Raw genomic sequence first — 48771 nt, forward strand, 5'->3', positions numbered from 1 at the left:
CAGGTTCGATCTCACTCTTGTCCCGGGCGATCTGGCCGACATTCCACAGGATCACCGCACTGAGTTCCGATAGTCGCGGATCCTCGATCTGCGCGAGCACCCCGTCGATCCAGGCCCGAATCCGATCGCGCACGCCGGAGCACTTCGATACACGATGCCGCAGATAACTGTGCAGCGTCAGCAGCCCCTGCTCGTAGGTTGCCACGATCAGGTCGTCGCGACTGCGAAAATGCCGATAGAACGCCTGATTCGTCATCCCGGCCGCGCCGACGATCTCGGCGACCGTGGGCATCTCCGTACGCCCCTTGCGGACCATGACCTCTTCGGCGGTCCGGATCAATTTCTCCACTTCACCGTCGTAGAGCGCCTGTCGGGCCGGATTCGCAGCCCGGCGTAGATGACGCCCGCCGGAAAGCACCGATTCAGCGCCCTCCCTGCCGCCTCCGGTCACGCCAGCCACCCCCGATTTCAGAACCGCAGTTTCGAAATGATGTTCTTACTTTAACATCAGCAACACAACGGCTCATCGTCATGTGCCAGGTCGCGGTGGACGGGTTGATGGTCCACCTCCGTGACCGGATCGACGGAGGTGACCAACCGTGATCGCCGATGCGCGCCGATCTGGATCAGGCAGAAAGGTCGCCGAAGAACTCTTCGGCACCCGCCTGGTTCATGTCGCTGAACCAGCAATCGATGATCTTGCCGTCGGCGAACTTGTAGATGCCGAGGCGGTCGGTAATGAACTCCCGGTCCCCTTTGCGCCAGGTTTCCTTGATCAGGAGCGCGACACCGTCCTCACCGAGCAGCAATTCGGTGTTGTCGTACCCGACGAGCCATTCGTCGCAGTAGTTGGCCACCCGGGTCACCCAGTTGTCGACGAAATCCTGTTTGCTGGCGTACTCACCGGACAGTGGGCCGCGTCCACCCATGTGGACCTTCACATCGTCGGAGTAGAAGGCCCATCCCGCCTCGTGGTCACCGCGGTCCCATGCCTCGTGGTACTCGTGGATCAGCTCGGCAACAGTCTTCTCTTCAGTGCTCTGTCCCATCAGGAACCCCTTTCAATATGTTCGATTCAGGTTTGGAAGTCGCCTCGGGCGTGCTCACCCGACGTGGCAGAGAGCAGGTCACATACCGCTCGTGAGACCACCGTCGATGACGAGGTTCGATCCGGTCATCCAGGCCGCGTCGTCGGAGGCGAGATAGGCGAACCCACCGGCGATGTCGCTCGTCTGGCCGAAACGACCGAGCGGGTGCAGGGCAAGGGCCCCCGCGCGCGCCGCATCCGGATCCGCTTGGTCCGCGAAGTAGCCCTCGATCATCCCTGTCGCGGTGAACCCCGGCGAGATGCAGTTCGACCGAATATTGTCGGGGGCGCCCGACTGGGCCATGCATTGAGTCAGCATGATGACTCCGGCTTTCGAGACGCAGTACGCGGCGTTGTCCGCGATGGCGCGCAGGGCTGCGACGGACGCGGTGTTCAGAATGCAGCCGCCACCGCGGGCCTTGAGGTGTGGCCAAGCCGCATGGGATACCAGATAGACACTCTTGAGGTTACTGGCCAGCTCGCTGTCCCAGTCCTCCTCCGACAGTTCGTGCGCTGCCCCGTAGATGTCGACACCCGCGATGTTGACCACGATGTCGAGGCCGCCCCGGCTCGCGACGACATCGTTTACCGCATGCTCCACCTCGAGGCGATTCGTTACATCGACCACGATCCCGATCGCCTTGCCGCCGTCCGCCACGATGGACTCGACGGTAGCGTCCACCTTGTCTGCGCATCGGTCGGCAACCGCAACCATTGCGCCTTCCTGCGCGAAGCGGCGCGCAGTTTCGCGCCCGATCCCGGACCCGGCGCCGGTGACGAGTGCCTCTTTGCCCTCGAGTCTTCTCACTGGTAACTCCTTACTGCTGTTGATGCCGATGCCCGTCCGCTACGGCCGGTGGAAGGACCGCAGCACGAGCTCAGGCGACGGGGACTTCCTGCTCCTCGCCCAGACCCATTTCGAGGGTGACGCCGAACCGATCGATCAGGGCGCCGGCGTCCTCACGCATTGCCGTCCACTGTGTGGAGGCGCTGCACTTCTCGAGCTCTTCCTGGCTGTCGAAGATCAGCTCGGCGACGCGGTAATACGGCGGCTCCCCGCCGTCCTCGGACTTTCCATCGGTCTTGGTCAGCACCAGCCGTTTGAGGTACGGAAGGTTTGCCGCCACAGGGACATGATCTTCGATGTAGTACCTCTCGAACTCGGCTTCGTCTTCGGCCTTGGGCGCCGACCAGGTGGCAACGAGCTTGTAGGACATGGTGATCTCTCCTTCGATGTGGTGTTGATCGCGACTTTGCTGTGCGATCCGGGGATGCGGTCAGCCGGCAAGCGTGCTTGCGCCATCCAGAACGATGGTCTGGCCTTGCAGCATGGCGGCGCCGGGCGAGGCGAGGAACCGGACGACTTCGACGATGTCGTCCAGACCCACGGCCCGCCCCGACGGACTCCGGCGCGCTGCCTCGGCGAGGCGCTGCTCATAGTCGTTCGGGAAGATATCGCGGAAGGCCGCGGTGTCTTGCGCGGTCGGCGACACCACGTTCGCCCGTGCACCGATCGCGGCGAGCTCGACCGCCAGGTACCGAACGAACGCCTCGGCCATCGCCTTGGGCGCTCCCACAGACGCATAGTCCTTCAGGGCGATACGCGCACCTCTGCTCGACAGATAAACCACCGAGCTTCCAGCGCCGAGGAGCGGCCGGACCGCCTGGACGGCGTAGAGGAACGACATCGCGTTGACATCGACCGCCTGACGGAACGCCTCCGGATCGGCGTCCAGCAGCGGGCCGCTGACGGTCTTGACAGCGCAATGGACGACTGTGTCCAACTTGTCGACTTCCGCGGAAACCAACTTCGCGATCTCGGCCGCCCCTTCCGGTGAGGCGATATTCCCGCGCAGAAGGACTGCGCGCCCGCCCTTCTCCTGGACCAGACGCTGAGTCTCCTGTGCTTCTTCGTCCGGACCGAGGTAGTTCACCAGGATCGTCGACCCCGGCTCCGTCAGTCCCACCGCGATGGCGCGGCCGATACCGCGACTACCCCCGAGAACCAAGACACCCATGGCGACTCCATCTTCTTTGACGATCACATGCCGGACCTGCGGCTTGAACAGGACTTCGGCCGAGTCGCGCCCGTCGAGAAACGAGCCGCGCCGCGCGGGCGCTACCCGGACTCTCCGATGTCTACGCGCCGGCCGCTGTACGAACTAACGTACGTTAGGGCCTCGATTTTGGGAAGCCTTTGAAGCAAACTTCTGTGAACTCAGCCACACGACAGAAGGGGCTCGCGGCGCGCAGCGCGTGACGTGAGGCGCTGACCTGCGACATCCCGATCGCATCCCCAACCTTCCCCACCGCAGTCGCGGATGACGAGAAGTTTGACCAAGGTGCGCGAGGCGCGAGAGACGACGTACGCAAGGTGCGCCAGGGTGCACATGGCGTACAAGATCATCCATGTACACTTACTTACGAACATTCGTTCGGTCCGCAGGCTACGGCTCACGATGCCGATGGACGAGGGATCCGCAACCATGTCCGGCTTTGCCACCCCTATCGAGAGGCCCACTGTGACGACCGCCGACCTGGAGACTTCCAGCGCGTCAGATGCTGAGCGGCCGACGGCGGCGAGGCCGCAGCCTTACCTCGATCGAATCGATCTGGACGGCGTACGTGAACGAGACTCGCTCTACGACACCTCGACCGCACGAGCGAGGCTGCTGAAAGCGGCAATCGAACTGTTCGCCGATCGCGGCTACGACGCGGTATCCATACGCGACCTCGCCGCCGCTGTGGGAGTGCGTCCGCCCACCATCTACAGCCACTACGACTCGAAGCTCGATCTCCTTGTCGCAGCCGCGGATTGGGGTCTCAGCGACTTCCTCATTTCAGTGCTCGAGGATCTGCCGCCCACGACGCCGCATGGTCGACTGTTCGAAATCATCTACCGTCACTCGCTGTACCGCACCGAACATCCCATAGGAGCAAACGCGAACGACAAGGTCATCGACCGCGACTTTATCGCTCGCGTCCTTCCGGACGAGGGTCGCCGGATAACCACCGCGCTCGCGGAGTACACCCACATCGTCGGTGAGCTGCTGACCGAATCCGTCGGGGCAGACGACACGGTTTCCAACCCCGTGCGCGTTCATTCGATCCTCAACCTCGCCAACCTGTCCGCATCCTGGTACCGGTCCGCCGGCGAACTCGGCCCGCACGACATCGCCGGACAGACTTGCGTGCTCGTAGCACGAATGATCCAGATGCCCGTCGACGCGATACCGCCCCTACCTGCAGCACCGCAGGCGCACGGAACGGTACCGAACCGGATAGTCCGACCATAGGTGACCGGTGCCATCATCGGCCGGCGGATGACCTTCGACCGGTAACATTCATGCGGATAATACTGGCAGCGGTCACAGGAAGCGTGTCGAACGAACGATGAACTCATCCCCACGGATACGTGCGGCTCGGCAGCTGCGTGAGCATCTCGACATGTTCGATTGGTCGGGACAGACGCCAGGCCGCCGCCTGATTCTCGATACCTTCCTCAAACTTGCGACGTCCAAAGGCTACTCGGCCGTCACCATGCGGATGCTGGGTAAAGAGATCGACGTCAAGGCGCCCAGCATCTACTCCCATTTTCCAGGAGGGCGCGACGAGATAGTCGTTGAGACTCTTCGCTGGCACTATTACTGTTTCGGTGCCGAATTGCTCGAATCAATCGACGGGGTGCGTGATGCGGACGAGGCCTGGGCTGCAATAGTGCGCCTGTATGTGCAGTTCCAAGTGGAGCGTCCGGAAAGCCACTTCTGGGACCTGCTCGTCGAGTCCGACCGGATCGGCAGCTTTCTGCCACCCGAAATCCGCGAAGAGATAGCGCACTGGTTGCGACTGTGTTCACAACTTCTGGAAGCCACTGCGAAAGAGCTGGGATGCGCCGACCCTGAGTTGTCCGTGCGAGTCGTTCTCACCGTCCTCGAGGGCTCGAATTTGTGGGCCGACTGGGACGGAACGGCCGAATCCACGGAGAGAAGTGTCGCGCAAGCAAACGCGATCACCAGGTCGATAATCGAGCTCGACCTCAGTACTTCACTTCGGACTCCGGCCAAGGTGGAGTAGCTGTACCCGGGCTTGAAGCGCCTCGTGGTGCACTTCTCGTTCCCTCGGGTGTTGTGCCGACCGAGGGCCGACCGCAGAAGCCCACCGCGTCGAAAGATCGACAAGGCGCTGCGGTCCGCCCCGACACCGGCTCTGGCTGATGCACCGGCTCGGCCGCAAACGACCGATCGAGTTCGAAGCCGACTACTATGCGAACCCGACTCAGCGACCGGCTGGAGACAGATAGCCGGGCGGGCACGAAATATCCGGGGACTCGAATCGATGTTGTTCGACAATATTGCGGACGTGTCCAACTCCTGGAATCTCGACCTCCACCACTCCTCGTCGGCGAGCAGTCTCGGTCCATTGTCGGCGTAATAGTCGAAAATCGATGCGGCTAGCTCTATTCGCTCTTACTCTGCCTGATGGGTTTGCCCATCTCGATTGCTGCGGTCTGTGCAAGTTCGCTCATACAGCATCCCGGCAGGAAACCGGCCCTGGCCGCCCGAAGAGATGCGGACCTTCGAAGAGACCTGTAAGGACCGTTGGGACGAATTCAGCCGAGTGAAGCTGGGTTTCGGTATCGACGAGGAGTACGAGCGCGAAACCTTCAGCGTCTCCGCCGAAGAGCGGGAGGCCATCTTCGAGGCCGCGTGGCAAGGAACCAAGGATGTCGACCTACGAGACAACGCTGTCTGTCCGTCGATGGTCGAAACACCGATGGCGCATCGGATCTTTCGAACTGCCGGTCGCAAGGAGACGTACGAAGCCATGGTGCCATCGGGGCGCCTCGCCCGACCAGAAGAAGTAGCGGCCGCGGTTGCGCACCTGTCGTCGGACGAGGCTGGTTACGTCAACGGTGCGAGCTATTCGATCGACGGTGGATCCGGAGTCGGATACTACAAGGGTCCCGCTGCAGACCAGATTCAAAGCGATGGCACGGTGTGAGGTGCAGGAAGCAGGGGGATCAGAGCTTGGCGCCACCGTCGACATACAGCGTCTGCCCGGTGATGTAGGAGGCCTCGTCGCTGGCAAGAAACGTGACCGCGGCCGCGATGTCCTCCGGTTTGCCCACCCGTCGCACGGGGTTGGCCTCTGCATTGGCTTTGCGGAATTCCACCGGGTCCATCCCGAGACGCTGTGCGGTGGCATCGGTCATCTCGGTGGCAATGAAGCCCGGTGCAACGGCGTTGGCGGTGACACCGAATGGGCCGAACTCGATGGCGAGCGTCCGGACGAACCCCTGGATGCCCATCTTGGCCGCCGAGTAGTTGGCCTGCCCGCGATTGCCCAGCGCGGACGTGCTCGAAATGCAGATGACCTTGCCGTATTTCTGTTCCACGAAGGCTTTCTGGGCTGCGCGGGTCATCAAGAACGCCCCGCGCAAGTGGACGTTCATCACCGTGTCCCAGTCGGTGCTCGTCATCTTGAACAGCAGGTTGTCTCGCGTAACGCCTGCGTTGTTTACCAGTACGTGCAGCCCGCCGAACTCGCGTACAACCTGCTCCACCGCCGCCTGCGCCGATGACTCGTCGCCGACATCGCACGCGATGCCGATCGCTTTCGACGCACCGAGTTCAGCCGCGGCCAGCGCTGCGGTGTGTGCGTCGAGATCGAGAAGAGCGACGGCGGCGCCCTCCGCGGCAAACCGCTGTGCGGTGCTGAAGCCGATACCCCGCGCTCCGCCGGTGACGACAACTACCTGCTGGTCGAATCTGCCCATGAGACAGGCACCTTTCATGGTTCGGGTGAAGCGGATGATTCACAAGCCGAGATCGCGGCCGATGAGTTCCTTCATGATTTCGTTGGTCCCCGCCCAGATCTTCGTGATCCGGGCGTCTTTCCAGGCGCGCGCGACGCGGTATTCGTTCATGAACCCATAACCGCCGTGCAGCTGGAGGCAATGGTCGAGCACCCGGTTCTGGATGTCGGATGTCCACCACTTCACCTTCGCGGCATCGGTGGGCGTCAGGTCGTCGGTGCAGTGTGCCAGGACGCACTGATCAACGTAGGCCTGGGTGACCTCGACCTGCGTGTAGAGCTCGGCGAAAAGGAACTTGTTGTGCTGGAAGGACCCGATGCTCGCACCGAATGCCTTGCGTTGCATCGCATATGCGAGTGTCTCGTCGAGGATCTGACGCGCGTGGGCGAGGTTGGAGACCGCGGCGTTCAATCGTTCCTGCGGCAGATTTTTCATCATGTGGATGAACCCGCCCTCGGCTTCACCCACGACATCGTCGACGGACAGTCGGACGTCATTGAAGAACAACTCGGCGGTGTCGGACTGCGGTTGCCCCACTTTGTCGAGTTTGCGGCCCCTGCCGAAGCCATCAGCCGTCGCGGGAACTGCGAAGAGGGTTATTCCCCGCGCACCCTTCTTCGCCGGGTCCGTGCGTACCGCAGTCAGAACGAGGTCGGCGGACGAGCCGTTGGTGATGAATGTCTTGGCCCCGTTGATGATCCAGTCGTCACCATCACGGACGGCTTTCGTCTCGAGCGCCGCCAGATCCGAGCCGCCGGACGGTTCGGTCATTCCGATGGCTGTCACGATGTGGCCCGATGCCACGCCCGGGAGCCAGCGTTGTTTTTGCTCCGGAGTGGTCAAGTCGACCAGATAGGGAGCCACGATGTCGACGTGGATCCCCATACAGGACGGAAGCGAAGCATTGACCTTCGAAAGCTCCTCCGTGAGAACAGCATTGAACCGGTAGTCATCGGCCCCCGCTCCGCCGTACTCCTCCGGAATACACAGCCCGAGCAGTCCCTGCTTGCCCGCGTCCAACCAGAAATCGCGTGGCAGCCCTTTGTCCGCGTCGTGCTCTTCCACGTGCGGAATCACCGAACGCTCGAGAAAGGCCCGCACAGATGCGCGGAACGCCTCATGGTCCTCGTTATAGATCGAACGCTTCACGACGCCCTCCTGGATGGTCACACCGATCGCTCGGCGGTAGATCGAGCCGGCACGACTAGGCGGTGTAGCCCGTCGTTCCTCGCCGGGCCACCACGATGCGGTTGATGACCGAGTTTGCCGACAGATTCATGAGCATCATGACCACATTCACCACGTCACTGACGGGGATCATTTCCGTCGTGGGGATCCGATCGCTGACGTAGGCCGCCATGTCGGTGTCGACATAGGCCGGAGCGATGGAAGTGGCGCAGATGCCGTTAGCGGATTCCTCGAGGCTCACCGTCTCGAGAAACGAGATCAAGGCGGCCTTGGTCGCACCGTAGACAGCAAGGCCGTGTTCGGCGTACACCCCGGTGATGGAAGACAGTCCGATGATTTTCGCGCCTCGGACCGGATCGGCCGCGGCAGCGGAGCGGAGCAACGGCAGTGCGTGCTGGACGAGCCTCATCGCGGAGGTCAGGTTGACCTGAACCGTCTTCTGCACACGTCGCATCGGAAACGTCGCAACGTCTCCCCCGGTGCCGACGCCTGCGTTGACCACCAAGGCGTCCATCGAGGAGAAGTGCTCGCCGTGCAACTCCACCAAACCCGCCAGCGCATCCTCATCGGCCAGGTCGACCGCCTCGAACACCACTTGCGGTGAGCCTGCGGCCAGCAATTCGTGCCGGAGAATTTCCAGGTCCGACGCCGTGCGTGAGGTAATTGTCAACTCGACACCGGCGGTAGCCAGACCGAAGGCGATACCCCGACCGATACCACGTGATGCACCTGTCACCAGCGCACTCACCATCAGAACACTCCTAACGTTTCGAGGCTCTGCTCGAGTAGTGGTGCGACTGCCGAAACCGCGTCGCGGAACCCGTCGCCCGTGACCGCCCCCGCGCGATAGCGGTGATCGATCCCAGCCGCGATCACCGCAATCTTGAAGTAGGCCAAGGAGAGATGGAACTCCCAGTTCGTGATGCTCGCCCCGCCCGACAATTCGTAGCGAGCAAGCAGCGCCTCGGGCGATGGCAATCGAGCGCTGGTCCACGCCGACGGGAACCCCATGATCAGATCGAGGGCTGGGTGCCGGTAGGCACACATCATGGCGACGTCGGCGATCGGGTCACCGATTGTCGACAACTCCCAGTCGAGGACGGCCGCAACACGGACGGGACTGGACTGCAATTCCAGCATTGTGTTGTCGATTCGGTAGTCGCCGTGGACGATCGAGCTTCGGGTTTGGTCTGGGACCGCGGCGGCGAGCCGATTGCGGATGGCAGCGGCCAGCGAGTCGAGGTGAGGAACAGCTGGTGAGACGAGTTCCCATTGACTGCCCCACCGACGCAGCTGTCGATCCGCGTAGCCGGACGCTCTTCCGAACGAGTCGAGGCCCACAGCGGCGTGATCGACTCGATGCAGCGATGCCAAGGTCTCGACAACGGCGCGAATCGCGCTCGCTGTCGTCGTATCGTCCAGTGCGGCCAGGTCGACTTGCGACTGGACGCTAGTGCCGTATACGAAGTCGACGACGGTGAAGGGTAGACCGATCACCCGCTCGTCCTCGCACAACAGAATCGGTCGCGCTACCGGAACATCCGTATCGGACAGTGCTTTCATCACTCGGAACTCCCGAGCGACATCATGCGCCGAGGGCGTGCGGCCGGCGCGCGGAGGCATCCGCACCACCCAGCTCGCGCGCCCGTCGCTGAGCCGATAGGTCAGATTGGAACGGCCACCTGCGATCTGGGTGCAATGCAGGGGAGCTCCGACTTCCACTCCTGCGGTGCGCATCAACTCGGCAATGCCCTGCATCTCGCCGGGGAGTAGTTCGTTCACCTCCGACCGCCGTTGTCCGGATCGCTGGCACCGAGCCCGCCGCACATCTGGGTTGCACGGTCGACAACGCGGTGAAAAGTCTCGGCTACAAGGGTTTTGGCGATTGATGTCGACATCTGGCCGGATGCGGCCGGCGCACCGGATGTCCCGCCCTGCTCGCGCAGGACACGGGATTCGGCTGCAATCGTGGGCGATCGCCGCATCGCAGCACCTTTCTCATTGTGGGGTTCAACGTCGCAGGCTCTGGTGGCGCCCTGCTCGACGCGGTAGGCTAACTAACGTTCGTAAGGTCAATTTACGGCTCGATTGTCTCGATGTCAACGGTTGCTAACGAACGATTGTTAGTGTGGTCTATGTTACCGGAGACGCCGGGTGGTCAGGCGTCCGATCCGCCTCCCCGGTTGAACACCCCCTCCTCGGAAGCGGCGCTCTCGAATGAGCCCGCTCGAATCGAAAGGTCCTCCATGACAAAGGGTTTGATGATGCACGGCCGGATGACCGTCGCCGGCATTGCGGAGCGGGCGGAGGCATGCTTCGGGCACAATGCTGTGTCAGAACGGACCTCCGACGGAGTCCGTGTCAGCACTTACGCCGAGACCGTCGGCCGAGCACGTCGACTGGGGTCGGCCCTGGTCGAGATGGGAGTGAAGCCGGGGGACCGAGTTGCGACGTTCGGCTGGAACAGCACTCGCCATTTCGAGCTCTATCTGGCGGTCCCAGGGATCGGTGCGGTGCTGCACACTCTGAATATCCGGCTGCACGAAAACGATCTCACCTACATCGCCCAGCATGCGGGAGACACGGTCGTTTTCGTGGACGCAGAACTGGCGTCGTCCTTGCCGCATCTTCCCGGCGTCCGTCTGGAAGTCATCATGAACGGCGACGACCTGTCACGGCCGGGCGCGCTCGGCTACGAAGAACTTCTCGCCACCGGTGACCCCGACTACCGATTTCCCGAGGTGGACGAGAATGCCGCCGCGGCAATGTGTTACACGAGTGGGACGACGGGGCGTCCCAAGGGCGTGCTGTACTCGCAGCGATCCATCGCCTTGTATTCGCTGATGGCAAACCAGCCCGACGCATTCGGAATCGCAGAGTCGGACGCAGTACTACCCGTGGTGCCGATGTTCCACGCGAACGCGTGGGGCCTGCCGTACATCGCCGCGATGAGCGGCGCACGACTCGTGCTGCCGGGTCCGTCGCCGACGGCCCGCGACCTCGCCGATCTGATTGCGGCCGAGCATGTCTCGGTCGCGGCAGCGGTTCCAACCATCTGGCAGGCGGTGCATGCGCTGGAGGATCCAGTGGACCTGAGCTCCCTGCGCGAGGCCATCTGCGGCGGAGCGCCGGTGCCCGAGAGCCTCATCCGACGTTTCGACGATCGCTTCGGCGTTCCGATCGTCCAAGGCTGGGGTATGACGGAAACGAGCCCGCTGGCTCTGATTTCCAGGCCTGCTGCGCAACCGGGACGGTCGATCGACCAAACGTATTCGCTGCGCGCGACGCAAGGGCAACCGCTCGCGTTCGTCGGAGCGCGTATTGCGGGCGAGGAGCGCGAGTTGCAGGTCAGCGGGCCTACTGTCGCCTCGAGCTACTACGACCGGGACAGCACCGACAGTTTCACCGACGACAAGTGGCTGCGTACCGGGGACGTCGCCGAGCTCGTGGAAGGCCAGTATTTCCGGCTTCTGGACCGCACGAAGGACCTGGTGAAATCCGGCGGCGAGTGGATATCGTCGGTGGCGCTCGAATCCGCGGTTCTGTTTCATCCCGACGTGGCCGACGCCGCTGTCGTTGCGATCGCAGACGAGCGCTGGGGAGAGCGACCGTGCATGTTCATCGTCACCGAGGATCGTGCGCAGCTCGACAAGCAAGCCGTGCTGGAGTTTCTGCGACCGAAGTTCGAATCCTGGTGGATGCCCGACCGCATCGAGTTCGTCGCAGAAATTCCCAAGACATCGGTCGGAAAGATCGACAAAGTCGCGCTGCGCGGGCGCGCTGCACAGTTGGCGCAACCCGATTCAGCCCAGTGAATCGAACTGACCGCGCGGCACGAGGGTGAGGACGGATTTCAGCGTGGTGGGAGGCCCCCACATAGCGGAGGGCCTCCCACCTTCAGCCACGCAGTTCGGGCCGGTGGACCGATCGGGTGGATACCGCCATGAGCGGCTCACACCGGAAGGGCGCGCAGAATATCCTCGATTCGGTCTTTGGCGTCGCCGAAAAGCATTGCGCTGTTGTCCCGGAAGAACAGCGGATTCTGCACACCCGCGTAGCCCGGGGCCATCGACCGTTTGAAGACGATCACATTGTCGGCTTCCCAGACCGTGAGCACCGGCATACCGGCGATAGGGCTCGCCGGATCCTCGGATGCGGCAGGATTGACGGTGTCGTTGGCGCCGATGACCAGGACGACCGAGGTATCCGCGAATTCTTCGTTGATCTCGTCCATTTCGAGCACGATGTCGTATGGAACCCTGGCCTCGGCGAGTAGCACGTTCATGTGGCCCGGCAGGCGACCCGCGACCGGGTGGATTCCGAAGCGCGCGTTGACGCCTTTCTCGCGGAGCCTGCGAGTCAGCTCGGCCACGCCGTATTGCGCTTGCGCCACCGCCATTCCGTATCCCGGGGTGACGATGACCGAGTCGGCGTCGGCGAGCAGTGCGGCCACTTGGTCTGCATTGATCTCACGGTGTTCGCCGTAGTCTTTGGTCTCGGCGGCGGTGGCCTCGACGCCGAACCCACCCGCGATGACCGAGACGAACGAGCGGTTCATCGCCTTGCACATGATGTAGCTCAAGTAGGCGCCGGAGGAACCGACCAGTGCACCGGTGATGATGAGAAGGTCGTTTTCGAGCAGGAAGCCCGAGGCAGCCGCGGCCCAACCCGAGTACGAGTTGAGCATCGACACAACGACGGGCATATCTCCGCCGCCGATGGAGGCGACAAGGTGCCAGCCCAGCAGCAGTGCGAGCACGGTGACGACGACCAGTTGCCAGAGCTGCGGCGCGGTCACGAACCACACGGTGAGAACCACGAAGCCAACCAGTGCACCGATGTTGAGCAGGTTCTTGCCGGGCAGCATCAGCGGGCTCGATCTGATCCGCGCCGACAGCTTGAGGTTGGCGACGATCGAGCCGGCGAAGGTGACCGCACCGATGAAGATTCCGATGAAAACCTCGGCCGAATGGATGCCGAGCAGCCCTGCGGAATCGAGTCGAAGGGCCTCGTGACCTGCCGGATCCGCCTCGACGTGAAGGTAGCCGTTCCATCCGACGAGTACCGCGGCCAGGCCGACGAAGGAGTGCAGCAACGCGATCAGCTCGGGCATGCCGGTCATCTCGACGATGCGAGCCCGCCACAGACCGATGGCGGCGCCGATGACGCTTGCGCCCAGCAGCAGGCCCAGGCCCGAAGGCTCGATGTCGTGGTCGGCCGCAAGCACGACGGTGGCGGCGAGTGCTATGCCCATGCCGGCAATGCCGAAGTAGTTGCCGAGCTTCGCCGACTCGTGCTTGGACAGACCCGCGAGCGCGAGGATGAACAGTAGAGCGGCAACGAGATATGCCGACTTCGCGGCGCTGTCGATGGTGAGGATGTTGGTCACGACGCTCAGCTCCTGGAGAACATGGCAAGCATGCGGCGAGTCACCGCGAAGCCACCGAAGACGTTGACGGCGGCCAGGAGGATCGCCACCGCCGAAAGCGCCGTGATCACGTTGTCCCGCTGACCGATCTGAAGCAGCGCACCGACCACGATGATGCCGGAGATCGCATTGGTCACCGACATCAGTGGCGTGTGCAGCGCATGATGCACGTGCCCGATCACGTAGTAACCGATGACGATCGCGAGCGCGAACACCGTGAGGTGAACCCGCAGTGCCGCAGGCGAAATCGCGATCAGCACGAACAGCGCCACAGCCCCGATGCCCACCCGGGTGAGTTTCGCGCCCTGTGTAGCCGGCTTCTCGGCCGCCTTCTCGACGGGGACGGGCGCGGAGGAGGCGGCGGGGGCCGCCGAGACCTGTACCGGTGGCGGAGGCCACGCCGGCTCGCCGTCCCGGACCACTGTGATGGAACGCTGAACCACGTCCTCCCAGTCGAGGACGAGTCCGCCGTCCTTCTCCGGGGTCATCAGCTTCAGCAGGTTCACCAGGTTGGTGCCGTAAAGCTGCGAAGCCTGGGTCGGGAGGCGGCCCGCGAGGTCGGTGTAGCCGATGATCGTGACGCCGTTGCCGGTCGTCACGGCCTCGTCGCGGACCGTGCCCTCGACGTTGCCACCGTTCTGAGCCGCCATATCGACGATGACGCTGCCGGGTTTCATGCTGGCGACCATGTCGGAAGTGATCAGGGTCGGCGCGGGGCGTCCGGGAATCAGCGCGGTTGTGATGATGATGTCGACTTCCTGGACTTGCTCGGCATACAGAGCTGCTGCACGGGAGTTGTAGTCATCGGACATCTCCTTGGCATAGCCGGTCGCCGACACTTCGACGTCGGCGGATTCGACCGACAGGTACTCACCGCCGACCGAGCGCACCTGGTCGGCGACCTCGGGGCGCGGGTCGGTCGCGTAGACGATCGCACCGAGACTGCCCGCGGTACCGATCGCGGTCAGGCCGGCGACGCCGGCACCCGCGACCAGCACCTTTGCCGGCGGCACCTTGCCCGCCGCGGTGACCTGTCCGGTGAAGAAGCGGCCGAAGACGTGGGCGGCCTCGACGACCGCGCGATAGCCGGCGATGTTCGCCATGGAGGACAGCACGTCGAGGGACTGCGCGCGACTGATCCGCGGGACCGCATCCATCGACAGCGCCGTGATCGGGCGTAGGGACAGCTCCTGCACCACCGCCTCGTCGAGCCGTGGGTTGAGCATGGCGACGAGCGTGGTCCCGGACTTCAGCGAGTCGAGCTGCCCCGTGGTCGGGGTGTTGACGCCGAAGACGATATCGGCGGCCTCGACCGTGCCGACCGTCGCACCTGCCCCGGCGTACGCCGCATCGGAGAAGCCGGCCAACTCGCCGGCACCGGGCTCTACGACAACCTCGTACCCGAGCTTGCGCAGCTGCGCCACCGTAGTAGGCGTCGCCGACACCCGTGTCTCACCGACTCGTGCCTCCCTGAGGACTCCGATTCGCATGAAAATCTCCCTTTCGTATCAGCGATCGGCGCCCCCCTCAGGGCGCCGATCGCATCACCGCTGTCGGGTCGAACCGCACCCGCTACGGCGCGGGCAACACCGGCGGTTGGTTGAGCTGGTCCTGTCCCCTCCACCGCTTGGTGATCGGATAGAGGGTGGGATCGTCATAGCTGCGGCCCCACAGGAATCGCGAATAGACGTTGTCGGGATCCTCGAGGTCGATCTGGCGACCGAGAGGGTTGGTAATCGCATAATTCGCGTAGTGAGCATCGCCGGTCGACGAGATCGGAATCGACCAGACCGGATCCCACGGAGCCGCACCCCATGTGATCGAGCCGGTGCCGACTCGGTAAGTGCTGTAGTCCAGGCCGACGTCCCAGATATTGAGGCGCGGCGGGTACTCGAGCCCACTGCCGTTCGAGCCCGGGAACATCTTGATATCGAATCCGTGGGTGTTGACCACCTTCGGCGCCTGCTCTTCGCCGGTGATCTCCGCTTCGAGCTCGAAAACGGTATGACCGAGACGTTCGGACGTCCCGAAGAAGCTCACACCGTCCTTGTAGATGCGCGACGTACCGAATTTCTTCGTCTCACCCCAGAGCTCGCGGCCGATGATGACGGGAAGCTCGCCGGAGATGAGCTGAATAAGGTGCCAGAAGCCCTCTACGCCCTCATAGGTAGCGTGGAGTGCGACGATCGCGCAATCCATCGGGCCGCAGTACGCACCGTCGAACTGGGCAATCTCGGCGTATGCCTTCGCGGTTCCGGCCGCTTTGTCTCCGATCGGCTCGAATACCGGCGGGAGGTTCTCGCGGGCGAACTCCCACGTCGTCTCGAAATCGACAACCAGCTCCTCACCGACGAACCTCGATGGGGCCAGGAAGTTTTCGATGTTGCGGACTTCCTCTTCAGTCCTGACGAAACCTCGCATGAGCCTTCCTTTCTCTTGAGTCTAACTAATGTTCGTTAGTCTACTGATAGCGGGTTTGTCCCCTGCATTCGAACAGGTATCAGGGTTGCGTTGTTGCCGGTGCCGAGGCTCAGGCGCCGCGATAAGAGCCGACTGTCGATCCCCCGTCGAGGGCGTAGACGACGCCATTCGCGTAGGTCGATCCCGCCACGAAATGGCGGACTACGGCCGCGACATCCTGGGGGGTTGCGAATCTTCCCAGCGGGATGACACTGCGGTAGAAATCCTCGGTCCCTTCCGGTGAATCGGCGAGGATACGACGAGCCATCGGAGTCTCGACGTAACCAGGGCAGACGACGTTGCTGCGCACACCGTCGCGCCCGTGATCGACGGCCATGGCGCGAACGACACCGATGACACCGTGCTTGGCGGCGATGTAGCCGACACAGTCCTCGAACCCGTTGGTGCCGGCATCGGAAGCGATCGCGGTGAACGATCCGGCGGTTGCCTTCAGCGAGGCGATGACTGCGCGTGCGGTCAAGAACGTGCCGGTCAAATTGACGTTCAAGCTCCGCTGCCAATTCTCGATATCGGAAGTCTCGACCGTTCCGGCACCCTCGATGCCCGCACAGGCGACAGCGGCCGAAACCGTTCCGAGGGTCTTCTCCCCTGCTGTGACGACCCGATCGAGCTCGCCGGGTCGGGCGATGTCTGCGACCTGTGCGTGCACGGCCGCGCCCACCGGAGCCGTCAGGGCTTGCGTTTCACGCAGGGAAGCCTCGAAGATGTCGGTCAGGATCAGGTTGTGCGTCGCGGCAAGTTCGACAGCGACTGCTCGCCCGATACCGCCGCCGGCACCGGTGACCAATGCGGCCGGTCGCGATGTCGTCATGTGCGTTTCCTCCTCGATTTACCGGTCAGAGTCCGTAGGACTCGGCAATCACTTGTTCCAGTTCCTCGGGCTTCCATTCGTGCTTTCGAGTGGCGAGGTCGGTCTCGTCTTTCAGACCGACGGCGATGCGAATCGGCGGGCGGTCCATCTCCAGGAGGTCACCAACAGCGGTGCACAGCATCCCGACATCCGCGGTGGCGTCGCGCTCCTCTTTTTCCATCAGGGCAAGCGCATTGGCGAAGTCCTGACGATAGAACGATCCTTCTCCGGCACCCTTGATCACCACTCGTCCCGAGGTGAATTCAGTCCTGAACGAGCCCGGCTCGACGATCGTCGCTTTTACTCCGGTTTTTCGCAGTTCGAGACGCAGTGACTCCACGTATCCCTCCAGTGCGAATTTGCTCGCCGCGTAGAACCCTTGAAATGGAATGCCGAAGACGCCGGCGATCGATCCGACCACGATGATCGAGGATGTGGATCGCTGTCGAAGTGACGGCAGCGCGGCCCGGCAGACTCGGTGAACTCCGAAGAAGTTCGTATCGAACTGGAGCTGGGCTTCGTCGATCGTGGTGTCCTCGATACTTCCGGCAAGACCCATACCCGCATTGCAGATCACTGCGTCGAGGACTCCCTCGCGGGAAATGATCGTGTCGATCGCCGCGGCAACACTCGCGTCGTCCGTGACGTCCATCGGGATCAGAGAGAAGGCGCCGTACGCGTTTCGTTGTCCGTCGGCCCGTCTGGATGTTCCGTACACCCGGTATCCGGCCTCCTGAAGGTGGGTAGCGATCGACAGGCCCAACCCCGAACTCGCGCCGGTTACCAGTACCACCTTCGCGCTCCGCGGCGCGTCAGTGTGCTTCATCATCGTTCCTTCCGTCGAAATTGTGCTCGAGGTTCACGCTGTATCGCGGCCGATCCGGGCGTACGTATCGGGCTTGCTGCGCTTGTAGACGACGGCCAGCACAACGCCCAGCGCGAAGACGCCGTAAAGGATCAGGATCAACAGCGTCGCCAGGCCCCGCCCGCCACTGATCAGAATGGTGAAACTTGTGGTGCCGAGGATGAGGCCGACCAGAAGTCCCGCCGCCGCGAGGGCCGGGGCGATGACCGTCCGCCACCTACTCGATTCGAGCGCGCGCCTTCTGGCGAAGTAGCCGATCACGGCAATGCTCGCGAGGAACAGCAGGATCAGCATGCTGTAGCCCCCGATTCCCGAGAGGAGGACGTAGACCCTCGAAGGGCTCACGCCTACCGACAGTGCGGCCAGGATGACGATCACCGAAATGACGCTGGTTACGATGGAGGCCACATACGGCGATCCGTGCTTGGCATGGACTCGGCTCAGCACGGCCGGGAAGACTCGGTCGACGCTCAACGAGTACATGTAGCGGGCAGCGACATTATGGATCGACAGAACCGCGGCGAAGATACTGGTACACAGCAGCGCCGTCACGACCTCCTCGATCGTATGGCCGAGAATGCTGCCCAGCGCGCCCATCGCGGTGCCGACAGGGTCGGCAGCTGTCTTGTGGATGACCGTCGAAGGGCCGACAGCAACGACGAGAGCCCAGGTGGTGACCGCGTAGAGCACCGTGAGAACGAGCACCGCGATATAGGTCGCACGCGGGATCGTCTTCTCCGGGTCGCGAGCTTCCTCACGGAAGATCGCCGTCGCTTCGAACCCGCCGAAACACAGGAAGCCGAAGAGCACCGCGAGCCCCAGATTGCCCGAGAAAATGTTGTGCGGACTGAAAGGGGTCACGGTGTTTCCCTCAGCACCTCCGGTCGCAAACGTCACGAGGTTGAACGCCACGATGACCACGACCTCCACGCACAGCAGAACGGTGAGAACTTTCGCCGACAACGAGATTTCGAAGTAGCCGAGGACGGCCACGACGACGACCAGCACGAGTGCGAGGATCCATTCGGACATGTCGGGGCCATGGAAGGTCTGTGTGATCAGCTGATCGAGTCCGATTCCGCCGTAGACGTACGAGCAGGAAAGTATCGCGAGGTAGGTGAGCAGGGCGAGGAACGACGCTCCCAGGCCGAGCGGTTTGCCGAGTCCCGCGGTGATGTAGGCGTAGAAACCGCCCGGGTTGGGCAGGTGCCGGCCCATCGCGGTGAAACCGACCGTGAACAGCAACAGAACCACGCCGGCGACGATGAACATCACTGGTGCGGCCAAGGTGTTGCCCGAGCCGATGATCACCGGAGAGAAGCCCACGAAGCCGGCGAATGGCCCGTTGAACGCGAGGACGGTGAAGACGATATCGAATGTGCCCAACTTGCCGGTGAGTTTTCGGGTCGGCCGGTCAGGATCGAGCGAGGCGGTACCGCCGTGCTCCGCGGTTGTGCTCATGGATCGTTTCTTTCTGTGATCGTTCTTGTCTCGTGATGGGGACCGCGGCGTCCTAGTCGGGCAGCTCGGCAATGGCTGAGATCTCGATGATCGCTCCGTCGACAGCCAGATTGGTGACGCCCACGGCCGTCCATGCCGGGTAGGGCGGTCCGAACAGAGCAGCCTTGGCCGGCAGAAACCAGATATTGGCTTCGGCGATGCTGCCGACATGGAATGTGTGCAGGCTGGTGACGTCGGCGAAGGTACATCCGGCTTCGGCGAGGACTTCTCCGAGAGCTTCGAGGGCGAGTCGACCCTGCGTGGCGGGGTCTTCCGGCACGTCTCCGGTCGCATAGAGCCCGAGCTGTCCGGAAACGAACAGATACCCACCGGCGATATGGCCGGGCGCGAATCCGTAGGTTGGACCGTCACCGGCCATGCGGGCAGGAACTACATCCCGGTGTGCTGTCATATTATCGCTCATTCCTCAACCGCTTTCAGCCACAACATTTTCTGGTATTCGACGCCTCGTAGCCGAATGGCTCCGGCCGCTGCCGAATATTGCGATGCCCGTATATCGGTGGTCATATGTGCACTCCTGAGTGGAGAATCGTGTAATGGTGCACGAAGGTCGCGAGTAGGGGTTATTGCGCGGTGTATCCGCCGTCGACGACATATTGCGCCCCCGTGACGAACGACGCCCGGTCCGAAAGCAGAAAAGTGATGACCTGAGCGACCTCTTCCGGTGTGCCGAACCTGCCGAGCGGGTGCTGCTCGACAGCATTCGCGTGCTGTTCATCGGAGAGAATGTCATTCAGGGTTGTTTCGATATATCCCGGATGCACCGAGTTGACTCGGATACCACGCGGGGCATAGGTCAATGCCGTCGACTTCGTCAACCCGGTCACCGCATGCTTCGCGGTGACATACGGAGTCTCGGTCGGCAGGGCAACCAAGCCCAGGATCGACGACACGTTGACGATCGAACCACCGCCGGCCTCGAGCATCGCCGGAATTTCGTAGTACATACCGTACGTCACCCCGTGCAGGTTCACATCCATGAGTGACCGGTAGTCCTCCAGACTGATTTCCGCGAGCGGTTCGGACGGACCATTGATGCCCGCGTTGTTCACGGCAAGGTGCAACGCGCCGTAGGTATCGACAGCGGCAGCCACCGCTGCTTTCATCTGATTCGAGTCGCCTACGTCTGCCGCAACGGCGATCGCTCGCCCTCCCGCAGCCACGATCGCATCGGCAACGGATCCAGCAGCCCCTTCCCTGAGGTCGACCACGACAACCGATGCCTGCTCCGCCGCCAACTGTACGGCCACGGCTCTTCCGATTCCTGAGGCGGCACCCGTGACAAGCGCAATTTTCCCCTCGAACTCCGGACTCATGTTCTCTCCTTGGAATAAACAGCTTCTGCCCGACTGTCGGCAGATGCTTACAAGAGCCTGATCGGAAGCTTGAAATAGGCACGCGCACGGTCGGTGTTGGCGAGTGTGGGCTCACCGACCAGTTCGACCCGTTCGTAACGCTCGGCGATCGTGGTGAAGATCGTCGCTGCCTCGGCTCGGGAAATCACCTGGCCTGCGCAGCCGTGCGCGCCGATTCCGAAGGTGAGGTTCTGGCTGGTCTCCGGCGGGCGGGTGTAGTCGAACTGGTGGGGGTTGTGGAATACCTCCGGATCGCGGTTTGCAGCGGCGATCATGAAGCGAACTCGTGACTGGGCGGGTATCGCAACGCCATGGATCTCGATATCCTCGGTCGGAAAACGCGCGAGCGACAACTCCGGCGGATACAGACGGAGGATCTCGTTGACGATGGCATTGCGGGCTGCAGGCTGCTGCTTGTATGCCTCGAATACCGCAGGGTCGCGAGCGAAGACTTCGAGTCCGCTGGCGACGAGGTAGCCAGGGCTCTGGTGGCCGGCTCCGTAGAAGAGCACGATCGTCTGCAGCATCTCGTCGGCAGTGATCTCGCCGCGTTCGTGCGCGTCGACGAGTGCGTCCGCCATGCCGTCGCCGGCATCCGAGCGTTTTTGCGCGAGCATGCCCGAGACGCGCTCGGTGAGGAACTCCCAGGCCTTTCGGCCCAACTCGTCCTCTTCCGGGGTCGCGACCGGCGAGAGCGCCGTCATTGCGTCGAACATCGCCTTGAACACCGAGTCCACGTCGTAGTCGGGAAGCTGGAGCACCCGGCACATCGTGGCATGGGTCGGAACGATTCCCAGTTCACGGTGTCCGTCGATGACCTGTCCATCGGCGAGTCGATCGAGGATCGCGCCGGTGACCTCGGCTGTGATTTTTGCCCAGTTCTTCACCAGTTTGGGTGTGAACCACCTGTTGGTGTGACGCCGAAGCTCGGTGTGGCGTGGCGGGTCGATCGCAGCGATTGTTGCGCTCATCGCGCTGGTGACCTGGCCCGGCCCGACGTCGACCCACCCTGGTTCTTCGATGCTCATGCACGACAGATTCGCGAACTTGATCACGTCCGCGTAGCGAGAGACAACATAGGTGCCCTGAGAATCCTGAAAGATCGGGTGATCCCGCCGTGCAGTCTCGTACCAGGGATAGGGATTCTCGCGAAATGCCGGATCCGTCAGCGGCAGAGGCTCCGGCCGCGCCGTGTGGGTGGTATCGGTCGTCATTCGAATTTGCTCCTTGGAACTTCTGGATCAGGTGAGGCGTCAGACGTACTCGAGGATTTGCTTCACCCATGAACCCGACACGTCGGTGATCGAGCGCCCACTGGCCGCGTCGTGTTTACCTGTTTCTCCGATTTGTGTGGCGCCGAGCTCGGTCGCTGCCCGCACCAAAGTGACGATGGCGTTGTTGTAAGTCTCGAAGGTGCTGTCACCCAGACCGAACGCCGCGAACCGTAGGCCCGAAAGATCCGGCTCGGCCTCGGTGAGCGCTCCGTGAAACGGCGCCGTTGTCTCCGGCAGCTCACCCTCGCCGTACGTGGAGGTGATCAGGACGACCACGGTTTCGTTCGCCAGATCCGCGACCTTGTACTCGTCCATGGCGACAATGTCGACGTCGACTCCTGCGTCGCCGAGCGCCTCGGCTATGTCATCCGCTGCCATCTCGGAGTTGCCGGTCTCGGTGCCGTAAAGAATCGTGATCCTGCTCATGACTACTTCCTTCAAGAGTTCCGATGAAGAACGGGTGACATCTGACGAAACGCTGTGGTGTCGTTCACGAACCCACTGGTCGCTCCTCCGGCGGTTGCCCTGAGGCAATCGCGCACATGGTTACGAGGTCGGCAACCTTCTTCCGGACCCGATGCGGTGGTGCCGAGGTGCACTCGAACGCGTCGATCAACCGCCAATCGTGAAACCCGACGACACGGCGGGCGATCGAGTCCTGCACAGCGGCGAACCCGGGCTTTCCGACCGTCACTCGTGCGGCGATGTCGTCAACGAGTTTCTTCGCGTCGCGGCGCATCTGCGGCATGGCCCCACTCGAGCCCGCCAGCCAGCCCGCGCGGTAGACGTGCGCACCCGACCAGTCCTCTCCCGGCACCGTCGCGTCCGGGTCCGCAGCATGGGCAAAGCCGATGGCCGTAACAACGGTATCGACTTCGAAGTCCTCTTCAGCCCCACATCCGGACCCGTTGCAGACGGTCACGGCCGTTGTTCCGGCTCGACTGACGATTCGCACAGGCACAACCTCGAAGTGGAACGTCACCCGGGTCCGAGTCATGGGAGCGGCAACTGTCGAATCGGGCGCCGCCGCCGATGCCGTCATCAGCAGCTCCACAACAGCGTGGTCGCCGCCATCGTCGATCCCGTGTGCCGCAATGTCGATGTTCGGCAGCGCACACAGTTCGCGGAGCATCGCGATGTCGAACTTTGCCTCGTGTGCCGGCGATCGACCGAAGACGTCGATTGTACGGATAGGCGCTGGACGCAGTTCTGCAAGAACATCGTCGTCGATGTCCGATCCGACAAGACCGTCCGCGCGCTTGACAAGCATCCGCAGAACGTCGATCGCGACATTGCCGTTGCCGACAACGGCCAGGCGTTCGCCGAGACGCACGTGCCTTCCCTGTGCGTTCCTCGGCAGCGTGTCCCCGGGAAATCCGTTCAGCGCTCGGACGAGCGCTCCCGCCCCGATTACCCGAGCCGCTGGATCCTGTACGACGTCCAGTGCGCGGTCGTCGCGCAGGCCGGTGGCGAGCACAACGACATCGAAGTGCTCCGCGACGAACTCGAAGTCGAGGTCGCGTCCGATGGTTACGTTGCCGGCGAACCTGACGGACTCACGCTCGAAGAGCCGGTCGAATTGGCGAGTCACCGCCTTCGTTCCCTGATGATCTGCGGCCACACCGTAGCGAACAAGTCCATACGGCGCAGGCAACGCCTCGAAGATGGTGATCTCGGCTTGCGCCCACTTCTTGCGAAGAAACTGCGCGGTGTAGCAGCCCGCGGGGCCGCTACCGATTATGGCGATCGTGGGCTGCAGTCGATCCGAGGCACCCGCGGACATCACGACTCCTATCCCTCTTGTGGTCTCGATCACGCGAACTAACGTACGTTAGTTCGCGCCGAATGTCACTAACTAACGTACGTAAGGCCGATGTCGGCAGCGTCTCTCGCTTGTTTCATCTCTGTGACACCGAGATCCGCGGCGGCAGCCACCCGGCGCGGTCACACACGACGACTACTGGAACGGCCAGCTCGCCCGGAACACCGAGACCGAAGACAACACCGACCGCGAGCTCCAGCTACGACCGGCGTTCGCTTGGCGTAGAAAAATCGACTCGCGTCAGGCTTGGCTGGCTGCGTTCGTCACTTTCGAGGACACCAGGGACATCGACAGGAGGGACCGAGTGATCAGAACGCCCTGATTGACACACGTCTCGAGGGTGTCGGCATTGCCGTTCCAACCACACCAGTTGCGAGCACCATCAAGGATTGTGCTGATCACACGAAGATTCGTCGCCACGTTCTCGAAGCCCAACTCGAATGCTGCTGCCTCGAACATCCCTGCGTAGAGTCGCAACCACTCGTCCACGTCCGCACGTACATCGGATGGCAAGAAACCCGCTGCCGCATCCGTCGCAACAAGGATGTCCCACAGATTGTTCTCCGGGGTCGTCAGCTGGGCTTCTACGTGCACGCGAACAATCGCGTCCAGGAACTCGCCCGCGTCCCTCGTGCCATCCACAGCCTGCAGGACCGATGTGCCGAATCGGTGGTAGTGCCATCGCAGTGACTCCGCGACGATCTCCTCCCGCCCGCCGGGGAAGTGGGCATACAGGCTGGGCGCCTTCAGCTCCACCTCTTTACCCAGAGTGCGCATCGTGACAGCCGCATACCCCTTGGTAGTGGCAAGGGCCAGAAAAGCTTGCAGGATATTTCGCCGGCCAGGGGTTTGTCCGGACCAATCGAACTGATCGAGGTGCTGCCGCAACCGCTCGGTGGCCTGAACCCGAGGTGACACGTTCATCGTCCTTCCAGCACGTTTGCAGCATCCTCGCCCACGGGACGACCTACGATGAACTCTACCTGCCACTGCCTGCTGACGGACGCAGGCATCAGATGCCTTGTCGTTCAGCATGATTACCCGACCGCGATACCCCATTCCGGCATCAGCTCACCGATCCCCCCTCGGGGCGCGCAGCGACAGCACCGGGAGTGCGAGACAACCTCGGTGCCACCCCGGGCACGAGACCATCCCCGAACTCCCGAATAAGCCCGCGCCGCCGGTTGTGAGCGTGGGTGGATACCTCGTCCAAGGCCAGAACCGGGGTTACGCAGGCATCGACACCATCGAACACCTCGCACCACTCGTCGCGTGTCCGCGTGCGGAACAGCGCGGTCAGATCCTCCTTCCGCTCCGGCCACGACGCGACATCCGTCTGCGCGGAATCCCATTTCGGACCCACCAATCCGAGCACCGCGCGGAACTCCTCGTAGAACTTGGGCTCGATACACCCGACCGCCATATAGCCACCGTCGGACGTCTCGTACACGTCATAGAAGAACGCACCCGAGTCCAGCCGATTGGTGCCACGCTGATCCGACCACCGGCCGACAGAGCGATCCCAATGGAACGTCGTCATCAGGCCGGACGGAATCCCTCGATCAGAACATCCGCACCGGAGACCAATCGAAGAACGAATTCCACGCCCTCGAGCTGCTTCAGATCGACCTCGACATGACGCCGGCCACGGCCGGTAGGCCCCGAACCGACAGTGGAATGACCTACCCGATCGATACGGACAACGTCGGCACCCATGTCCGCCAGAAGCATCGCCGCAAAGGGACCCGGGCCCTTGCCCGCCATTTCGACGACGCGCACACCTGCGAGCGGTCCACTCACTACTTCCTCATTCCGGCCCTCTATACCTATTCCGCGCTGTCGCATCTGGTGAAACCGTCCTGCTCGTCCCAGTGCCGGCGAAGTCGATCACGTGCACCTGCAGTGCACCGTTCACGGCTGCCCCGGGAGCAAACGCAGGAACAGCGCCTCGGCGTCTGCGGTCACCTCGGAGCCGTGGTATAGGCGGCCCGACACCCAGGTCTTGCGGCCATCGATCCGGTCGATCGTCGCCTCCGCTCGCAACGGTGTGTCAATCGGTGTGATTTTGCGGTAGTTGACCTTCAGGAACGCTGTGCGCGAATGCTTCTGCCCCTTTTCCGCGACGAGCATGCCGAGCAGGTCGTCGAACAGCAGCGGTATCGTGCCGCCGTGCACCGCACCGTTTCCGCCGAGGTGCACATCGCTGAACTCGACCGTAACGGTGACAGAGCGCTCGTCGATGTGTTCGACGTCGAACGGCACCAGGGTGGGATGGCCCCGGGAACTCAACCCCACTCTGCGGGACGCTCGATTCTCCTCTACCGGCTCTCGCGTCAACTCGAGCCGGTCCGCCGCGTCACGGAACTCGCGCCGGAGCTCTGCAGTCAACTCGGGATCGGGGACAGCTGCACACAGAGCCGCGTGCATCCGACGGAATTCAGCTACCAGAGCGTCGAACTCGACGCCGCCCTTACTGGCAACGGAACAAGTGTCCGTTTGCTCAATCATCTGTTCAGTCATCGCTTCTCCGTCACAATCGGCGCCGGGATTCCCAGTCCGATCGGCACGGTTCCGATGATTCCAGCCTGCTCGAGCGCTGAAAGTTCGCCCTCCCCGAGTCCGAGCTCACCGGCAAGAATTTCGCGGTTGTGCTGCCCGAGCGTGGGCGTACCGCTGCGATGGGATTGATCTGGGCCGACGGAGAACCGCATCGGCCAGCCCTGGTACCGGTCGGTACCTGCGTCGGGATGGTCGAGCGTCTCGCAGTACTTCCGATGCTGCAGTTGTGGATCGCCAAGGTAATCGGCTCCGCCGGCTACCTTGGCTGCAGGAACACCGTTGCCCGACAGAATCTTCGCAAGGAAGTCGCCCTCATGCCGGGCCGTGGCGCCGGATATCAGGCTGTCTATCCGGTCGTGCTCGGCGGCATGGCTCGCCGAGGTGGCAAAAGCCTGGTTGCGTATCCAGTCCGGGTTACCGAGTGCCTCTCCCAACGCTGCCCAGTCCGCGTCGGCGCGCGCGGACAGCGCGATCCAGCCGTCGGCGGCGGAGTAGACACCTTGCGGTGCGGCCTCCGCGCGGCGGTTTCCGACACGCTGCCGGATCTCCCCTGTCATCGAGTGGGCGATGACGGGTTCCGGGCACGCCGTCATGGCGACCTCGGTCTGGCACACCTCGACGAGCTGGCCCCCGCCGCCGTTGCGTCGGTGACGCAGCGCGCCGAGGGTTGCGATGACGCCATGCATCGCGACAAGCGGATCGGCGTATCCGCCTGGGGTCTGAGGCCTCGCGTCCGGCGGGCCGCTCACGAAGGACTGGCCCGAGACCTGTTCGAACGCGTTACCCTTTGACGACATCGGCGCCGAGGTCCGCGAGCAGCCTCACCGCGAACGGCGCGGCAATTCCGGAGGCGAGTTCGACGACGCGCAGCCCGTCCAGGGCCCCAGCGCTCACGACGCCCTTCCCAGCAGCGCGCCGAGGTGGCTCAGATGCCACTGCGCCGAGCCCAGCCTGAGCTCGGTGTTCTTGGCCCACAGGAGGTATCGATGAACAGGATAGTCCAGGGCGACGCCGATGCCGCCGTGTAATCGTTGCGCAACACCGGTCACGCGGGCCGATCCCTCCGACGCCCAGAACTTGGCGATGGAAACCTCCCGCTCGGCGGGCAGCTCCCGGTCGAGGCGCCACAGCGCCTGCAGTGTCGTCAAGAGGATCGCCTCGGTGTCGATGAACGCGTTGCCGGCGTGGACCTTCACTGCCTGGAACGTGGCGATCGGCCGCCCAAACTGCTCGCGCTCGTTGGTGTAGCTCGCGGTCAGTCGAAGCGCACCCTCACACACACCGAGCAGCAGAGCCGCCGATGCCGCGACGAGCCGCTGCCACACCCACTGCACCGCAACACCGTCCGAGTCGGGACCGGAGATCACATCGTCTGCGCCGACCGCGACGCCGGCGAGGGTGACCGTGGCTTCGGGCTCGTCGTTGGTGGTTTCCTGCGCGATCACCTCCACCCCCTCGGCACCCGGATCAACGAGCATCAGAACCGCGCCCTCGACGGTGTCGGCGACGACGAGGATCCGATCGGCATGTTCCGCCCACGGCACCGACGGGAGCACTCCGTCGAGCGTCCAGCCCTCTCCGTCGCGGTGCGCGGTCGGATTCGGACTGCGACCGGCGAGATCGACGCCCACCGTCGATACCCACGAGCCGTCGCTCGCGCGCGGCAGCCACGCGCGGCGCTGCGCTTCGGTGCCGAATCGATCGATGGCGAGTGCCGCAACCGTGGAGTGGAGCACCGGCACACGGGCCAGCCCGCGACCGCACTCGGCGAGGATCAGACCGAACTCGATGAGACCGAGGCCGCTACCTCCCACGTCCTCCGACAGGCCGATCCCGAGCAGGTTCGCCTCGGCGAGGGCTGACCACAACTGAGCGTCCGGCCATATCGGATCGGCCGCATCCCGTGACGCAACCAGCGTGGTAGTCAGATCGCGCACCGCGGCCTGATCCTCGGTCAGATCGAAATCCATCGTCAGTCCTCGTCTTCCTGTGAAATCGATGTTCGGCGCGGTCGATCGCTCAGCGCTTCGCTCGCGTCATACCCAGCGCGGACGTCGAGATCATCTCCAGCAGCATGTCGTTGTTGCCGCCGCCGAACGTGCCGACGACCGCGCCCCGGTACGCGGACTCGACGCGACCGCTGAGCACCGCGGCGGGCGAGCCGGTGCGCAGGGATCCCGCATGTCCGAGGACTTCGAGCAGGTCGCTGGTGGCCTCGATGAGCATCTCGGTGCCGTACACCTTCGACACGGCGGCGTCATGGGCGGTGAGCACGCCGCCACCGTTCACGAGCGCCACCATGCGCCAGTTGAACAGCTTCATCGCCTCGAGCCGGGCGTCGACATGCGCGAGGGTATGCCGGACCCAGTCCACGTCGATCAACCGCCCACCACCGGGAGCTTCCGCCGTCGCAGCCCACTCCCCCACCTCTTCGGCAAGACCGAGGATCCAACCCCGTGACGCGGCCAGCGCCACGCGCTCGTGGTTGAGCTGTGTCGTGATGAGCTTCCAGCCCTCGTTCTCGGCACCGACCCGGTTCGTCACGGGAACCCGCACGTTCGAGTAGTAGGTGGACGTCGTCGCGCGGGCACCGTCCTCGGCGATGGTGGGCAGCGGCGTGACGTCGAACCCAGGGGTATCGGTGGGAACGATGAAGATGGACAGGCTCTTGTGCTTCGGTGCGTCGGGGTCGGTTCGGGCGGCGAGCCAGATGTAGTCGGAGACCGCGCCGCCGGTGGTGAAGATCTTGTTGCCGTCGATCACGTACTCGTCGCCGTCGCGGACCGCACGGGTCTTCAACGCGGCGAGGTCGGTGCCGGCCGCGGGTTCGGTGTATCCGATGGCGAAGTCGATCTCACCGCGCAGGATGGCCGGGAGATACCGCTGTTTCTGCTCTTCCGTTCCGTAGGCCATCAGGGTCGGCCCGACGGTGTTGAGCGCGAGCATCGGGATCGGGACTCCGGCACGCTTGGCCTCGTCGAAGAAGACGAACTGCTCGAGATCGGATCGGCCCTGACCGCCGTACTCGACCGGCCAGCCGATGCCCAGCCAGCCGTCTCGTCCCAGGGTCCCGAAGATTTCCATCAACCGGTCGCGACCGAAGATGTCCTTGCTCGATCGTTCCGCCTCGGTCACCAGACTGGCAAAGTAGGTACGCAGTTCGTCCCGCAGCGCGAGCATGTCATCGGTGAACGCGATGTGCATCGGTGTTCCTCCTACTTTCTCGTATCAGCGCAGCAGATCGCGGGCAATCACGACGCGCTGCATCTCCGTGGCGCCTTCGCCGAGACGTTTGACCCGCAAGTCGCGGTGCCATCGTTCGAGCGGCAGTTCGTCGGACAGGCCGAGAGCACCATGGATCTGAATGCACCGGTCCAGGATCTTGAAGGCGGCTTCGGTGCCGTACATCTCGAGGCATCCACCTTGACGTCCTTGCCGAGATCCGCGTTCCACGCGGCCTGGTACATCAGCAGCCGCGCCGCACGCAGCTCCACTTCACACTCGACGAGCATCCACTGGATCCCCTGCTTGTCGGCCAGATTGCCGCCGAACACGTCCCGGTCCTCGGCCCACCGACAGGTCATGTTGAGAGCTTCCTGTGCGATGCCGATCGGTCCAGCGGCGTACAACATCCGCCCGTACACGAGGAAGTCGGTGGCGAGGGTAAATCCTCTGCATTTCTCGCCGATCAGGTTCCCGACCGGGATGCGCGCATCCTCGAAGTGGACCTCGAACGGCGCGAAGGACGCCATCACGTTGATACGACTGAAAGTGACTCCGGGAGTGCCTTTCTCGACGATGAAACAGGAGATACCGTTGCGGCCCTCACCGGTGCGGGCATACACCACGCCCCAGTCGCCGTTCTCCGCGTGACTGGTCCACATCTTGCTGCCGCTCAGCACGTAGTGGTCGCCGTCGCGAACAGCCTCGAGCTGGATGGCGCGGGCCGGATCGGAGCCGCCGGACGCTTCGCTGATCGAGGTGCAGGCCTTGGTCGCGGTGCCGTCGATGATCGGTTGCGCGAACTTCGCGAACTGCTCAGGCGACGCCTTGAACATCACGTTGGGCGGGTTGCCACCGAAGGCGCCGAGCGCCGGGAAAAACGCTCCCATACGGCATTTCGCGGCTTCCTCGGCGACGACGACCTGACCGAGGACGGACAGGCCCGCACCGCCGTAGGATGCGGGGGTCTGCATGGCCCACAGCCCCAGCTTGCGCGCCTTCTCCTGGGGCGGCAGTAGTTGCTCCCGAGGCAGACCGGGAGCGTCGTGGGGCAGTGTGTCCTCGAGCGGGTGGACCTCGGTGTTCATGAAGCGGCGCACAGTGTCCCGTAACATCCGGAACTCCTCGGGCAGCTCCCACGCACCGGTGAGCTGAGCGTCTTCGACGGTTGTCATATTTCTCCTAGACGGTGGTGCCGAAGCGGCGTACGCGTGCGTTCTCGAGCTGCGGGACGTGGTTCGCGTCGTACTGCTCGATCCACTCCTGCGGGAGCTTGCTCCAGGCCTCGCCGATGCGCAGTCGTCCACCGTCGTTGAGAATCTCGGCTCCGACCACGTCGCCGACGAAGATGGTGCTCTCCTGCACGTCGAGCGAGGCCGTGACCCGTGCCTCGACGTAGCTGTGGGCATCGAGCAGGATGAGAGCACCGGTGACCCCGGTCTTGGTGCGCAGCTTGGAAATCTTGTCGCCGTCACGGCCCGAGCTACCACCGAGGATCTTGAGGATCTCCAGCGCTACGGACATGGGAAGGCACTCGATTTGTGTCGGCGGTTGTCATGGGTTTTCGGACAAGCGCCGTTGTCCGGCATCGCTGCGGCCCGCGCCAGGAAATCGCCGAGACCAGCAGTGAGCATGTCGTGCACCGATAATCGCCACTGGGCGACCTGGGTGAGAGTTTCTGACGGATTGAACAAACAATATGCCTATGCCGCAGATCCGCGAGGTGCGCCGAGACGCCGTAGTCGCCGTCCGTCGCCGAGTCACTGTCACCGTGTCCGCGCAGATCGACCGTGTAGACGGTCCAGCCAGCTGCGCCCAGTCGCGCGCCGGAGTCGATTGCACTCGTTCCACCTCCTCGCCGAAGTATTTGTTCCCTTGAGTGACAAGCGCCCCGAGCCAGGGTTCTCCACTCGATCGGGGCACCTTTTCCTACCATATCTGACGGTAATGTTCATATCTAATGCGAATCCGTCGAGACTTCGATCACCACCGCGCCGGCCTACCCGGTGTACGGATCGAGGCTCTGATAGGTCTTGCCGGACGCTGCCACGACTTCGGCGCCGCCGATCAGCAGAGCAAAGCGGAGTAGCTGCTCGGTAGCGACACTGCCGCTCATACGTACTCCTTGTTCGATCACGATGTCGGATTCATTGATGAAATACATCGCGCCACCGGCGGCCATGCCGTTCACGGCGCACACCACCGGCTTCCGTACCCGGTGCCGCTCGGGACCGAGCATGACGCCCGGATCCGTCGAATCTGCAGAGGCGGCCGAGGCGCTGGTTGCTGCCACTCGGTATTCTCCCGCGGGCATCCGCGGAGTGGGCAGTGCGTTCGACCGCGGCTCCCGCTGGAATCGCATTTCTGACTATCTAATCACCGCAGATGGAGGTCTCACCTCACGGTGAAGGTGGGGTCGATCGAAGGGCTGGCGGCACTGCCCGAGATCGCGTCCGCCGAGGGTGGGTACGCCGTCTGACGCTCGTGTCACTTACACTCGAGGTGACGATTGCAGATCTGCGTCACTTCCGATCCGCTACTAGTGCCAATGCCGCGCAGTTAGCGGGTTGTGGCTGGTGTCAACCGTCGAGGATTTCGACGGTGATCGTGGTCGGGTAGGTGTTGTGGTCGATGTCGCCTTTGGCGCGGTGTTTGGAGATGGCGCGTTTGACCACGCGGGGGCTGGAGCGTTGGCGGCGGGCCGGTAGGGGTGCGGCCAGCACCGCTGCGCCGATGCGGCCGATCAGATCGACTGTGGTGGCCTCCAGCACGCCCGCGGCATGGATGACCTGACTTGGCGCATAAGTTATCTCAGCGATCTTGTCCGTCCCGAAGACAGTGTCGATGACGGTGCGGGTGCCGCAGGCCACCACCGCCAGCAACCGCAGCATCGGGTAGCCCGCGACGGCGTGACCTCCACCGTGACGACCGAAACAAGCCACGTTCGCCGCACTGTCGGGCACGAACATCGTGGTGCCGTCGATCGCGCACACCAGCAGTCCACGCCACCGCGCCGCCGCGGCGGCCGGGCCGCGGACCAGATCGAACAGCACCCGCAACGGTTTCACCCCCACCCGCCGCAACGCCTGGCCGGTCGGGCTGCGGTCCACGTTGCCGGTTCGACTGTCCCGACACTTGTGTGGTGGCAGCCGTGCCGGCCCTTGTCGCGGGCCGCCGACCGCCGCTGGGACAACTCGCTGGCAGCGCCCGCATCGCCGGCCTGCTTCATCCACCGTGCATCAGTGATCAGCGAGAAAAGCTCACTCAGTGGGCGCAGGTTTCGCCGGTTGTCCAGTAGCTGCCTAACGTCATGGGCATGACCAGGCAGTATCGCCAACCGTTGGTGGCGCAGCAGCTTTCGTCTGATCCGAATTGTCCCGGCCACTTCACGATTCAGCATCATCGAAACCGCGCCAATCGAACGGGAAGTGACACAAGATGCCTGACCGGACAGTTGTGATTATCGGCGCCGGCCCGGCGGGGATTTCTGTCGCGCTGAGCCTGAAGGACAAGGGAATTCGGCCATTGCTCGTCGATCGAGCCAATGCAGTGGCAGCGTCGTGGCGCAGTCGGTATGACCGGCTCAGACTCAACACCGGTCGACAATTTTCCCACTTGCCCGGGCGGCGGTACCCGAAAGGCACTGCGGTCTATCCGACTCGCGACCAAGTCGTCGCACACCTTGACCGGCATGCGCACGAGGATGGCATCGAACTACGACTCAACACCACCGTTGAACGCATCGACCACCATTCCTCAGGATGGCGGTTGACGACGTCGAACGGCAACCTCGACGCCCGACACGTCGTGGTCGCCACGGGCTACCAGCACACACCCTTCATCCCGAACTGGCCGGGCAACTTCACCGGTGAGCTGGTGCATTCACAAGGTTATCGAGACCCGGCGCCATACGCACACAAGCGCGTGCTGGTTATCGGCGCGGGATCGTCGGGCATGGAAATCGCCCACGATCTGACCACCGGCGCAGCGACCAAAGTGTGGCTCTCGGTGCGAACTCCACCGAACATCTTGCCGCGTAAAGGGCCCCTGGGGCTGCCCAACGACGTGCTTTCCATTCCATTCTTTCATCTGCGCTCGCAAATAGCCGACCGGATCTCTGTCGCCGCGCGCCACCGCGCCTTCGGCAATCTCGAAGAATTCGGTCTGCCCGTTCCTGATGAGGGCCCTTTCGCGAAAGCCCGCCGGCTGCACGTCGCGCCGACAGTCGTGGACCCCGAGGTTATCGACGCTGTGCGCGACGGATCTGTCGAGGTGGTCGGTGGGGTCAGCGCACTCGAGGGTGCCCAGACGGTGCTGGCCGACGGTGCCCGGATCCAGCCCGACGTGATGATCTGCGCGACCGGGTACCGGCCGGGCCTGCATCCGTTGGTCGGACATTTGGAGGTGCTCACACCTGATGGCGTACCAGTCGTGCTGTCGCCGTCCCCTGCCGTCGATGGCCTGTACTTCCATGGTCTGGAGAGCCGCCCCGCGTTGATGGGCTACTCGGCTGAACAATCGCGAAAGCTGGCCAGGCGCATCTCGCACGACTATTAGCCGAGCGGTACTGCGGCAATTCCGGCCACACCTGCGTCGGGATATGATCATCCACATCATCCTTGACAGGAGCTGTTGTTTCTCGGCACTCGGCATACATCGCACGGGTTCGCGCGTTGAACTGAATGTCGTCGTGATGTGGGTGTCGACAGCAGCAGCCTGAGGTGGTCGATTGGTGGGGCAGTTCGAGTTGGATCGCATGGCCAGTGGTACTCGTGCGAGCGCACAGGGCGGCTCGTTACACAACGACGGTCGCGGGGTCATCGAGAGCGCATTCGATCTGCTGGATCACGTGGGTGCGTTGGAGCCGGTGCGGCTGCTCGATTTGGCAAATGCGAGCGGGATACCGCGGGAGACGGTGCGTCGGCTGCTGAAGCAGTTGATCGCAGTCGGGGCGGTCAGTCGCGAAGGTCCCCGGTATCGGCTCGGCGCAAGCTTGCTGGCGCTGGGCGCGCGAGTGAGCTCGGAGCGTCGATTGCGGGTGGCCGCCCGGCGGCCGATCGCCGAACTGGCGTCCGCCACCGGTGCCGCAGTGCAGTTGTCCGCGATGATCGGCGGCGAGGCGGTGTACCTGGACGCGGTGGACGCTCGGGTTCCGTTCGGCGTGGTCGCCGCACCCGGCGCGCCGGTACCGCCCAGAACCGCCGCCGCGCGCGCCCTCACCGAATTGGGCAGTACCGCACCGCTGGTGGACGCCGGCGAGGTAATAGCGGATCTGAGCTGTGTCGCGGTGGCGATTCCGCTGGGCAACGGCGTGGTGGCAGCCGTGTCGACGCTTGTCGCGGGGCGGCGACCGCCGCTCGGACTGCTCGCTGCCACCTGGGGTACCGGCGCCCGCATCGTCGGCCTCCTTCGTGCATCGTGAATTCGTACATCGTGAGTTGGTGATCAGCGAGAAAAGCTCACTCAGCGGGCGCAGGTTTCGCTGCTTGTCCCGTGGCTTCCTAACGTCATAGGCATGGCAGGGAGTACAACCGATTCGATCACCGCGGCCGCCGACGACCTGGCGAGCCGGATGGATTCGGCGCAGGTACAGGTCCCCGACGGTGCGCTCGTGATCTGGAATGCGGCGGTGCACCATCGTCCGGCTTTGATCGTGCGGACCGAGTCACCGCGCGACGTACAAGAAGCCATCCGTGTGGCGCGTGACCACGGGATGCGGCTCTCGGTGCTCGGCGGCGGAAACGACTGGGCGGGTCGCGCCGTGTGCGACGGCGGTCTGGTGATCGACATGTCCGGGATGCGAAGTGTCACCGTTGACCCTGGGGCACGGGTCGCAACAGTGGGCGGCGGTGTCATCGCGGCTGACCTGATCGACGCGATCACGCCGTATGGGCTGGTTGCCGCAACCGGCAACGTCGGTTGCGTCGGCATGACCGGCCTGACACTCGGCGGCGGCTACGGACCGCTCAACGGGCGGTTCGGCCTTGCCTTGGACAACCTGCTCGGCGCCGAGGTTGTCCTGGCGGACGGACGAATCGTCACGGCCGACGCGACGCACGAGCCAGAACTGTTCTGGGCACTGCGCGGTGGTGGTGGCAACTTCGGTGTTGTCACCTCGATGCGGGTGCGGCTACATGCGCTCGACCGGTTGATCGGCGGAATGATCGTATTTCCCTGGTCCCAGGCAGCGAGGGTGTGGCGTGCGCTGGATGAGGTGCTGTCGACAGCGCCGGACGAGCTGACCGTGCAAAGTGGACTGCTGTCCGGCCCGGACGGCAATCCGGCGGTCTATCTTGCACCAGCCTGGAGCGGAGAGCTTCGTTCAGGCGAAGCCGCCGTCGATGCGCTCGCAAAGCTTGGAACGCCGCTGACCACACACCTCGCACCCATGACGTACCGCGAAATGTTGGGTCTGTTCGACGCGTGGGGCGTCCGCGGACTGTGCTGGGCGATTCGCACCCGCACGGTCGCGGGGTACACACCCGGGGTCGTCGACGCGCTCCTCGATGCCGGGCAGACACTGACCTCGCCACGCAGCGGCATCCCCATCCACCACTTTCACGGGGCGTCGACTCGCATCCTGCCCGACGAGACCGCGTTCGCGAACCGCCGCCCACACTTCGTCGTCGAGATCGTCGCCGGTTGGGAGCGCGGTGACGGCGCCGCACATCGCGCGTGGGCAGCGGCGGTGACGGCCGCGCTTGCGCCGCACGCACTTGCGGGCGGCTACCAAAATCTCCTCGGGCCCCATGACCACCAACAGATCGCACATGCCTACGGCGACAACGCCATGCGACTCAGCGCCGCGAAGCGGCACTATGACCCCGACGGGGTTTTCAGCGCCATCCCGCTTCCGACCACGGCTCGATGACCACCTTTTCTCGACACCGAAAGGGATTCCGTGAGGCGCCCGTCGACATATGTGCTGATTCCGGGCGGCTGGCATGGGGCCTGGAGCTGGCGACCGGTTGCCCAGCGGCTTCGCGATGCAAGTCATCGGGCGATCACATTGACGCTGCCCGGTCTGGGCGACGGCGATGATCCGTCGGGCTACCGGCTCAGGGACGCGGTCGATTACATCGTCGACGAGGTGCGCCGGCTCGAACTCGACAACGTGACCCTCGTCGCGCACAGCTGGGGAGGCTATCCCGCAACCGGCGCCGCTCACCTACTCATCGGCCAGGTCACCAAGATCGTCTACTACAACGCGCACGTGCCGGTTCGCGGCAAATCCATCATCGATGAGAACCCACCCGACACACGCGAGTTGATGCTGCGGTCGATCGACGAATCGCCTTTCGGCGCCATGCCATCGAGCCTGGAATTTGTCGAGCAGCTATTACTGCAAGGCGTTGCCCCAGAGCTGCAGCGGTTGGTGGCCGATCTGCTGACCCCCCAGCCGGGTGGTTACTTCCTCGATGGTCTCGACATCGATGCGGCGAATGCCGGTATTCCCGCTGCCTACATCGCCAGCGACAACGATGACGCGATGCCGCGATCGCATGCCGAATTCGCCGCCAGACTCGGTGTCGAACCCATCGTCGTTCCAAGGACGCACAACGGAATGCTGACCCATCCGGACGAAGTGGCCACAGCCATCCTCGCGGCTTGATACCGCGTCACGAAATTTGTGCTGCAGCACCGAAGCGCCTTGCCACCTCAGGCCACGCCTCACCGGCACCGCCGAGGGCGGCGCCACGGTCGATGCGATCGCCACTGGATGGGGGTTCGCCCACCCCGGTCGCTTCGCCGCACGGTATCGCCACGACTACGGACAATCCCCGGGCACAACCTTGACCACGGAACAACACGCCCGCCCACCGAGCGACTTCCGAACCGATTCCCGATACGTCGCACGCCGATGGATACAGGGTTCAATTACGTATGCAGGCAACCAGCACACACTATTTCGCTCGGGTGCGGAGCCTTCTATCATTGAGCGCGTCTGGTGGTTATCGGCTTGTATGGTCCTCACTGGTCGCGAGCGTGGTGGTGGCGCGTCTTCCCGCCGGTTACCCGCGTGGGCAGGCGGCAGATTCACGGATTGTCTTTCCGGTGGTTCGTTCGTTCTCACCCTCGAGGAGGGGTTCGATCATGGCCGTCAAAAGCAAACCGTCACAGCAATGGACGCTCGACAACGGAGGCGCCGCGTGGGCGTACCTGGTCAAGGGACCTGAGGCGACCGCACCGGTGATCCTGGTCGCCGACCGGGACTGCACCTCACTGGAAGCCTTCGCCGACACGGTGAACAGTCGCGACTACCCGCTCGGCTCCATGCTCGCCCGACGCGGCAAGGACGTCATCCTCGTCGGATACGACGCCGACGAGGACTGGGACACCGCGGTCGGCGCAGTCAGATCCGCGGTCATGGAAACCAAACGACGCTGCCCCGGTGAGCAGCGCGCAGTCCTGGGCGGCGCCGGATGGGCGGCATTGCTGGCGCGATACGTTCTGGCAAATCTGGAATACGAGGGATTCGACCACCGTGTCGGTGTCTACTTCTGCCTCGACAGCACCAAACCGACCCCGGCCGAACAGAACGCACTCTTCGACGTCGGCAACATGCCCCTGATACCCAGAAGTCTGAAGATCAGCACCGACGCCGTCCCCGACCTGGAAGGGCTCACCGCGCACGACGACCCGGGCCTGTCGATGTTCGACGACACCCTATACACATCCGCATCGCCCACGAATTCCTCGTGGATGACCGAAGAACAGGGATGGTGGCTACTCGACCGGCTCCCCTGAACCCTCGACGACACGATGGGCGCGGCCCGAGTTCATCGGCCGCGCCCACCTTCGGACACCCCGATACGCCCCGTGAGCAGATGATTCCTCGAAGACACGCGGTCGCGGGAAAGCACACCATGTGACCGTGAACCGATCCGCCGTTGATGGCGACTTCGCCACGGTGTCTCACGAAACCATTTGGGGCTCAGCGTTATCCGAACTCTGCGGTATTCGTTGCATGCGGAGTGGATTGTGCGGAAACCACTGTCGCCCGTGCGAATCAGGTTGATCAACGAACGGGTCCGAGTTCCCACCGATGAGATCGTATACTCCGCGGAACGGTGCAGTACGGCCCCCGCGCAGACTCGGTGTGTGCTACGGCACTCTTTTGGGAGACAGTTCCGGAATGTGGCATGATCATCGCCGGGTACGGGTTGTTGAACTGATCGCTCGGCTCACTACAGGAAGTAATAAGAAAAGTAATGACGCAAGGCAGTGTGAAGTGGTTTAACGGCGAAAAGGGCTTCGGGTTCATCGCGCAAGACGGTGGCGGCCCGGACGTTTTCGTGCACTACTCTGAGATTTCCGGAAGCGGGTTCAAGTCCCTCGATGAAGGCCAGCGCGTCGAGTTCGAGATCGGCCAGGGCCAGAAGGGGCCGCAGGCCCAACAGGTCCGCGCTATCTAGAAGCATGGCGAATAAGAAACCCGCGCAATGGCGCGGGTTTCTTGCTTTTCAAAGTCGGAGTGGATCGACCCTCTTTTGGGCATTCGATCGCACTCAGTCATCCGCCCCGGAGATATCACGGGGTGGCCTGTGCCCGATGGATGTGGGGTTCCCCGCTGAGCCGGAGAACTGAACGGCGACAGCCGTTGCCTGCCTTGCGGCGATGATGTTCGACCTACCCTCGAGACTGTCCGTGGGTATCTCTGGTCGGGACACCACGTTCCCGGAGCTTGGCAAGCACCGTGGTGGGGTCGACACCCCGGTGTTGGCCGACACGGGCCAGAGACCAGCCCAGGTTGTATAGATGGATGGCCTCATCGATCTGCCCGGGAGACAAGCCCCGGCGGCGCATCGGCATCCCGTGCCGATGCAGGACCTAGCTGACCGTCCGCCGCTCGATACCGAACCGGGCACCCAACTGGTACACCGTCTCTCCACCCCGATATCCGGCGATTAGTTCTTGGACCCGATCGGTGCCGAGTTGGCGGGCCCGGCCAGGTTTGGATCGATCGACGGACAGCGGAGCGGGTGTGGCGGGGTGCTGATGTGGCATCCGTGGCGCCTTGGCTACACCTCATTGGCGCTGCGCATCCACGACGGCGCGTTCTCCGCCATGGACCTCACCGCCCGCCACCCCCGCACCGGAGAACTGCTGTCCACCGTGAAGTTCATGGTGCAGACCCTCGCCGCCGGCGAACTCCAACGCGACCTCCAGCGCGAGCTGACCTACGACGGCCTGCGCGCCGCATACCTGGAAGGCCGCCCCATCACCGCAAACCGGGCATGGCCCGCGATGCGGACCACTCGAACCTGCCCGGCTTCCGTTACCAGCACACTGCCGGACTTCTCACGAAGGTGGCGGCAGCTCGAACGGCTCTGCACTCGTCGTGCAGTCAGGCCATTTCGGGCACACGCAGGTGTGCGATCGCCAACTCGAAGTCGCACTGGTCAATCACCTGTGCGGCTACCTCCTTGCTGCCCGTGGCCCTGATCCTGTCAAACTGGTCTCTGTTGCCCTCCCTCGCTTCGACGCTGTCGAAGGTCGCCGAGGCCACGCCACGACCGGACGCACGGTCGACCAGCAGACTGGCACTACAAAACCCCTCGAGCTCCTCGAGCGCGGGCAGGATGATCGTCCTGTGGAAATCGATGCCTCGGTCGATCTGATCCGGGCTGACCTTGACCCAGGTGGCTCGGACACAGGCGCCCTCAGGCGACCGGTGGTCGCGGTGCAAGACCGCGATCTCCCACTCCTCGACGTGCGCGCTGCCACCGAAAACCTCCGCGGCACGGTCACGAACCGGCCCAACAGTCTCCGCGCTCGCGCGCATGACCTCCTCGGACTGCCATGCGCTGGTGACGATACATCGGCCGGAAGACCGGTCGACCAACAGGGATAAACCGGTGTACCCGTCGACGCCCTCGAGCGCGGGCATCACGGTGTCGCGAACATGCCCAATACCTGCGTCGATGGACGAGGGCTGCGCCTGGACAGTGGTACTGCGTGCGTACATGATCTGCCTCCTCTGCGTGGGGCAGCGTCTCGACGGCGCCGCCGTCCACTTCATCGTCCTCCCACAGACAAAGCGCGGCAATGGGCGCGGGCGGGTGTCAGCCGGACGGTAAGTCGTGTAGGGCATGTAGTTTCACCGGTTCGATATCCAGCACATTCTTCTGGTTGAGGGCATGAGCCCGATGTCGAACGCGGTGACCGGCTGCGAGAGCGCCACGGTCGGCCGGGCTGCCGGCAAATCGGCAGCTTATTTTGCTGAGGTTTCGCGGCAGAGGTGAACCGGCGACGCGATGCCATCGCAGAACCACATTTCCCCAAAATGGACCTCGAAACAGGTCAGGGGCACACCCATGGTGGTCCCGCGCGAGGGCGCCGCCCGCGAACTTCTCGGTCCCGCGGGTTTCCGGCGTCGACTGCGACGGCACTCCCGCGGGACTCGCCGACGGTGTGCGCCCCCTGCTCGCCCATCCCGCCGATCAGCGCCGCCAAGCCGCCCGCCGCAGCGCCAAACGCTTTCCCTGGTCGATGACCGTCACCGAAACGCTCGCGCTCTACGCCGACCTCGAACCAGTCGCGGTCTCTCCCGACCCCGCGAAAGACGAATCCAAGCACCCCAGAACGGATTTCACCGCACCTGGTCGCCGTTGTCGTCTCTGCCCCGTGCAAAGCAGCGGCTCGTACCGCTGCCATACCGAGATCCCCGCCCGCACAGGCGATTCAGCGGCGTCCCAGACGACAGTCGTCTACGTCCGGGGTCGGCCTTGGGGATCCCGCGTAGGAACCCCGCGTTCGCGGAACCGATTCAGAACGGTCATACCGTCAACACCCAGATGCGAACCAACCCTGGCGAGCGACCAGCTCAGCCCGTAAAGATGAACGGCTTCATCGACCTGCTCGCTCGTCAGACCACGGCGACGCATCGGCACGCCGTGCCGGTGCAGGACCTCGCTGACCGTCCGCCGCTCGATACCAAACCGCGCACCCAACTGATACACCGTCTCCCCACCCTTATATCCGTCGATCAGTTCCTGAACCTGATCGGTACCGAGTTGACGCGCCCGGCCAGGTTTGGGTCGATCAGCGGACAGTGGAACGGGTGCGGTGGGGTCGGGAAGCTTCCTACGCAGGGCTTCCAGGGCCTCTACCTGCGGTTTCAAGTTATAATAAGCTCCCCCAAGGTCCACCTTGGGGGGCTTACTAGAACACGGTCCCGAATCAATGCCGTGCAGCAGGATGTCAACGCCACCACTTCCTTGCGAAGGGTGGCGTTGCTGGTTTCTGCGGGCCGGACGTTCGGGTCGGCGGGGGCGGGCTGGTTGGTCCGCCGGGCGCGTTGGGGTGTGGAGACGGCTGAATGGTTCACGCGCCGGTCGACAAAGACAAGGACAAAGCCGCGCTCAGCTCGCTGCTCGTACCGGGACAACAGATCCCTGCTCGTGGTCCGGCGGTGTTGTGGCTCGATGACCTCGAACCGTTCCGCAACAGCGGCTTGACCCTGCATGCCCTGCGGGAATGGCGTGCCAAGGCCCCGGGACGGATCGTGGTGGCGACTCACGGCGGCAAGGGCCGCGACCTGGTAGGTGACGCCAAAGCCTTGACGACTGCGGCAGCTGGGTTGCTCGCGCACGCGCACCGCATAACGATGGCCCAAACCAGCGATGCCGAGATCGAGAGCCTGCGACCCGCCCTGGACAGGAGGTCTCCGACCAGCCGAACCCGCAGGAGCTCTGCGCGCGGACCAATCCGGTCAACACTGTTGACCTGCTGCGGTCAACAGTGTTGACTTCTGCTGAGACGTTGTCTCCCGGACGCTGAGAGGAACGCGCGTGGTAAACCTTCCGGTCGATCCGCCGAACCACGATCAGGCGATGGGCCGCGCACAGCGAACGGCCGAGTCGATTCGGCAGGCCGCGACGGAACTGTTCGCGCGCAACGGGTTCGCCGCCACCTCGGTACGCCGGATCGCGCGTTCGGCCGGTGTGGACCCGGCGTTGGTGATGCGGCACTTCGGATCAAAGGAAGCACTGTTCCTGGTGACGTTGCCCGCTACGGGATACTTCGACGAGGCGTTCGACGGTCCACTGGACACGCTCGGCGAACGGATGGCCGCGTTCGTGGTGAACCGCGCCGACGAGCCGATGCTACAGGTCTACACCACACTCGTGCGAGCCTCCGACAGCCCCGCGGTACGGCGGCGACTGTACGATCTGATGGACCTCGCCTTCGTCGATAAGCTCAAAGACGCTCTCCCCCAACCGGACCCGGTATTGCGTGCCCGATTGTTCGCCGCTCAGGTCGGCGGGCTGCTCAGCTCGCTGAGCCTGTCCGATACGTACTTCGCAGAACACGACCGCGCCACCCTCGTTCGCATCTACGGCCGGGCGATGCAGTCGACCCTCGATGCTGCCGACTAGATCACGGATATCAACGTGCACAACGCAACTCATCGACCCCGCCCTCATTGCGCCGGGCAGTTCGCCGCGATGACCGACTCTCTGAGGCGAGCAAACCTACCTGGGCAGGCCGGGCACACCGGCGGACATCGCACACGCGGTCGCGTTCCTGGCCTCCGCCGAAGCCTCCTGGATCACCGGCCAGATGCTCAACGTCTGCGGCGGCCTGAGCGTCCACGACGGAGCGAACTACGAGGGGCTGGCACGAATGTTGTTCGGCGACAACGCCATCGATGACGTGAAACCGCGGCGATCGGGGGCGACGCCATGAGGGGCCGGGTCGCGACCAGTTCGACCGGCGAGGACGGTCTACGGATTCAGGATCTCCCGAGCCCGCGGTGCGGTGCGGAGCAGGTGCGGATCGCCAATCACGCTGCGGCGCTGAACTTTCCCGATGTCCTCATCACGCGCGGACAGTACCAAATGCGGCTCGATCCGCCGTTCCTGCCCGGTAGTGAGTGCGCGGGGGTCGTGGTCGAGGTCGGATCCGCTGTCGAGGCGATCGCGGTGGGCGATCGCGTCCTGACCGTGTCCGGAGTGGGGGCCTTCGACGACCTACCCAGTGCCTGCGCCGAGCTTCATGCCGGGCGAACCATCGGTAAAACCGTAATCGAGGTGCGACAGTGAATCCGTCCGAGACGAACCGAAGCATGGTGGTGCTGATACACGGCGCCTGGTTCGACCCGTCATGTTGGGATGCGGTGATCGCCGAGCTCGGCCGGCTGGGCACGACCGCGGTCGCGGTGGAGCTGCCGTTCACCGGCTTCGACGCCGACGTCGCCGCAGCGCGAGAAGCGATCGAGGCGGCCGGGCCGAACGTCATCGTCGCGGCACATTCCTATGGCGGGTGTGTGGCCTCCGCGGCCGCCCGAGACAACCCCGATGTGGCGCGACTGGTTTATGTCGCCGCCTTCCTCACCGAGCCCGGCGAACATCCGTTCACGATCCTGGCCGACTATCACGGCGAATTGCTCGATGCGCTGGTGATCACCGACACCGGTGTCGGTGTCGACCCCGACCGTGCCCGCGAGGTCTTCTTCGGGGACCGAGACGACGAGCACGCCGCGCAACTCGCCGCACGCCTGCGGTCCATGCCCCTCAACGCCGCGGAGATGACATACGCCGGTGACCCGGCATGGAAATCGACGACAACGACCTACGTCGTGTGTACCGCGGATCGGGCGATTCCTGTCCAGGCACAACGATGGATGGCCGCCGAAATCTGCACGTCCCACACCTTCGCTGACCGCGTGGATACGCTCGCGCGCGCCGGCGCGGCCGGATTGTCTCCGTGCTCCGGGGCGATTTTCGGTATGGGCGAATCCGACGAGGATGTCGTCGATGTGGCGATCGCACTGCGCGGACTCGACCCGGACTCGGTGCCGGTGAATTTCCTGATTCCGTTCGAGGGAACCCCGCTGGGCAACCGGTGGGACCTCACGCCGCAGCGTTGCATCCGCATCCTCGCGCTGTTCCGGTTCTTCTTCCCGGACGTCGAGGTCCGTTTTGCTGGTGGTCGCGAGATTCACCTGCGCAGTCTGCAACCCCTGGCCCTGCACCTGGCCAACTCGATCTTCCTGGGCGACTACCTGACCAGCGAAGGTCAGCCCGGCGTCGATGACCACCAGATGATCACCGACGCCGGATTCACTGTCGAAGGCGCACACGAGCAAACACTTCCACAGCCTCGCCACGACCTCGTCGCACTGCGCCGCCGGGGTGCGGGAACGGACCAGCCTGCTAACGCCTGACGCGATCTCCCCTCGACGGTCGTGATTCGATCTGCCGGAAAGTGACTTCAACAGGTCGGTCGTTCACATGAGTGAGCACGTTCGACGTATTGCCATTCTGGGGTACACCCGTACCGGACAGGGGGTGCTGTGAACAGCGGAACGGGTTCCCGGGTGCCGCAGGGCTTTTGTGTCCCACATCATAGGTCACAGTATGACTATCGGCTGTCTGATCTAGACAAACGAAACCCACTCCTAAAGCAGGGCGATGGGCACAGCCAAGCCGACACTCCCGGTCGGGGAAGGGACTCCTTCGCTGGCGGATGTCGCGAAGGATCCGGCGGACGCCTTCAGCGCGCGGGCCATCGGCGAACCGCATGCGGCCGCAGCCGATCTCAGGCGCGGGCCAGTGTCGCGTTTTTGCAATCGCGTGCGGCGTCGGTGTTGCAGGCTGGCTGACAGTAATTTTGTTGCGGAGAGGAAACCCCATGGCGGTTGCCACGTTGAAAATGCTCACTCTGGACAGTGCCGACGCACGACGAGACGCGGAGTTCTGGGCGGCGGCGCTCGGTTGGAAGATCGCGCACGCGCAGGACGAGTACGCCATGCTCACTGGTCCGGATCACGCGCTCGGGTTCGGCACGATACCGGACTATCAGGCGCCGACCTGGCCGAACGAGAATGGCACCAAGCAGTTCCATCTGGATTTGGCGGTCGAAGACCTCGAGATCGCCAGTAAGCAACTGGTCGAACTGGGCGCCACGGTGCCGGAGTTTCAGCCCGGTGAGAGCTGGCGGGTGCTGCTCGATCCGAGCGGCCACCCGTTCTGCCTCACCCTCGCTGCCAACTGGGGCTAGTCGACCTGGCTGAATCGGCGAACTTCATTACCGTCGGCGCACATTCCGCCATGGCTCACTGTGTAACGACTGGTTGTCTGATTCGAACAAGCGAAACCCACTCCTGCAGACTCCGGTACCCGATGACCGGGCCGAACGCCTCACGCCACGCGCGTGGCACGTCCAAGCGCCCAAGGTGCTCACCCAGCACCGCGATTCCTGTGCTCCTGGACCACCCACCGCTGGGACATTCGGCCAGCACACCGCCGGTGGACACCACCTATCTGCGTGACCCTTCGGCCTGTCTCGGCGCGCTCGCCTTGCGCGCGGTAGCCGATGGCTAGGGTCTACAGGGTATGACTGACAAGGACGATGGATCGGCGGTTTCCCGGCTGACGATCAACCATCGGATGGCCGGTGAGGTCGCGGTCGTGGCGGTGAGCGGAGAGGTCGACCACGCGACCTCCACCCAGTTGATCGAGGCGGTGCGCACGGGCTTGGACCGCACCCGCGGCGGGTTCTGCGTCCTGGACCTGACCGATGTGCGATTCCTGGACGGTCACGGCCTCAGCGCTTTACTCAAAGCCACCCGGGCTGCCGAAAACCGCCGACAGCCGCTGCGTATCGCCGTAGACACCAACCGGCCGGTGATTCGTCCGATAGAGATTACCGGGCTGGAGGAGTTCCTTGCGCTCTACCACAGCGTCGAAGAGGCGCTACACGCCTGAACCACAGCATCTCAGGCCACCGGCCGGGTCACGGAAGGGGACCGAGGCTCTCGACGAAGACGGGGCGTTGAGGATCGTGTCAGGAGCGGCAAACGAGCAATCTTCAGATAGCACGGTCCGGAATCCAGATCAGCTGCTCCAGACACGGTGCACGAACTGTTGAGAATCGGTCGTCGAGGGCTGGTGTCCGTGTCTCGAAACCTTGGTTCTGAGATAGCCGCGGCCGATGTCGCCCCGCACGACGAACCCCCAGGTCGCTCAGTCTCGAAATCTGCACTCTTCGACAGGTCACGAAAGCGGGATGGTATTCGCGGCCCGCCGGTGAGACTGCTCACTCCGCAGAACGGTTCCGCGCCGCGTTCGGAGTGTCTACCCGCTGGTAGGGGTGCCCGGAACCTCGGTGCGGCGCAGCCGGTAGAGGTGGACCATCCTGCCCAGCCACTTCAGTAGGGGCACGTCGTCGATGATTGTCCAACCTGGGAATGCGGCCGTGAGGTCTGCCGGTGCGGCGCCGCGGGGCAGCGGGCCGTGGCGGCCCAGTTCGAACGCGACCATGAGCAGGATTGCATCTGCGGCGGCGACGGTGTCTACCTGCCGGCCCATGGTGTGCCGTTCGGGGTCGGTGAGGCCGTGGAAGGCACCGAAGTCCAGAATCAGCCGGTATCCCGTGCCGACCTCGGCCGGGAGGGCGGTGATATCGCCTTTCAGGAAGCGGGCATCGACGCCGGCGGCGCGGGCGCGCCTGGTAGCGAGTCGGATCGCCTTCGGCACGATGTCGACCCCGGTGACCTGCCAGCCGCGTCGGGCCAGTTCTATGGCGTGCCTGCCGGTGCCGCAGCCGAGATCCAGGGCGGTCCCGAAGGGCGGCTGTGCTCCTGCCTGCTCCTGGTCGAATTCGGCGGCCAGTATGCGGGAGAGATCGGGCTGCCGGGCCGCTGCTTCCCATGGGCGAAATCCCAGCGCATGCGATACCCGATACCTCAAAACGCCCATGCTCGGTCCTCCTACGTGGGTCGTGATGGGCAACTCGGAACGGTGGTAGGCGCGGCATCGTCATCGGTGGGGCCGCGATCGTGTGGAGGATATGGGATCGGTGGGGCGCTGATCGTCAGGTGTGCGGTCGCGGCGCGTTGTGACCAACATAGATGCGGACCGTCGATGATCCCGAAGAAGCATCGAACGGAGATCGCGGGTCAGGCACTCCGGCTGTGACTGCAAGCTTGCCGGTGTCGCCTGAACTGTGGCCGCCCCGAGGGCACCAACCTACAACAGTCGTCTATGCCCGGGGTCGGCCCTGGGGATCCCGCGTAGGAACCCCTCGTTCGCGGAGCCTGTTCAGAACGGTCATACCGTCAACACCCAGATGCCGACCGACCCTGGCAAGCGACCAGCCCAGCCCGTAAAGATGGACGGCCTCATCAACCTGCTCAGACGTCAGACCACGGCGGCACTCGATGCCCATGAAGGATCTCGCTGACCGTCCGCCGCTCGATACCGAACCGGGCACCCAACTGGTACACCGTCTCTCCACTCTAATATCCTTGTCAGCCGATTCGTCGAGCGTGCTACGCCTTCTCAGGTTCTTCGTCTCGACGCCGCGGTGGAACACTTCGCCGAGATCAGTAGCGGTGGTGGCGAAATCCGTGACGTGCTTGCCGCCAAGGACGAGTTCTATCAGGGCACGAACCTGCGACGAACGACCGACACAGGCCCAACAGCGATGACTCTGAGGTTGGCTGTGCGTGAGTCTGCACCGGTTCACCACTTACGGGCCAATACTTTTCGCGTGGCGTGGCCAAATTCTGTTGATCACGGTGTTGTGGATGACCGACTGGCTAGACGGGGTTCCGGACTGGTGAGATCGCGTATTCAACTGTCGCGTGTTGTCGGAGAAGTCCAACCGGTGGGTGACCGGAAGCGAGGGGTGGTGACGTAGCGGCTCCTGACCACCGCTGCCTCGGCGGCGAGTTTCGTCGCGGTGACGTGGTGATAGCCGAGCGCGTCGGCGACGACGGGGGCGGGCATCTGCTGGACGTGCTGTCGCATGGCCGATTTCCGGCCTGGAACGTTGAGGACGCCAAGCGCTTTCAGCAGTCCGCCCAGGGTTTCGGGGTGCATCGGTTGCCCGGCCCGGCGTCCGGGAACAGCCAGCGCGAATCGCGGTTGGTGGCGGTGTTCATGTTGGTGCGGCTGCAATTGGCGGCGAAAGTAGTAATCGCGCGAAAAACAACGAAGTTGGCTGGACCAGCAACGATGGCGACTTGTTGATGCTCCAGGCTCAGTCCAATGGGTCGCGAGAAGCCAGCATCCGATGCGAGTCCGCAACAGGTGTGTCCGCAGACCTTCGTTCGCGAGACACTGTCAGCCCCAACGTATTTCCGCAGTTCGAGCCTGTAACGCATGCCGTGTACGCGGCAAAGTCGACCCTTCGGGGGTTAAGCCTCAATACCGTTCAGTTAAGGGGTGTGGATGGTGGCCTTTGGTTCGTGGGTCGGTTGGGGGTGCTGGGCGTGGTGGGTGCGTTTGGCTGCCCATTTGAGGACTTTGCGTTTGACGACGCGCGGGTTGGATCGTCGTCGGCGTGCGGGG

Annotated in this window: 51 protein-coding genes and 3 pseudogenes; 18 read left to right on the top strand and 36 right to left on the bottom strand. The window is 63.7% G+C overall.

All coding sequences use genetic code 11. The features are described 5' to 3' along the window. The 5 genes from ON40_RS37065 to ON40_RS37085 form a co-directional block, all read right to left on the bottom strand. The coding region (locus ON40_RS37065; protein WP_157186669.1) for a TetR/AcrR family transcriptional regulator at positions 1 to 451 on the bottom strand (451 nt) is incomplete at its 3' end. Between the two features lie 175 nt (positions 452 to 626). Further along, the gene (locus tag ON40_RS37070; RefSeq protein ID WP_040830035.1) at positions 627 to 1049 is read right to left on the bottom strand and encodes a nuclear transport factor 2 family protein; all 423 of its coding nucleotides are present in this window, start codon (positions 1047 to 1049) and stop codon (positions 627 to 629) included. A gap of 78 nt (positions 1050 to 1127) precedes the next feature. Continuing rightward, positions 1128 to 1895, bottom strand: coding sequence for an SDR family NAD(P)-dependent oxidoreductase (locus ON40_RS37075; protein WP_040830036.1), 768 nt, complete (start codon positions 1893 to 1895; stop codon positions 1128 to 1130). Between the two features lie 70 nt (positions 1896 to 1965). Then, positions 1966 to 2304 (bottom strand): EthD family reductase, encoded by a 339-nt coding sequence (locus ON40_RS48755; RefSeq protein WP_051194155.1) that lies wholly within the window; start codon positions 2302 to 2304, stop codon positions 1966 to 1968. A gap of 60 nt (positions 2305 to 2364) precedes the next feature. Then, positions 2365 to 3132, bottom strand: a complete 768-nt coding sequence (locus ON40_RS37085) for an SDR family oxidoreductase (RefSeq protein WP_157186670.1) — start codon at positions 3130 to 3132, stop codon at positions 2365 to 2367. 345 nt (positions 3133 to 3477) lie between these two features. Between ON40_RS37085 and ON40_RS48760 the strand changes: the two genes are divergently transcribed. The 3 genes from ON40_RS48760 to ON40_RS37105 all read left to right on the top strand — a co-directional run bounded on the left by ON40_RS48760 (position 3478) and on the right by ON40_RS37105 (position 6088). After that, positions 3478 to 4383: a TetR/AcrR family transcriptional regulator gene (locus ON40_RS48760; RefSeq protein WP_157186671.1), complete on the top strand. Its 906-nt coding sequence runs from the start codon at positions 3478 to 3480 to the stop codon at positions 4381 to 4383. 151 nt (positions 4384 to 4534) lie between these two features. After that, on the top strand, positions 4535 to 5161 hold the full coding sequence (locus ON40_RS37100; protein ID WP_051194157.1) for a TetR/AcrR family transcriptional regulator: 627 nt from the start codon (positions 4535 to 4537) through the stop codon (positions 5159 to 5161). A 492-nt stretch (positions 5162 to 5653) separates the two neighbouring features. Beyond that, positions 5654 to 6088, top strand: a complete 435-nt coding sequence (locus tag ON40_RS37105) for an SDR family oxidoreductase (RefSeq protein WP_040830040.1) — start codon at positions 5654 to 5656, stop codon at positions 6086 to 6088. Positions 6089 to 6107: 19 nt separating this feature from the next. Here the strand turns inward: ON40_RS37105 and ON40_RS37110 are convergent, their stop codons facing one another. From ON40_RS37110 to ON40_RS37125, 4 genes are read right to left on the bottom strand one after another with little or no spacing between them, the layout of a single operon-like run. Beyond that, entirely contained in the window at positions 6108 to 6863 is a 756-nt protein-coding gene (locus ON40_RS37110) for an SDR family NAD(P)-dependent oxidoreductase (RefSeq protein WP_040830041.1), read from the bottom strand. Between the two features lie 39 nt (positions 6864 to 6902). Next, positions 6903 to 8051 carry an acyl-CoA dehydrogenase family protein gene (locus tag ON40_RS37115; RefSeq protein WP_040830068.1) on the bottom strand — a complete coding sequence of 383 codons (1149 nt, stop codon included), beginning with the start codon at positions 8049 to 8051 and terminating at the stop codon, positions 6903 to 6905. A 55-nt stretch (positions 8052 to 8106) separates the two neighbouring features. Further along, entirely contained in the window at positions 8107 to 8844 is a 738-nt protein-coding gene (locus tag ON40_RS37120) for an SDR family NAD(P)-dependent oxidoreductase (RefSeq protein ID WP_174435108.1), read from the bottom strand. Then, on the bottom strand, positions 8841 to 9848 hold the full coding sequence (locus ON40_RS37125) for a phosphotransferase family protein (protein WP_040830069.1): 1008 nt from the start codon (positions 9846 to 9848) through the stop codon (positions 8841 to 8843). Before ON40_RS37125 ends, ON40_RS37120 begins: the two co-directional genes overlap by 4 nt. Positions 9849 to 10366: 518 nt before the next feature. Between ON40_RS37125 and ON40_RS37130 the strand changes: the two genes are divergently transcribed. Continuing rightward, complete coding sequence (locus ON40_RS37130; protein ID WP_218008931.1) at positions 10367 to 11905, top strand: long-chain-fatty-acid--CoA ligase; 1539 nt, start codon at positions 10367 to 10369, stop codon at positions 11903 to 11905. A 137-nt stretch (positions 11906 to 12042) separates the two neighbouring features. On the opposite strand, the gene pntB is transcribed toward ON40_RS37130, so the two are convergent. The 23 genes and pseudogenes from pntB to ON40_RS51405 all read right to left on the bottom strand — a co-directional run bounded on the left by pntB (position 12043) and on the right by ON40_RS51405 (position 32577). Beyond that, complete coding sequence (pntB, locus tag ON40_RS37135) at positions 12043 to 13470, bottom strand: Re/Si-specific NAD(P)(+) transhydrogenase subunit beta (RefSeq protein ID WP_040830070.1); 1428 nt, start codon at positions 13468 to 13470, stop codon at positions 12043 to 12045. A 14-nt stretch (positions 13471 to 13484) separates the two neighbouring features. Next, positions 13485 to 15008 (bottom strand): Re/Si-specific NAD(P)(+) transhydrogenase subunit alpha, encoded by a 1524-nt coding sequence (locus tag ON40_RS37140; protein WP_040830044.1) that lies wholly within the window; start codon positions 15006 to 15008, stop codon positions 13485 to 13487. Positions 15009 to 15090: 82 nt separating this feature from the next. Next, the gene (locus ON40_RS37145; RefSeq protein ID WP_040830045.1) at positions 15091 to 15939 is read right to left on the bottom strand and encodes an acetoacetate decarboxylase family protein; all 849 of its coding nucleotides are present in this window, start codon (positions 15937 to 15939) and stop codon (positions 15091 to 15093) included. 109 nt (positions 15940 to 16048) lie between these two features. Continuing rightward, positions 16049 to 16810: an SDR family NAD(P)-dependent oxidoreductase gene (locus tag ON40_RS37150; protein WP_051194159.1), complete on the bottom strand. Its 762-nt coding sequence runs from the start codon at positions 16808 to 16810 to the stop codon at positions 16049 to 16051. Positions 16811 to 16835: 25 nt separating this feature from the next. Continuing rightward, positions 16836 to 17678, bottom strand: a complete 843-nt coding sequence (locus ON40_RS37155) for an SDR family oxidoreductase (protein WP_051194160.1) — start codon at positions 17676 to 17678, stop codon at positions 16836 to 16838. A 30-nt stretch (positions 17679 to 17708) separates the two neighbouring features. Then, the gene (locus tag ON40_RS37160) at positions 17709 to 19175 is read right to left on the bottom strand and encodes an APC family permease (RefSeq protein WP_051194161.1); all 1467 of its coding nucleotides are present in this window, start codon (positions 19173 to 19175) and stop codon (positions 17709 to 17711) included. A 52-nt stretch (positions 19176 to 19227) separates the two neighbouring features. Continuing rightward, positions 19228 to 19593, bottom strand: a complete 366-nt coding sequence (locus tag ON40_RS37165) for a Rid family hydrolase (RefSeq protein ID WP_040830046.1) — start codon at positions 19591 to 19593, stop codon at positions 19228 to 19230. A 205-nt stretch (positions 19594 to 19798) separates the two neighbouring features. Beyond that, complete coding sequence (locus ON40_RS37170) at positions 19799 to 20551, bottom strand: SDR family NAD(P)-dependent oxidoreductase (RefSeq protein WP_040830047.1); 753 nt, start codon at positions 20549 to 20551, stop codon at positions 19799 to 19801. A gap of 47 nt (positions 20552 to 20598) precedes the next feature. Then, entirely contained in the window at positions 20599 to 21804 is a 1206-nt protein-coding gene (locus ON40_RS37175; protein ID WP_040830048.1) for a cytochrome P450, read from the bottom strand. Between the two features lie 39 nt (positions 21805 to 21843). Further along, positions 21844 to 22290, bottom strand: a complete 447-nt coding sequence (locus ON40_RS37180) for a flavodoxin domain-containing protein (protein ID WP_040830049.1) — start codon at positions 22288 to 22290, stop codon at positions 21844 to 21846. Positions 22291 to 22354: 64 nt separating this feature from the next. Next, positions 22355 to 23647, bottom strand: coding sequence for an FAD-dependent oxidoreductase (locus ON40_RS37185; RefSeq protein ID WP_040830050.1), 1293 nt, complete (start codon positions 23645 to 23647; stop codon positions 22355 to 22357). 279 nt (positions 23648 to 23926) lie between these two features. Continuing rightward, complete coding sequence (locus ON40_RS37190; RefSeq protein WP_063713164.1) at positions 23927 to 24610, bottom strand: TetR/AcrR family transcriptional regulator; 684 nt, start codon at positions 24608 to 24610, stop codon at positions 23927 to 23929. Between the two features lie 142 nt (positions 24611 to 24752). After that, positions 24753 to 25226 carry a CoA transferase gene (locus tag ON40_RS55045; RefSeq protein ID WP_040830051.1) on the bottom strand — a complete coding sequence of 158 codons (474 nt, stop codon included), beginning with the start codon at positions 25224 to 25226 and terminating at the stop codon, positions 24753 to 24755. Then, on the bottom strand, positions 25226 to 25465 hold the full coding sequence (locus ON40_RS55050; RefSeq protein ID WP_245568159.1) for a CoA transferase: 240 nt from the start codon (positions 25463 to 25465) through the stop codon (positions 25226 to 25228). The genes ON40_RS55045 and ON40_RS55050 overlap by 1 nt, the downstream gene beginning before the upstream one ends. A gap of 132 nt (positions 25466 to 25597) precedes the next feature. Next, positions 25598 to 26206 carry a PaaI family thioesterase gene (locus ON40_RS37205; protein ID WP_083896199.1) on the bottom strand — a complete coding sequence of 203 codons (609 nt, stop codon included), beginning with the start codon at positions 26204 to 26206 and terminating at the stop codon, positions 25598 to 25600. Then, the gene (locus ON40_RS37210; protein WP_083896200.1) at positions 26203 to 27042 is read right to left on the bottom strand and encodes a CoA transferase; all 840 of its coding nucleotides are present in this window, start codon (positions 27040 to 27042) and stop codon (positions 26203 to 26205) included. Before ON40_RS37210 ends, ON40_RS37205 begins: the two co-directional genes overlap by 4 nt. Beyond that, complete coding sequence (locus ON40_RS53770) at positions 27026 to 27139, bottom strand: CoA transferase (RefSeq protein ID WP_174435106.1); 114 nt, start codon at positions 27137 to 27139, stop codon at positions 27026 to 27028. Before ON40_RS53770 ends, ON40_RS37210 begins: the two co-directional genes overlap by 17 nt. After that, complete coding sequence (locus ON40_RS37215; RefSeq protein ID WP_040830053.1) at positions 27136 to 28215, bottom strand: acyl-CoA dehydrogenase family protein; 1080 nt, start codon at positions 28213 to 28215, stop codon at positions 27136 to 27138. Before ON40_RS37215 ends, ON40_RS53770 begins: the two co-directional genes overlap by 4 nt. A 49-nt stretch (positions 28216 to 28264) precedes the next feature. Next, a complete protein-coding gene (locus ON40_RS37220; RefSeq protein WP_040830054.1) occupies positions 28265 to 29449 on the bottom strand; it encodes an acyl-CoA dehydrogenase family protein in 1185 nt (394 codons plus the stop codon). Positions 29450 to 29473: 24 nt separating this feature from the next. Next, positions 29474 to 30642 (bottom strand): annotated as a pseudogene (locus ON40_RS37225) (acyl-CoA dehydrogenase family protein). A gap of 7 nt (positions 30643 to 30649) precedes the next feature. Continuing rightward, positions 30650 to 30982, bottom strand: a pseudogene (locus tag ON40_RS37230) (flavin reductase); the annotation flags it as partial. Between the two features lie 484 nt (positions 30983 to 31466). Next, positions 31467 to 31706 (bottom strand): hypothetical protein, encoded by a 240-nt coding sequence (locus tag ON40_RS55055; protein WP_040830055.1) that lies wholly within the window; start codon positions 31704 to 31706, stop codon positions 31467 to 31469. A gap of 340 nt (positions 31707 to 32046) precedes the next feature. Further along, positions 32047 to 32577, bottom strand: a complete 531-nt coding sequence (locus tag ON40_RS51405; protein WP_051194164.1) for a hypothetical protein — start codon at positions 32575 to 32577, stop codon at positions 32047 to 32049. A gap of 328 nt (positions 32578 to 32905) precedes the next feature. Between ON40_RS51405 and ON40_RS37245 the strand changes: the two genes are divergently transcribed. The 7 genes and pseudogenes from ON40_RS37245 (at position 32906) to ON40_RS37270 (ending at position 38883) form a co-directional block, all read left to right on the top strand. Next, on the top strand, positions 32906 to 34024 hold the full coding sequence (locus ON40_RS37245; protein ID WP_040830056.1) for a flavin-containing monooxygenase: 1119 nt from the start codon (positions 32906 to 32908) through the stop codon (positions 34022 to 34024). Between the two features lie 199 nt (positions 34025 to 34223). Continuing rightward, positions 34224 to 34889 (top strand): helix-turn-helix domain-containing protein, encoded by a 666-nt coding sequence (locus ON40_RS48765; protein WP_157186673.1) that lies wholly within the window; start codon positions 34224 to 34226, stop codon positions 34887 to 34889. Between the two features lie 150 nt (positions 34890 to 35039). After that, a complete protein-coding gene (locus ON40_RS37255; RefSeq protein ID WP_218008932.1) occupies positions 35040 to 36338 on the top strand; it encodes an FAD-binding oxidoreductase in 1299 nt (432 codons plus the stop codon). Between the two features lie 51 nt (positions 36339 to 36389). Beyond that, on the top strand, positions 36390 to 37079 hold the full coding sequence (locus tag ON40_RS37260) for an alpha/beta fold hydrolase (protein WP_040830057.1): 690 nt from the start codon (positions 36390 to 36392) through the stop codon (positions 37077 to 37079). Positions 37080 to 37164: 85 nt separating this feature from the next. Beyond that, positions 37165 to 37263, top strand: a pseudogene (locus tag ON40_RS55065) (helix-turn-helix domain-containing protein); the annotation flags it as partial. A 298-nt stretch (positions 37264 to 37561) separates the two neighbouring features. Then, complete coding sequence (locus ON40_RS37265) at positions 37562 to 38215, top strand: hypothetical protein (RefSeq protein ID WP_040830058.1); 654 nt, start codon at positions 37562 to 37564, stop codon at positions 38213 to 38215. Positions 38216 to 38679: 464 nt separating this feature from the next. Further along, positions 38680 to 38883, top strand: coding sequence for a cold-shock protein (locus ON40_RS37270; protein WP_040830059.1), 204 nt, complete (start codon positions 38680 to 38682; stop codon positions 38881 to 38883). Positions 38884 to 39496: 613 nt separating this feature from the next. Here ON40_RS37270 and ON40_RS55585 read toward each other — a convergent pair. Together ON40_RS55585 and ON40_RS37275 are read right to left on the bottom strand one after the other, a co-directional pair. Next, positions 39497 to 39625 carry a hypothetical protein gene (locus tag ON40_RS55585; RefSeq protein WP_281033099.1) on the bottom strand — a complete coding sequence of 43 codons (129 nt, stop codon included), beginning with the start codon at positions 39623 to 39625 and terminating at the stop codon, positions 39497 to 39499. A 190-nt stretch (positions 39626 to 39815) separates the two neighbouring features. Then, complete coding sequence (locus ON40_RS37275) at positions 39816 to 40436, bottom strand: hypothetical protein (RefSeq protein ID WP_040830081.1); 621 nt, start codon at positions 40434 to 40436, stop codon at positions 39816 to 39818. Positions 40437 to 41789: 1353 nt separating this feature from the next. Here ON40_RS37275 and ON40_RS52695 point away from each other — a divergent pair. From ON40_RS52695 to ON40_RS37305, 7 genes are all read left to right on the top strand, one after another. Further along, on the top strand, positions 41790 to 42218 hold the full coding sequence (locus ON40_RS52695) for a hypothetical protein (RefSeq protein WP_157186674.1): 429 nt from the start codon (positions 41790 to 41792) through the stop codon (positions 42216 to 42218). 43 nt (positions 42219 to 42261) lie between these two features. After that, positions 42262 to 42849, top strand: coding sequence for a TetR/AcrR family transcriptional regulator (locus ON40_RS37285; protein ID WP_245568160.1), 588 nt, complete (start codon positions 42262 to 42264; stop codon positions 42847 to 42849). Positions 42850 to 42949: 100 nt separating this feature from the next. Then, positions 42950 to 43159, top strand: coding sequence for an SDR family oxidoreductase (locus ON40_RS50625; protein ID WP_083896205.1), 210 nt, complete (start codon positions 42950 to 42952; stop codon positions 43157 to 43159). Then, entirely contained in the window at positions 43156 to 43515 is a 360-nt protein-coding gene (locus tag ON40_RS37290) for an alcohol dehydrogenase catalytic domain-containing protein (protein WP_040830062.1), read from the top strand. The genes ON40_RS50625 and ON40_RS37290 overlap by 4 nt, the downstream gene beginning before the upstream one ends. 23 nt (positions 43516 to 43538) lie before the next feature. Next, positions 43539 to 44639, top strand: a complete 1101-nt coding sequence (locus tag ON40_RS55070; protein WP_083896207.1) for an alpha/beta fold hydrolase — start codon at positions 43539 to 43541, stop codon at positions 44637 to 44639. Between the two features lie 467 nt (positions 44640 to 45106). Next, positions 45107 to 45475: a VOC family protein gene (locus ON40_RS37300; RefSeq protein ID WP_040830063.1), complete on the top strand. Its 369-nt coding sequence runs from the start codon at positions 45107 to 45109 to the stop codon at positions 45473 to 45475. A gap of 335 nt (positions 45476 to 45810) precedes the next feature. Continuing rightward, a complete protein-coding gene (locus ON40_RS37305; protein ID WP_051194167.1) occupies positions 45811 to 46182 on the top strand; it encodes an anti-sigma factor antagonist in 372 nt (123 codons plus the stop codon). 369 nt (positions 46183 to 46551) lie between these two features. On the opposite strand, the gene ON40_RS37310 is transcribed toward ON40_RS37305, so the two are convergent. Together ON40_RS37310 and ON40_RS53775 are read right to left on the bottom strand one after the other, a co-directional pair. Next, entirely contained in the window at positions 46552 to 47175 is a 624-nt protein-coding gene (locus ON40_RS37310) for a class I SAM-dependent methyltransferase (protein WP_051194168.1), read from the bottom strand. An 876-nt stretch (positions 47176 to 48051) separates the two neighbouring features. Then, on the bottom strand, positions 48052 to 48228 hold the full coding sequence (locus ON40_RS53775; RefSeq protein WP_174435107.1) for a hypothetical protein: 177 nt from the start codon (positions 48226 to 48228) through the stop codon (positions 48052 to 48054). Positions 48229 to 48771: the final 543 nt, after the last annotated feature.

It is taken from the genome of Nocardia jiangxiensis NBRC 101359 (assembly GCF_000308615.1).
GTDB lineage: Bacteria > Actinomycetota > Actinomycetes > Mycobacteriales > Mycobacteriaceae > Nocardia > Nocardia jiangxiensis.

Bases quoted from the DNA above. Each gene is read 5' to 3' on its own strand.
- ON40_RS37160 (WP_051194161.1), bottom strand. From the start codon at position 19,175: ATGAGCACAACCGCGGAGCACGGCGGTACCGCCTCGCTCGATCCTGAC.
- ON40_RS37270 (WP_040830059.1), top strand. From the start codon at position 38,680: ATGACGCAAGGCAGTGTGAAGTGGTTTAACGGCGAAAAGGGCTTCGGG.
- ON40_RS37220 (WP_040830054.1), bottom strand. From the start codon at position 29,449: ATGCACATCGCGTTCACCGATGACATGCTCGCGCTGCGGGACGAACTG.
- ON40_RS37310 (WP_051194168.1), bottom strand. From the start codon at position 47,175: ATGGGCGTTTTGAGGTATCGGGTATCGCATGCGCTGGGATTTCGCCCA.
- ON40_RS37290 (WP_040830062.1), top strand. From the start codon at position 43,156: ATGAGGGGCCGGGTCGCGACCAGTTCGACCGGCGAGGACGGTCTACGG.
- ON40_RS37275 (WP_040830081.1), bottom strand. From the start codon at position 40,436: ATGTACGCACGCAGTACCACTGTCCAGGCGCAGCCCTCGTCCATCGAC.
- ON40_RS37305 (WP_051194167.1), top strand. From the start codon at position 45,811: ATGACTGACAAGGACGATGGATCGGCGGTTTCCCGGCTGACGATCAAC.
- ON40_RS37125 (WP_040830069.1), bottom strand. From the start codon at position 9,848: ATGCAGGGCATTGCCGAGTTGATGCGCACCGCAGGAGTGGAAGTCGGA.
- ON40_RS37180 (WP_040830049.1), bottom strand. From the start codon at position 22,290: ATGAGCAGGATCACGATTCTTTACGGCACCGAGACCGGCAACTCCGAG.
- ON40_RS37255 (WP_218008932.1), top strand. From the start codon at position 35,040: ATGGATTCGGCGCAGGTACAGGTCCCCGACGGTGCGCTCGTGATCTGG.
- ON40_RS37245 (WP_040830056.1), top strand. From the start codon at position 32,906: ATGCCTGACCGGACAGTTGTGATTATCGGCGCCGGCCCGGCGGGGATT.
- ON40_RS37155 (WP_051194160.1), bottom strand. From the start codon at position 17,678: ATGATGAAGCACACTGACGCGCCGCGGAGCGCGAAGGTGGTACTGGTA.
- ON40_RS37190 (WP_063713164.1), bottom strand. From the start codon at position 24,610: ATGAACGTGTCACCTCGGGTTCAGGCCACCGAGCGGTTGCGGCAGCAC.
- ON40_RS55045 (WP_040830051.1), bottom strand. From the start codon at position 25,226: ATGACGACGTTCCATTGGGATCGCTCTGTCGGCCGGTGGTCGGATCAG.
- ON40_RS37165 (WP_040830046.1), bottom strand. From the start codon at position 19,593: ATGGCCGGTGACGGTCCAACCTACGGATTCGCGCCCGGCCATATCGCC.
- ON40_RS37150 (WP_051194159.1), bottom strand. From the start codon at position 16,810: ATGACGACATCGCGACCGGCCGCATTGGTCACCGGTGCCGGCGGCGGT.
- ON40_RS48755 (WP_051194155.1), bottom strand. From the start codon at position 2,304: ATGTCCTACAAGCTCGTTGCCACCTGGTCGGCGCCCAAGGCCGAAGAC.
- ON40_RS37100 (WP_051194157.1), top strand. From the start codon at position 4,535: ATGTTCGATTGGTCGGGACAGACGCCAGGCCGCCGCCTGATTCTCGAT.
- ON40_RS37070 (WP_040830035.1), bottom strand. From the start codon at position 1,049: ATGGGACAGAGCACTGAAGAGAAGACTGTTGCCGAGCTGATCCACGAG.
- ON40_RS53775 (WP_174435107.1), bottom strand. From the start codon at position 48,228: ATGCGACAGCACGTCCAGCAGATGCCCGCCCCCGTCGTCGCCGACGCG.
- ON40_RS48760 (WP_157186671.1), top strand. From the start codon at position 3,478: ATGGCGTACAAGATCATCCATGTACACTTACTTACGAACATTCGTTCG.
- ON40_RS37130 (WP_218008931.1), top strand. From the start codon at position 10,367: ATGACCGTCGCCGGCATTGCGGAGCGGGCGGAGGCATGCTTCGGGCAC.
- ON40_RS48765 (WP_157186673.1), top strand. From the start codon at position 34,224: ATGGCCAGTGGTACTCGTGCGAGCGCACAGGGCGGCTCGTTACACAAC.
- ON40_RS55070 (WP_083896207.1), top strand. From the start codon at position 43,539: ATGGTGGTGCTGATACACGGCGCCTGGTTCGACCCGTCATGTTGGGAT.
- ON40_RS37210 (WP_083896200.1), bottom strand. From the start codon at position 27,042: ATGTCGTCAAAGGGTAACGCGTTCGAACAGGTCTCGGGCCAGTCCTTC.
- ON40_RS37140 (WP_040830044.1), bottom strand. From the start codon at position 15,008: ATGCGAATCGGAGTCCTCAGGGAGGCACGAGTCGGTGAGACACGGGTG.
- ON40_RS37265 (WP_040830058.1), top strand. From the start codon at position 37,562: ATGGCCGTCAAAAGCAAACCGTCACAGCAATGGACGCTCGACAACGGA.
- ON40_RS37105 (WP_040830040.1), top strand. From the start codon at position 5,654: ATGCGGACCTTCGAAGAGACCTGTAAGGACCGTTGGGACGAATTCAGC.
- ON40_RS37205 (WP_083896199.1), bottom strand. From the start codon at position 26,206: ATGACTGAACAGATGATTGAGCAAACGGACACTTGTTCCGTTGCCAGT.
- ON40_RS37175 (WP_040830048.1), bottom strand. From the start codon at position 21,804: ATGACGACCGATACCACCCACACGGCGCGGCCGGAGCCTCTGCCGCTG.
- ON40_RS37110 (WP_040830041.1), bottom strand. From the start codon at position 6,863: ATGGGCAGATTCGACCAGCAGGTAGTTGTCGTCACCGGCGGAGCGCGG.
- ON40_RS37170 (WP_040830047.1), bottom strand. From the start codon at position 20,551: ATGAGTCCGGAGTTCGAGGGGAAAATTGCGCTTGTCACGGGTGCCGCC.
- ON40_RS37185 (WP_040830050.1), bottom strand. From the start codon at position 23,647: ATGTCCGCGGGTGCCTCGGATCGACTGCAGCCCACGATCGCCATAATC.
- ON40_RS52695 (WP_157186674.1), top strand. From the start codon at position 41,790: ATGGTTCACGCGCCGGTCGACAAAGACAAGGACAAAGCCGCGCTCAGC.
- ON40_RS55055 (WP_040830055.1), bottom strand. From the start codon at position 31,706: ATGCTCGGTCCCGAGCGGCACCGGGTACGGAAGCCGGTGGTGTGCGCC.
- ON40_RS37145 (WP_040830045.1), bottom strand. From the start codon at position 15,939: ATGCGAGGTTTCGTCAGGACTGAAGAGGAAGTCCGCAACATCGAAAAC.
- ON40_RS37300 (WP_040830063.1), top strand. From the start codon at position 45,107: ATGGCGGTTGCCACGTTGAAAATGCTCACTCTGGACAGTGCCGACGCA.
- ON40_RS37215 (WP_040830053.1), bottom strand. From the start codon at position 28,215: ATGGATTTCGATCTGACCGAGGATCAGGCCGCGGTGCGCGATCTGACT.